Source organism: Labrenzia sp. CP4 (assembly GCF_001579905.1).
Lineage (GTDB): Bacteria > Pseudomonadota > Alphaproteobacteria > Rhizobiales > Stappiaceae > Roseibium > Roseibium algicola.
This window is the reverse complement of record NZ_CP011927.1, coordinates 2,540,844-2,597,302: the sequence shown is the minus strand read 5'-3', so window position 1 is coordinate 2,597,302 and position 56,459 is coordinate 2,540,844. Positions and strand designations below refer to the sequence as shown.

55 protein-coding genes and 1 tRNA gene (2 of these 56 cut by a window edge) are annotated in these 56,459 nt (G+C 58.6%); 28 read left to right on the top strand and 28 right to left on the bottom strand.

Annotated features, from left to right (window positions below):
• From phnE (ACP90_RS12070) to ACP90_RS12060, 3 genes are all read right to left on the bottom strand, one after another.
• Window positions 1-593: the 5' portion of a phosphonate ABC transporter, permease protein PhnE gene (gene phnE, locus ACP90_RS12070; protein WP_062488484.1), read on the bottom strand. 241 nt of this gene lie to the left of the window's left edge; only the first 593 of its 834 coding nucleotides appear in the window; it begins with the start codon at window positions 591-593; its stop codon lies beyond the left edge, outside the window.
• Window positions 586-1,338 (bottom strand): phosphonate ABC transporter ATP-binding protein, encoded by a 753-nt coding sequence (gene phnC, locus ACP90_RS12065; protein WP_208993513.1) that lies wholly within the window; start codon window positions 1,336-1,338, stop codon window positions 586-588. The genes phnE (ACP90_RS12070) and phnC (ACP90_RS12065) overlap by 8 nt, the downstream gene beginning before the upstream one ends.
• A gap of 62 nt (window positions 1,339-1,400) precedes the next feature.
• Window positions 1,401-2,273: a PhnD/SsuA/transferrin family substrate-binding protein gene (locus ACP90_RS12060; RefSeq protein WP_062488482.1), complete on the bottom strand. Its 873-nt coding sequence runs from the start codon at window positions 2,271-2,273 to the stop codon at window positions 1,401-1,403.
• A 298-nt stretch (window positions 2,274-2,571) separates the two neighbouring features.
• On the opposite strand from ACP90_RS12060, the gene phnC (ACP90_RS12055) reads away from it, so the two are divergent.
• The 4 genes from phnC (ACP90_RS12055) (at window position 2,572) to phnE (ACP90_RS12040) (ending at window position 6,337) form a co-directional block, all read left to right on the top strand.
• On the top strand, window positions 2,572-3,393 hold the full coding sequence (phnC, locus tag ACP90_RS12055) for a phosphonate ABC transporter ATP-binding protein (protein ID WP_062488481.1): 822 nt from the start codon (window positions 2,572-2,574) through the stop codon (window positions 3,391-3,393).
• 89 nt (window positions 3,394-3,482) lie between these two features.
• Window positions 3,483-4,394 (top strand): phosphonate ABC transporter substrate-binding protein, encoded by a 912-nt coding sequence (phnD, locus tag ACP90_RS12050; protein WP_062488480.1) that lies wholly within the window; start codon window positions 3,483-3,485, stop codon window positions 4,392-4,394.
• Window positions 4,395-4,562: 168 nt separating this feature from the next.
• Window positions 4,563-5,477 carry a phosphonate ABC transporter, permease protein PhnE gene (gene phnE / locus ACP90_RS12045; protein ID WP_062488479.1) on the top strand — a complete coding sequence of 305 codons (915 nt, stop codon included), beginning with the start codon at window positions 4,563-4,565 and terminating at the stop codon, window positions 5,475-5,477.
• Window positions 5,478-5,479: 2 nt separating this feature from the next.
• A complete protein-coding gene (gene phnE / locus ACP90_RS12040; RefSeq protein WP_062488478.1) occupies window positions 5,480-6,337 on the top strand; it encodes a phosphonate ABC transporter, permease protein PhnE in 858 nt (285 codons plus the stop codon).
• Between the two features lie 218 nt (window positions 6,338-6,555).
• On the opposite strand, the gene ACP90_RS12035 is transcribed toward phnE (ACP90_RS12040), so the two are convergent.
• Entirely contained in the window at window positions 6,556-7,731 is a 1,176-nt protein-coding gene (locus ACP90_RS12035; RefSeq protein ID WP_062488477.1) for an alpha-D-ribose 1-methylphosphonate 5-triphosphate diphosphatase, read from the bottom strand.
• Window positions 7,732-8,093: 362 nt separating this feature from the next.
• Window positions 8,094-8,179 (bottom strand) — tRNA-Leu (locus tag ACP90_RS12030).
• 220 nt (window positions 8,180-8,399) lie between these two features.
• On the opposite strand from ACP90_RS12030, the gene map reads away from it, so the two are divergent.
• From map to ACP90_RS12015, 3 genes are all read left to right on the top strand, one after another.
• Window positions 8,400-9,230, top strand: a complete 831-nt coding sequence (gene map / locus ACP90_RS12025) for a type I methionyl aminopeptidase (RefSeq protein ID WP_023001049.1) — start codon at window positions 8,400-8,402, stop codon at window positions 9,228-9,230.
• A 66-nt stretch (window positions 9,231-9,296) separates the two neighbouring features.
• The gene (gene radC / locus ACP90_RS12020) at window positions 9,297-10,010 is read left to right on the top strand and encodes a DNA repair protein RadC (RefSeq protein WP_062488476.1); all 714 of its coding nucleotides are present in this window, start codon (window positions 9,297-9,299) and stop codon (window positions 10,008-10,010) included.
• 172 nt (window positions 10,011-10,182) lie between these two features.
• Window positions 10,183-12,462: a bifunctional diguanylate cyclase/phosphodiesterase gene (locus tag ACP90_RS12015; protein WP_062488475.1), complete on the top strand. Its 2,280-nt coding sequence runs from the start codon at window positions 10,183-10,185 to the stop codon at window positions 12,460-12,462.
• Window positions 12,463-12,538: 76 nt separating this feature from the next.
• Here ACP90_RS12015 and ACP90_RS12010 read toward each other — a convergent pair whose 3' ends face one another.
• On the bottom strand, window positions 12,539-13,495 hold the full coding sequence (locus ACP90_RS12010; RefSeq protein WP_062488474.1) for an ArgK protein: 957 nt from the start codon (window positions 13,493-13,495) through the stop codon (window positions 12,539-12,541).
• A 41-nt stretch (window positions 13,496-13,536) separates the two neighbouring features.
• A complete protein-coding gene (gene ppdK / locus ACP90_RS12005; protein ID WP_062488473.1) occupies window positions 13,537-16,209 on the bottom strand; it encodes a pyruvate, phosphate dikinase in 2,673 nt (890 codons plus the stop codon).
• A gap of 326 nt (window positions 16,210-16,535) precedes the next feature.
• On the opposite strand from ppdK, the gene ACP90_RS12000 reads away from it, so the two are divergent.
• Window positions 16,536-18,323, top strand: coding sequence for a tetratricopeptide repeat protein (locus ACP90_RS12000; RefSeq protein WP_077292633.1), 1,788 nt, complete (start codon window positions 16,536-16,538; stop codon window positions 18,321-18,323).
• A 12-nt stretch (window positions 18,324-18,335) separates the two neighbouring features.
• Window positions 18,336-19,217 carry a 4-(cytidine 5'-diphospho)-2-C-methyl-D-erythritol kinase gene (locus tag ACP90_RS11995; RefSeq protein WP_062488472.1) on the top strand — a complete coding sequence of 294 codons (882 nt, stop codon included), beginning with the start codon at window positions 18,336-18,338 and terminating at the stop codon, window positions 19,215-19,217.
• A 91-nt stretch (window positions 19,218-19,308) separates the two neighbouring features.
• On the opposite strand, the gene ACP90_RS11990 is transcribed toward ACP90_RS11995, so the two are convergent.
• A complete protein-coding gene (locus tag ACP90_RS11990) occupies window positions 19,309-20,244 on the bottom strand; it encodes a polyprenyl synthetase family protein (protein WP_205838387.1) in 936 nt (311 codons plus the stop codon).
• Between the two features lie 255 nt (window positions 20,245-20,499).
• On the opposite strand from ACP90_RS11990, the gene ACP90_RS11985 reads away from it, so the two are divergent.
• A complete protein-coding gene (locus tag ACP90_RS11985) occupies window positions 20,500-20,736 on the top strand; it encodes a DUF2007 domain-containing protein (RefSeq protein WP_055654874.1) in 237 nt (78 codons plus the stop codon).
• A gap of 1 nt (window position 20,737) precedes the next feature.
• Window positions 20,738-21,547: a methyltransferase gene (locus ACP90_RS11980; RefSeq protein ID WP_062488471.1), complete on the top strand. Its 810-nt coding sequence runs from the start codon at window positions 20,738-20,740 to the stop codon at window positions 21,545-21,547.
• Between the two features lie 17 nt (window positions 21,548-21,564).
• Here the strand turns inward: ACP90_RS11980 and ACP90_RS11975 are convergent, their stop codons facing one another.
• Window positions 21,565-21,837, bottom strand: coding sequence for a Usg family protein (locus ACP90_RS11975; protein ID WP_031269297.1), 273 nt, complete (start codon window positions 21,835-21,837; stop codon window positions 21,565-21,567).
• 147 nt (window positions 21,838-21,984) lie between these two features.
• Window positions 21,985-22,332, bottom strand: a complete 348-nt coding sequence (locus ACP90_RS11970) for a cytochrome c (protein ID WP_062488470.1) — start codon at window positions 22,330-22,332, stop codon at window positions 21,985-21,987.
• Between the two features lie 163 nt (window positions 22,333-22,495).
• On the opposite strand from ACP90_RS11970, the gene ACP90_RS11965 reads away from it, so the two are divergent.
• From ACP90_RS11965 to ACP90_RS11955, 3 genes are all read left to right on the top strand, one after another.
• Window positions 22,496-23,428 carry a MoxR family ATPase gene (locus ACP90_RS11965; RefSeq protein ID WP_023001036.1) on the top strand — a complete coding sequence of 311 codons (933 nt, stop codon included), beginning with the start codon at window positions 22,496-22,498 and terminating at the stop codon, window positions 23,426-23,428.
• A gap of 50 nt (window positions 23,429-23,478) precedes the next feature.
• Entirely contained in the window at window positions 23,479-24,693 is a 1,215-nt protein-coding gene (locus ACP90_RS11960; protein WP_062488469.1) for a VWA domain-containing protein, read from the top strand.
• A gap of 359 nt (window positions 24,694-25,052) precedes the next feature.
• Window positions 25,053-25,928 carry a hypothetical protein gene (locus ACP90_RS11955; protein WP_062488468.1) on the top strand — a complete coding sequence of 292 codons (876 nt, stop codon included), beginning with the start codon at window positions 25,053-25,055 and terminating at the stop codon, window positions 25,926-25,928.
• Window positions 25,929-25,979: 51 nt separating this feature from the next.
• On the opposite strand, the gene ACP90_RS11950 is transcribed toward ACP90_RS11955, so the two are convergent.
• The gene (locus ACP90_RS11950) at window positions 25,980-26,459 is read right to left on the bottom strand and encodes a L,D-transpeptidase (RefSeq protein ID WP_286145763.1); all 480 of its coding nucleotides are present in this window, start codon (window positions 26,457-26,459) and stop codon (window positions 25,980-25,982) included.
• Window positions 26,460-26,810: 351 nt separating this feature from the next.
• Here ACP90_RS11950 and ACP90_RS11945 point away from each other — a divergent pair, with 351 nt between their 5' ends.
• Window positions 26,811-27,425 carry a YceI family protein gene (locus ACP90_RS11945; RefSeq protein WP_023001032.1) on the top strand — a complete coding sequence of 205 codons (615 nt, stop codon included), beginning with the start codon at window positions 26,811-26,813 and terminating at the stop codon, window positions 27,423-27,425.
• 77 nt (window positions 27,426-27,502) lie between these two features.
• Here ACP90_RS11945 and ACP90_RS11940 read toward each other — a convergent pair whose 3' ends face one another.
• Window positions 27,503-28,606 carry a branched-chain amino acid ABC transporter substrate-binding protein gene (locus tag ACP90_RS11940; protein ID WP_062488467.1) on the bottom strand — a complete coding sequence of 368 codons (1,104 nt, stop codon included), beginning with the start codon at window positions 28,604-28,606 and terminating at the stop codon, window positions 27,503-27,505.
• A 323-nt stretch (window positions 28,607-28,929) separates the two neighbouring features.
• Here ACP90_RS11940 and ACP90_RS11935 point away from each other — a divergent pair, with 323 nt between their 5' ends.
• From ACP90_RS11935 to ACP90_RS11920, 4 genes are all read left to right on the top strand, one after another.
• The gene (locus ACP90_RS11935) at window positions 28,930-29,457 is read left to right on the top strand and encodes a flavin reductase (protein ID WP_023001030.1); all 528 of its coding nucleotides are present in this window, start codon (window positions 28,930-28,932) and stop codon (window positions 29,455-29,457) included.
• Between the two features lie 48 nt (window positions 29,458-29,505).
• The gene (locus ACP90_RS11930) at window positions 29,506-30,516 is read left to right on the top strand and encodes a P1 family peptidase (RefSeq protein ID WP_189640135.1); all 1,011 of its coding nucleotides are present in this window, start codon (window positions 29,506-29,508) and stop codon (window positions 30,514-30,516) included.
• Between the two features lie 68 nt (window positions 30,517-30,584).
• On the top strand, window positions 30,585-31,103 hold the full coding sequence (locus ACP90_RS11925) for a DUF3833 family protein (RefSeq protein WP_062488466.1): 519 nt from the start codon (window positions 30,585-30,587) through the stop codon (window positions 31,101-31,103).
• 88 nt (window positions 31,104-31,191) lie between these two features.
• Complete coding sequence (locus tag ACP90_RS11920; protein WP_062491555.1) at window positions 31,192-32,679, top strand: transporter substrate-binding domain-containing protein; 1,488 nt, start codon at window positions 31,192-31,194, stop codon at window positions 32,677-32,679.
• 73 nt (window positions 32,680-32,752) lie between these two features.
• Here the strand turns inward: ACP90_RS11920 and ACP90_RS11915 are convergent, their stop codons facing one another.
• The gene (locus ACP90_RS11915; RefSeq protein ID WP_062488465.1) at window positions 32,753-33,334 is read right to left on the bottom strand and encodes an NAD(P)H-dependent oxidoreductase; all 582 of its coding nucleotides are present in this window, start codon (window positions 33,332-33,334) and stop codon (window positions 32,753-32,755) included.
• A 117-nt stretch (window positions 33,335-33,451) separates the two neighbouring features.
• Here ACP90_RS11915 and ACP90_RS11910 point away from each other — a divergent pair, with 117 nt between their 5' ends.
• On the top strand, window positions 33,452-34,069 hold the full coding sequence (locus tag ACP90_RS11910) for a TetR/AcrR family transcriptional regulator (RefSeq protein ID WP_023001025.1): 618 nt from the start codon (window positions 33,452-33,454) through the stop codon (window positions 34,067-34,069).
• 55 nt (window positions 34,070-34,124) lie between these two features.
• Here ACP90_RS11910 and ACP90_RS11905 read toward each other — a convergent pair whose 3' ends face one another.
• A complete protein-coding gene (locus ACP90_RS11905) occupies window positions 34,125-34,610 on the bottom strand; it encodes a YcgN family cysteine cluster protein (RefSeq protein WP_055654901.1) in 486 nt (161 codons plus the stop codon).
• 220 nt (window positions 34,611-34,830) lie between these two features.
• Between ACP90_RS11905 and ACP90_RS11900 the strand changes: the two genes are divergently transcribed.
• Genes ACP90_RS11900 through ACP90_RS11890 form a run of 3 tightly spaced genes read left to right on the top strand, consistent with a single transcriptional unit; the run spans window position 34,831 to window position 38,281 of the window.
• On the top strand, window positions 34,831-37,044 hold the full coding sequence (locus tag ACP90_RS11900; RefSeq protein WP_062488464.1) for a PBP1A family penicillin-binding protein: 2,214 nt from the start codon (window positions 34,831-34,833) through the stop codon (window positions 37,042-37,044).
• Window positions 37,041-37,721, top strand: a complete 681-nt coding sequence (locus tag ACP90_RS11895) for a DUF1214 domain-containing protein (protein WP_023001022.1) — start codon at window positions 37,041-37,043, stop codon at window positions 37,719-37,721. Before ACP90_RS11900 ends, ACP90_RS11895 begins: the two co-directional genes overlap by 4 nt.
• A complete protein-coding gene (locus tag ACP90_RS11890) occupies window positions 37,718-38,281 on the top strand; it encodes an N- anchored protein (RefSeq protein ID WP_023001021.1) in 564 nt (187 codons plus the stop codon). Before ACP90_RS11895 ends, ACP90_RS11890 begins: the two co-directional genes overlap by 4 nt.
• A 66-nt stretch (window positions 38,282-38,347) precedes the next feature.
• Here ACP90_RS11890 and ACP90_RS11885 read toward each other — a convergent pair whose 3' ends face one another.
• From ACP90_RS11885 to ACP90_RS27970, 3 genes are all read right to left on the bottom strand, one after another.
• Window positions 38,348-40,030 (bottom strand): tetratricopeptide repeat-containing sulfotransferase family protein, encoded by a 1,683-nt coding sequence (locus ACP90_RS11885; protein WP_062488463.1) that lies wholly within the window; start codon window positions 40,028-40,030, stop codon window positions 38,348-38,350.
• A gap of 549 nt (window positions 40,031-40,579) precedes the next feature.
• Complete coding sequence (locus ACP90_RS11880) at window positions 40,580-41,443, bottom strand: hypothetical protein (RefSeq protein WP_062488462.1); 864 nt, start codon at window positions 41,441-41,443, stop codon at window positions 40,580-40,582.
• 62 nt (window positions 41,444-41,505) lie between these two features.
• Entirely contained in the window at window positions 41,506-41,715 is a 210-nt protein-coding gene (locus ACP90_RS27970) for a hypothetical protein (protein WP_031269292.1), read from the bottom strand.
• A 192-nt stretch (window positions 41,716-41,907) separates the two neighbouring features.
• Here ACP90_RS27970 and ACP90_RS11875 point away from each other — a divergent pair, with 192 nt between their 5' ends.
• Window positions 41,908-43,065: a DUF2336 domain-containing protein gene (locus ACP90_RS11875; RefSeq protein ID WP_062488461.1), complete on the top strand. Its 1,158-nt coding sequence runs from the start codon at window positions 41,908-41,910 to the stop codon at window positions 43,063-43,065.
• Between the two features lie 58 nt (window positions 43,066-43,123).
• Here ACP90_RS11875 and ACP90_RS11870 read toward each other — a convergent pair whose 3' ends face one another.
• The 3 genes from ACP90_RS11870 to ACP90_RS11860 form a co-directional block, all read right to left on the bottom strand.
• Complete coding sequence (locus tag ACP90_RS11870) at window positions 43,124-43,495, bottom strand: DUF1491 family protein (RefSeq protein WP_031285039.1); 372 nt, start codon at window positions 43,493-43,495, stop codon at window positions 43,124-43,126.
• 101 nt (window positions 43,496-43,596) lie between these two features.
• Window positions 43,597-44,322, bottom strand: a complete 726-nt coding sequence (locus ACP90_RS11865; protein WP_208993512.1) for a peptidoglycan-binding domain-containing protein — start codon at window positions 44,320-44,322, stop codon at window positions 43,597-43,599.
• Window positions 44,323-44,393: 71 nt separating this feature from the next.
• The gene (locus ACP90_RS11860; RefSeq protein WP_145915759.1) at window positions 44,394-46,094 is read right to left on the bottom strand and encodes a HAMP domain-containing histidine kinase; all 1,701 of its coding nucleotides are present in this window, start codon (window positions 46,092-46,094) and stop codon (window positions 44,394-44,396) included.
• A 297-nt stretch (window positions 46,095-46,391) separates the two neighbouring features.
• Between ACP90_RS11860 and ACP90_RS11855 the strand changes: the two genes are divergently transcribed.
• Complete coding sequence (locus ACP90_RS11855) at window positions 46,392-46,943, top strand: DUF5330 domain-containing protein (protein ID WP_077292617.1); 552 nt, start codon at window positions 46,392-46,394, stop codon at window positions 46,941-46,943.
• 258 nt (window positions 46,944-47,201) lie between these two features.
• Window positions 47,202-47,633 carry a SufE family protein gene (locus ACP90_RS11850; protein ID WP_023001012.1) on the top strand — a complete coding sequence of 144 codons (432 nt, stop codon included), beginning with the start codon at window positions 47,202-47,204 and terminating at the stop codon, window positions 47,631-47,633.
• A gap of 153 nt (window positions 47,634-47,786) precedes the next feature.
• Here ACP90_RS11850 and ACP90_RS11845 read toward each other — a convergent pair whose 3' ends face one another.
• The 8 genes from ACP90_RS11845 to ACP90_RS11810 all read right to left on the bottom strand — a co-directional run bounded on the left by ACP90_RS11845 (window position 47,787) and on the right by ACP90_RS11810 (window position 54,468).
• Window positions 47,787-48,203 (bottom strand): MucR family transcriptional regulator, encoded by a 417-nt coding sequence (locus ACP90_RS11845; RefSeq protein WP_006939826.1) that lies wholly within the window; start codon window positions 48,201-48,203, stop codon window positions 47,787-47,789.
• 316 nt (window positions 48,204-48,519) lie between these two features.
• Window positions 48,520-48,864, bottom strand: a complete 345-nt coding sequence (gene mnhG, locus ACP90_RS11840; RefSeq protein ID WP_023001011.1) for a monovalent cation/H(+) antiporter subunit G — start codon at window positions 48,862-48,864, stop codon at window positions 48,520-48,522.
• Window positions 48,861-49,217 (bottom strand): cation:proton antiporter, encoded by a 357-nt coding sequence (locus ACP90_RS11835; RefSeq protein WP_023001010.1) that lies wholly within the window; start codon window positions 49,215-49,217, stop codon window positions 48,861-48,863. Before ACP90_RS11835 ends, mnhG begins: the two co-directional genes overlap by 4 nt.
• Window positions 49,214-49,690, bottom strand: a complete 477-nt coding sequence (locus ACP90_RS11830; RefSeq protein WP_023001009.1) for a Na+/H+ antiporter subunit E — start codon at window positions 49,688-49,690, stop codon at window positions 49,214-49,216. The genes ACP90_RS11835 and ACP90_RS11830 overlap by 4 nt, the downstream gene beginning before the upstream one ends.
• Window positions 49,687-51,276: a Na+/H+ antiporter subunit D gene (locus ACP90_RS11825; protein ID WP_062488458.1), complete on the bottom strand. Its 1,590-nt coding sequence runs from the start codon at window positions 51,274-51,276 to the stop codon at window positions 49,687-49,689. The genes ACP90_RS11830 and ACP90_RS11825 overlap by 4 nt, the downstream gene beginning before the upstream one ends.
• 5 nt (window positions 51,277-51,281) lie before the next feature.
• A complete protein-coding gene (locus ACP90_RS11820; RefSeq protein WP_023001007.1) occupies window positions 51,282-51,659 on the bottom strand; it encodes a Na+/H+ antiporter subunit C in 378 nt (125 codons plus the stop codon).
• The gene (locus ACP90_RS11815) at window positions 51,659-52,078 is read right to left on the bottom strand and encodes a Na(+)/H(+) antiporter subunit B (RefSeq protein WP_023001006.1); all 420 of its coding nucleotides are present in this window, start codon (window positions 52,076-52,078) and stop codon (window positions 51,659-51,661) included. The genes ACP90_RS11820 and ACP90_RS11815 overlap by 1 nt, the downstream gene beginning before the upstream one ends.
• Window positions 52,078-54,468, bottom strand: coding sequence for a putative monovalent cation/H+ antiporter subunit A (locus ACP90_RS11810; RefSeq protein WP_062488457.1), 2,391 nt, complete (start codon window positions 54,466-54,468; stop codon window positions 52,078-52,080). Before ACP90_RS11810 ends, ACP90_RS11815 begins: the two co-directional genes overlap by 1 nt.
• A 417-nt stretch (window positions 54,469-54,885) precedes the next feature.
• On the opposite strand from ACP90_RS11810, the gene ACP90_RS11805 reads away from it, so the two are divergent.
• Complete coding sequence (locus tag ACP90_RS11805; protein WP_062491551.1) at window positions 54,886-55,863, top strand: diguanylate cyclase; 978 nt, start codon at window positions 54,886-54,888, stop codon at window positions 55,861-55,863.
• A 166-nt stretch (window positions 55,864-56,029) separates the two neighbouring features.
• On the top strand, window positions 56,030-56,459 hold the 5' portion of the coding sequence (gene msrB / locus ACP90_RS11800; RefSeq protein ID WP_062488456.1) for a peptide-methionine (R)-S-oxide reductase MsrB. 20 nt of this gene lie beyond the right edge of the window; only the first 430 of its 450 coding nucleotides appear in the window; the start codon lies at window positions 56,030-56,032; the stop codon falls past the right edge of the window.

Genomic DNA, 56,459 nt, shown 5'->3' with positions numbered 1-56,459 from the left:
GGTACCACTGCACAGAAGATCGTGTCGAAACGCCCTGCACCGGCCGCTGTCAGCGCCTCGGTTGGTCCTTTCTCCACATCCTCCATGGCTTCAGCGAAGAAGCGTCCGCAAAAACCGATGGTGTCGACGGCGATCGCAAGCATGCCCGCGAATGGGCCAAGTCCGACCGAAATGACAAAGACCAATGCCCAAACCAGATCCGGCACCGTTCTGAAAAGGGCAACCAGCAAGCGAGCACAGGTATAGACAGCCCGGGATAACATCGACGGCCGCGTCAGGCCTTTCGCGGCCAGGATCGCCAACGGCAGGCTGAGGACGATGCCGATAAGTGTGCCCGCGAGCGCCATCTGAAACGTTTCCAGCAACGCCTTTGACAGTTGCGGCAACCTTTCCAGAGAGGGCGGCCACGCCCTCGACAGGAAGTCGACCAGCGCCGGACCGCCAGAAACCAGCGCGGAAAATGACCAGCCGGCCCCCTGAAATGACCAGACAACGAAGGCCAGCAGCGCGACATAGGCGACAAAATGAAATGCACCCGGGCGTTCGAACCGATCCGGCATGCGGGAGCGTTTCAATGTCACAAGATCAGCCATAATGCTTCCCCAGATCCGCAACACTCAGGTTGCTGCTCTTCTCGTCCAAAACGACTTCCCCTTGCCGAATTGCAAGGACCCGATCGGAGTAGGCGAGCGCCTGTTGCACGTTGTGCGAGGTGAACAGGAGCGTGATCCCCTCCTCCCGGGTGAGTTGGCGGAAGAGGTCCATCACCTCCTGGCCGGCAACCGGGTCAAGGCTGGCAACGGGTTCGTCCGCGACGATCATTCTGGGCTGCTGCATCAAGGCTCTGGCGATCGCAACCCGCTGGGACTGACCACCCGAGAGCTGGTCCGCCCGTTTCAGTGCATGGTCCGCGAGCCCTACCCTTTCGAGGCACGCCATAGCCCGGTCACGCAAGGCCGTTTTGGCGAGAAACTGCGACCAGCCGCGCATGCCACCGGTGCGGCCCAGGTTGCCATGGATTACGTTGGTCAACGCCGAAACACGAGGCACCAGGTTGTGCTTTTGAAAGACAAAGCCGACCTCGGTGCGAACCCGCCTGAGCTGGCGCTGTCGCGCGGAGGAAATGTCTTCACCGAACAACAGAACCGAACCGGCTTCCGGCTCGATCAGACGCAGCGCGCAGCGCAATGCGGTCGATTTTCCAGCACCGTTTGAACCGATCAAGGCAACAGCTTCCTCACGGCCCACGGAGAAGGAAACTTCGCGCAGCACGCTCCGGTCCTTGCCGAAAGTCTTGCAAAGGCCTTCGACCTTCAGGTCACACGGCGTCTCCGTCACGGGCTGTCGGGCTGGGACCGCCGGCGCGATTGCGCCGGCGGACTGGAGCAGAGGCTGCGCCATTATTCGCCGATGAACTTGTCGTATTGCGGGAAACCGGCGGTGGTGTACATGGACCGCACCAGGTCATAGGCACCATCTTCGATCGCCACCAGATCCATGCCCGAATACTTGTCGTTTTCCTCGTGCTGCAGGATCGCGGCGATGATCGATTTCTTGTTGTCGAGGATCGCCTGACGCAGGCTCTGCGCTGTCGCGGGATCGACATGGGCTCCGGCCATGATCATGTCGTTCGGCAGATCGCCGGAACGGGCGATTACCCGGAAAAAGCCGTTCGGGACGCTATCATCCTTGTTGCGGGTGCCAATCCACGAATTGTGATTGATCCCGATGGCGGCAACATCACCCTTCTTCAAGGCTTCATGCGCAATGTTGCGCGAAGTATGCAGCTTCTCGATGTCCTTGACCGGATCGACGCCATAATCGGCCATCAGCTGCATCGGGCACAGCATGTTAGAAGTGGAACCGATATCACCGAAGGCCACCTTCTTGCCCTTGAGATCGGCCGGCCGCGTGAAACCGCTGTCGGCTCGTACGACGACGGCACAGAAGTAATCCGGGCGGCCAAGACCTATAAGCGGACGGGCTTCGGTCAGTTTGTTGATCACGATGTACTCGGCAGGACCGGTTACGACAAAGTCGACGCGTTGGGCGCGCAAGGCTTCAGCCGCTGCGGTCCGGCTGGTAACCGGGAAAAACTCGAAGGTGTGGTCTGTTGCATTTTCAAGGGCGTTCTTGAACGGCCCCCATTCAACCTGCAGCCGCTCCAGGCCCTCCACGTCGGTAACGGCCAGTTTGAACGTGTCGGCCAGGGAAGAAGACAGGGAAACGGCAAGAACGGCAGCCGCGAGTGCGGCGGATTTCAAAAAGCGCATGACAGGAACTCCTCAGACAGCCGAAACAAAGCCGGCAAGGCAACAGGAGCGTAACGACACGCGCGCCGCGGAACGTGACCGTATTATGTAAATTTTACGAAATTTACATCAGAGAAAGATGGATCTACGAAGCAGAAAATTTCTTTAACTTCGAACTTCCAGACAAATCTTGATCTTATTTGTTTTCCGGCAAATTTTCTCAATGCCTCTGTCGTAAAACTTCATAAAAGTATAATCGTATAGACATCTGTTCTCGGCACATGTCTGCTAGTTCGCTCTCCGTTTTTCGGAGGGCCCGATGCTGGTCATTGAGCAATTATCTAAAGTCTTTGGAGACCTGACCGCGGTGGACAGTGTCTCCCTTGCCATTCCCAAGGGACAGATGGTCGGCGTGATCGGCCGGTCCGGTGCCGGCAAGTCCACGTTCCTGCGCATGATCAACCGGCTGGCCGACCCCAGCCGGGGGACGATCCTCAACGAGGGAAAGAACATCACGGCCCTGAAGGGTCGCGATCTGCGCCTTTGGCGCGCGTCCTGCGCCATGATCTTTCAGCAGTTCAATCTCGTCGAGCGCATGGATGTGCTGACCAATGTCATGGTTGGCCGCATCGCCCACACAGGGTTCCTGCGCTCCATGACACGATCCTTCACTGACGAGGATCGCGCCCGCGCTATCGAAGCCCTGGACCGGCTGGACCTTGTGCCCCAGGCGCTGCAACGCGCGGGAACCCTTTCCGGCGGACAGCAGCAGCGCGTCGCCATCGCCAAGGCGCTGGTGCAGAACCCGCGCATCATGCTGGCCGACGAACCGATTGCTTCACTTGATCCGGCCAACGCCAGCCGTGTGATGGACGCCTTGCGCGAAATCAACCGGACGGACGGTCTTACGGTGCTGGTCAACCTGCACACGCTCGACACTGCCCGTGCCTACTGCGACCGGATCATCGCAATGAAGGACGGGCGGGTTCAGTTCGACGGCACGCCGGACGCCCTGACTAGTGAAAGGGTTCGGCAGATTTACGGATCCGACGATCTTTCCGGTGACATCAACGAAGCAGTCACCTCCACCTCCCTTTCGACAACCACTTCCCGGCCGCCGATGAAGGCTGTCGGGGCCTGACCTTCGCGAAGCGGATCATCCGCTCTCGCTCTTGAAGCGGCCTTTGCCGCGCAAATCGCCGGATCTGCCGGCACCAAAGGAGACTTGAGATGAAGGCCATTTTTGCAGCAGCCGTTTCCGCTGCCGTTCTTGCAGCCTCCCCGGCCGTGGCGGACAGCTGGAAGGACCAGTACAAGACAGTCAAGTTCGGCATTCTTTCCGGTGAAAACGAAAAAGACCGGATCGCCCGTTACACGCCTTTCGAAAAGTACCTGGAGAACGAACTCGGCGTTGATGTCGAAATCTTCACCGCCGGATCCTATGACGGCGTGATCCAGGCCATGGCGGCCGACCAGATCGAATTCGCCTTCTTCGGTTCGTCTTCCTATGCCGCTGCCTACACGGAAACCAACGGCGGTGTCGTTCCACTTGTCTCCCGCCTGCAGAAGGACGGTTCCACCGGTTATTTCTCGGTCGTCGCCGTGCGTTGCGACAGCGGCTACAAGACCCTTGAGGACCTGAAAGGCAAGACACTGGCATTTGCCGACCCGGACAGCACGTCCGGTTATGCGGTGCCATACTTCAACCTCAGCAAACAGGGCTACGAGCCGAAAACCTATTTCGGTGCCATTCCCTTCTCCGGGGCCCATGAAACCGGTGTGCTTGGTGTCTACAACAAGCAGTATGACGCTGCCGCTACCTACATCACCAACGAGGAAGACGGCATTCCGCAGCGCATGGTCACCAAAGGCATGATCGAGAAGGACTCGATCTGCACCATCTGGAAATCACCGGAAATCACTTCCGGTCCGCTGGCCGCCCGCAGCAACCTGCCTAAGGGCCTGATCGATGCCATGCGCACCGCAGTCATGGAAATCCCGGAAAAGGATACGCTGGCCTTCATCGAAATGACCGGCGGCGAAGACAGCACCCAGGAAGCGTGGATCGAGGTTGATCACGACCGTTACCAGTGGATCGTCGAAATGCGCGACTGGCTGAAGAAACAGCGCCGCGGCGGCTGACTTTTCAGAGCGAGGGAGGAAACCGGCTGATCCGGGTTCCACCCGACGACCCGACCATCGTCATCTCGGGCGGCACTTCGCGTCTCCCGGGATGACGCCTGGAAAAACTTGTGGCGCAGAACGCTGCGGCGTCAGCGCCTCCTGCCTAAAATCATTGGAACTAGAGGCATGACAGCGCTCTCCCCTGCCATTGACCGGTTCGAAATCGATTATGCTGCCGCCCGCCGGTCAACCCTCCGGGTAAACCTCGTCTCGACCACGGTCTTCGCACTCTGCTTCGTCGCAACAGCGTGGTTAGGCGGTTTCTTCGACATGACCGACGTCACCCTGCCCGATGGCGACCGTTTGTCCATGTGGAAGATCTGGGCAGGTTTGCCGCGGCTTGGAGAGTATCTCTACAAGACCTTGCCGGAGCTTCACCGCGAGACACTCGGGGCGGATCTTGTCGGTTGGTTCTGGCGCTGGAAGGTCTGGCTCTGGCTGCTCCTGGAAACGATCCTGATCGCCTATATGGCTACATTGCTTGGCATCGTCGGTGCGTTTCTCCTCAGTTTCCCAGCGTCACGGAACCTCTCCCCCAACAGACTGGTCCTGAACGTCACCCGCCGGTTCCTGGAAATCATCCGGACGGTTCCGGATCTCGTCTGGGCACTCATTTTCGTATTCTGTTTTGGCGTCGGCCCGCTGGCCGGTGTTCTCGCCATCGGTCTTCATGCCACCGGCGCTCTCGGCAAGCTCTATTCCGAAGCCAACGAAAATGCCGACATGCGCCCGCTCGAAGGCATCAAGGCGTCGGGTGGCACCTGGTTCGACCAGATCCGCTACGGCATCGTGCCCCAGGTTGTCCCGAATATCATCAGCTACACGCTGCTGCGGTTCGAGATCAACGTTCGGTCCTCCTCCATCATCGGCTTCGTCGGCGCAGGTGGCCTGGGCCAGGAGATCCGCGTGGCAATGTCCTTGCAGGAATACACCGATCTTTCGGCCCTGTTCCTGATCGTCTTCCTCACCGTGATCGTCATCGACATGCTGAGCGAAAAGGTGCGTCACCGCATCATCGGCCTGACCGGAAAAGGCATCTGACCATGACCGCACGATCTCCAGATATAGCGCGCGCCAGAACGCTCGTTCCAGGCGCCTTTTCAACGCCGCTCCGGACACGACTGACCCGTCTCGCCGGCTGGTCGGCCTTCCTTCTTTTGACCGGCTGGTGCCTGTGGGATTTCGGCTTTGCGCCTGAAAAACTCCTTCACGGGGCAACCCGCTTTGGCGATGTGCTCGCCTTCATGTTTCCACCCCACATCTGGACAAGCTGGGCGGAATGGCAGGAAGTTCTGAAAGGTCTCGGGGAAACTGTCGCCATGGCATTCATGGGCACGCTTCTGGGAGCCCTGGTTGCGTTTCCACTGGCATTCCTGGGCGCCAAGAACATCCTGCCACTGTCCTGGCTCCGGCTTGGTGTCAGGCGCGGTTTCGACGCTCTGCGGGCGATCGAACAGCTGATCCTCGCACTCGTCTTCATCCGCGCCTTCGGCCTCGGGCCGCTGGCCGGCATTCTGGCCATTGCGGTTTCGGAAGTCGGCACCTTTTCGAAGCTCTTTTCGGAAGCCATAGAGAACACCAGTCAAAAGCCGGTTGAAGGCGTGCGCGCTTCCGGCGGCGGCAGCCTGCAGACAATCCGCTTTGCGGTTCTGCCGCAGGCCCTGCCAGTGATCCTGTCGATCATCCTCTACAATTTTGAATCCAACACCCGCACCGGCACCATCCTGGGCATTGTCGGCGCCGGAGGCATCGGCTTCCTCCTCGCCGATCGCATCCATGCCTACCGCTGGCCGGAAGCCTGGACGATCATTTTCCTGATCATCTTCATGGTCTACCTGATCGACGGTTTCTCCGGTTTCCTGCGGCGGCGGATCATCGGCGGGGAACCGGGGCGAAAGTGATTTTCACCTAGGGGAGAAGCAGCGTTTTTCTCCTCCCGCCGAGTTTCCTTTTTCCGCTGCATGCCTCCCAATCAGCAAGACCTCGGAAAATCCTGATCAGCGCCTCATGCTCACCTCGGAAACGGCATGGATGCCATGGCTCGACCATGGCATCCAGGCCGTGACCTCACCACACGATCAGTCCCCAAAAAGGCAACGCACATCGAACAGTCGAATGATCAGAGCACTCGCTGTCCGTTCCGCCAGGCCTGCTTGATGAAGGGATGCCCGTTGAGGACGCCGACGTGAAGCAGGTCGGCGCGTTTTCCTTCTGCGATCTCGCCTCTGTCTGACAGTCCGGCAACCTCGGCCGGGGTTTTCGAAACCATCTGGATAGCTGCCGGAAGGTCGGCGTGGAACGCATCGTCCAGCCCTACAAGAAACGCACAGTCGAGTAGCGAGCGCGGGACGTAGTCCGAAGCCAGGATGTCGACGAGATCTTCCGCCAACAGTGCGCTGACCGCGATGTTGCCCGACTGGGATCCGCCGCGAATGACGTTGGGCGCACCACCGACGACGTGCATTGCGTGGCTCTTGGCCTTGCGGGCTGCCTCCAGTGTGCAGGGAAATTCCGAAACACTGATGCCCTCGCCGAGGGCTTCGTCGATGTGTTCGAGTTCCGTGTCGTCGTGACTGAGCAGCGGCAGCTTGTGCGCATGCGCCAGCGCGACCACAGCCGGACGAACCTTCGAGCTGATTTCATCGGAGAAGTTCAACAGCTCCTGCGTCTCACGCTCAGCAACGGCACGTGTTTCGCCCGTGTCGGCCATGCGGCGGTGAATATAGGCCTCGACGTCCTTGCTCTGGCGCCGGCCCGGCAGGTGTTCCATCACCGACACCATGCGCACGATGTCTTTGCCGATGTTTTCTTCCGTCAGGCGCGTGGTCTCGCCATCGGTGATCTCGCAGCGCAGATGCACCAGATGCTCCGACTTGAGCATGCCTCCGGACTGAAGCGTTTCCAGGGCGTCGATCATTGGCGCCAGGATTTCGCGGCGCTCCGGGTTCTTGATCGTCGCCCCCACGCAGAGGCTGTCGAACACGGTGGTGATGCCGCTGCCGATGATCTGAGCATCATGGGCCATCGCCGCTCTGAGCGGATCCCAGCGCACGTGTGCACGAGGAAAGACATGCTTTTCGAAATGATCGGTGTGAATGTCGACCAGCCCCGGCAGCAGGTAATCACCCTCGAGATCGAACCCGGCTTGCGGCGCACTGCCCTGGTCCACCGAGACGATCCCGCTTTCGGAAAAGGCAATGTGACCGCTGACGACTTCATCGGCGAGCACCAGCCGGGCGTTTTTCAGAACTATCAGGGCGCTGCCGGAGGGCACGCGATTGTCGGCATAAGTCATGGAAACTCCTTCCGGCGAGCAGGTCGAACGAATTCAAGGATGGCCCGGTAGCGGACCGCAATGAGATATGACACCGCGAGAGCGGGAGTGAACTGGGGCCGGAAGCAAACGCGTTTCCGGTTGATCGACCGATGATCTAGCGCTCTTTCGGGCGCAAATTGTGACAGTCGTTCAACGGATCCGTGACAATCCGGAAAAATCTGCAGATTGCAGGCGAAGGGATGGATTAGCAGGGTCGGACACAAAATCTGCGCTCAACCGGCTGGAAAGGCAAGAGCACAGGGAAGAATGACAGGCCCGAAAGGGAACCTAGAACCAGGCCGCCGCTGAAGCGGGCCAAAGGCCGGTAGCGCAACAAACCATGGTGCGGGCGACGGGACTCGAACCCGTACAGCCTAGGGCCGAGGGATTTTAAGTCCCTTGTGTCTACCAATTCCACCACGCCCGCTTTTCCCTTCCCCTAGCTCTCCTGCCCGAAAAGCGCAAGAAGGCACGGCCGCTTTTCAGCGCACAGGCGGGAAGTTTCCACGTCCGCCTGATTTTGCGGGAACACAAGCTGGAAAATAGGCGCTTTGGGCGGTATGAGAACAGGTAACGGATAATTGGTGCCGAACAGGGCCTAGTGGGCTTAGAATGGCACCGGATAATTGTGAGACACGGTAAACCCCATGGTCAGCTATATCGATGCTTCGGAAGCCCCTTTGAAAAACACAGGTCAGGTACGTTTGTACGGCCCTGAAGATTTTGAAGGCATGATGCGCGCCGGACAGCTGACCGCAGCCTGTCTGGACGAACTGGCCGACATCGTCAAACCGGGCACGACCACCCAGGAAATCGACGACTTCGTCTACCAGTACGGCATGGATCACAACGCCATTCCGGCGACGCTGAACTATCGCGGCTATACCAAGTCCTCCTGTACGTCGATCAACCATGTCGTCTGTCACGGCATTCCCAACGACAAGGCCCTGCGCGAGGGCGACATCGTCAACATCGACGTGACCTTCATTCTGGACGGATGGCACGGCGATTCCAGCCGCATGTATCCGGTCGGCCAGTTGAAACGTGCCGCCGAGCGCCTGATCGATGTGACCTATGAATCGCTGATGCGCGGTATCGAGGCTGCCAAGCCGGGCAACACCACCGGTGATATCGGCGCTGCCATCCAGACCTTTGTCGAGGCTGAACGCTGTTCGGTCGTGCGCGATTTCTGCGGGCACGGACTTGGCCTTCTGTTCCACGACACCCCCAACATCCTGCATTACGGGCGTCCTGGCGAAGGCGTTGAACTGAAGCCGGGCATGATCTTCACCATCGAACCGATGGTCAATCTGGGCCGTCCGCACGTGAAGGTTCTCAGCGACGGCTGGACGGCTGTCACGCGGGACAGATCCCTGTCCGCCCAGTTCGAACATTCCATCGGCATCACGCCTGAAGGCTGCCAGATCTTCACCACGTCCCCCAAAGGCATCCACAAGCCGGGCCTGCAGACGGACTGATTGTTCGGCCTGAAATCCGTTTACCGGCGATGCGCCGTCATCTGACAGCAGCTGACGCAGGAGCTCATGAAAGAGACGACGACCGCCAGTGAAGCACCGGCCTCAACCGGCAGCGACCACAAGGGACACCGCCAGCGGCTGCGGGAACGATTTCGTAAAACGGGCGAGCAAGGTCTCGCCGATTATGAACTCCTGGAATTCCTGTTATTTTCCGCCCTGCCCCGCCAGGATACAAAGCCGATCGCCAAAGCGCTGCTTCAGCGCTTTGGTTCCTTTCCGGCAGCCCTTGCCGCCCCCCGGGAACGGCTCAAGGAAATTCCGGGGCTGTCCGACATCAGCATAGATGCGCTTCAGGCGGTACATGCATCGGTCATCCGCTTTCACAAGGCCGGTCTGGAAAAACGGCAGGTGCTCGACAGCTGGCAGAAGGTCATGGACTACCTGCAGGTTTCCATGGGGCTGGCCCCGGTAGAGCAGTTCAGGATCCTGTTTCTCGACAAGAAAAATGCGCTTATCGCAGATGAGGTTCAGCAGACGGGCACGGTCGATCACACCCCGGTCTATCCGCGCGAAGTGATCCGGCGCGCCCTGGAGCTTTCGGCAACGGCCCTGATCCTTGTCCACAACCACCCGTCGGGCGATCCGACCCCATCACGCGCCGACATACAGATGACCAAGAAAATCGTCGATATTGCCGGCCCACTCGGGATCGAGGTGCATGACCATATCATCGTTGGTCTGCGTACAAACGTCAGCTTCCGCAGCTTACAGCTGATTTGAGCTGTTCGAGCAACGGACAGGCCAAGTCTTGGGGCCTGTACAGCTAAGCTCTTTAAGACTGTTTGCAAAACCGGATCGGGAGTTTTGCGACTTTACCCTTAATTTACTTAGAATTTGCGGCATTCCTTAACCCAGATCGACAATACTCGGGCCAAATAAATCGGGCTCGTATATGTACAATTCGTCTAAAAACTCCGGCGGACAGATAGCAAACGCGATCATTATTCCGATGGTCGTGATCGTCATGATATCCGTTGTCGGTATTTTCGGCCTGTTGCACTGGTCTGCCCGCCTGTCGGACGAAACCGCTGTCGAATCCCAGAACAAGCTCATTTCCGGCGCTTTGCAGCTGACCCAGAATTACATGGTCAAGCAGCAGAACGGCGTCGTAATCTGGGACGAAGCCTATCACCGGGTCAATCAGATCAACCCGGACGAAGGCTGGATCTACAACAACCTGATGCACTGGCTGTTCCAGAACCACGGTTTTTCCAAGTCGATCCTGATCAACCGCGATTACGGCGTGCAATATGTCTACGCGCAGAACCACACCAACAAGTGGATGACGCAGGAGTTGCTTCAGGAACTGAAGCCCGCCGTTGCCAAGGTTCGCGCCCGCTACATCATTTCCTTCCGCCGCACACCATCCGGGCTCTACAGTTTCATTCCGCAAAGCAGCGACGCGCGCCGGTCGATTGCCGAAACCGGCCTCGTCTCCCTGGCGGGCGAACCGTATCTCTTCAGTGCCGCCGCCATCATGCCGCAGATCCAGTCGATCTCCCGGGTCCGTTTCCCGCCGTCAGTGCTGGTAAGTCTGGTACCCTTGCGGGGTGAAAAGCTGACGGAAATCTCGGAAATGTCACGCCTTGACGGGTTTGTTCTCGCCAACAACCAGACCCAGCGCGATGGCGTCGGCAGGTTTCAGCTGAAGTCCCCGCTTGGACAGGATGTCGGCCTGATCGCCTGGCAGACAACCGAGCCCGGCAGCCAGATGATACGCCGGATCAATCCGTTCCTGGCCTTGGCGGCGTTCATGATTGCCGCCGTGGTCATCGCCGTGACCATCTTCACGCGCCAGATGACCAAACGTCTTGCACGCAGCGAAGCCAAGGCAGTCCACTCCTCGCGTCATGACGCCCTGTCCGGCCTGCCGAACCGCGCGCGGTTCCATGCACTTTTGACGGACACGCTGGACGAAAGCGTTGCCAAGGGAACGAATACCGCCGTCGTCTACATCGACCTCGACCATTTCAAGGACATCAACGATACCCTTGGCCATTCCGCCGGTGACAAGGTAATCACTGCGGTCGCCCAGAGACTGCAGCGCGTCATTCCCGAAACCGGGATCGTTGCGCGCATCAGCGGCGACGAATTCGCGATGGTCATCAAGAACTGCGAAGACGATGTCTGGCTGGAATACATCCTCGACCAGGTGCAGGACGAAATCAGCCGTCCGATCATGATCGGGCGCCGTGAACTTCACGCCAGCCTCTCGATGGGCGCAGCCATTGCCCCGCGCGACGGCAACGATCCGGACGAGCTGCTGCGCAAGGCCGATATCGCGCTTTATGATGCCAAGGCAAACGGCCGGAACCGCCGTTCCTTCTTCGAACCGAACATGGAACATCACGTCCAGTCCAAGGACCGGCTGTCCCGCGAACTTCGGCTGGCGCTCAAGAACGACGAACTGACACTTGCCTACCAACCTCAGTCCGACACATCGGCCAAGCGGATCGTCAGCGTCGAAGCGCTGGCTCGCTGGACCAAGGAAGACGGCACCGTCATTTCCCCGGCGCAGTTCATTCCGGTGGCCGAGGAAACCGGCCTGATCAACGAACTGGGCATCTGGGTGCTCAACAAGGCCTGCGCCAAGGCGCACGAATGGCCCGGCATCACCGTTTCGGTCAACGTTTCGCCAAACCAGTTCAAGCATCCGCGGTTCGTCGAAAAGGTGATGGCGATCCTTGCCGCCAACAACCTGCCGCCACAGCGCCTGGAAATTGAAGTCACCGAAAGTGTTTTCGCAGGCCGCAACGATTCGGTGCTGAAGGCCCTGCGCAGGCTGAAGAACCTGGGCGTGAAGGTTGCGCTCGATGACTTCGGCTCAGGTTATTCCAGCCTCAGCTACCTGCGCCGCTTCCCTTTCGACACGCTCAAGATCGACCGGGATTTCGTTTCCGACATGAACGGCAACGCCGAAGCCGAGGCCATCCTGGTATCGATCATCCAGCTCGGCAAAGCGCTTGGCATGACCATTGTTGCAGAAGGCATCGAGACGCTGGAACAGATCCGTTTCCTGCAGGCACACGACTGCAACCGAATGCAGGGCTATTACATTTCCCGGCCGCTGACGGACACCGCCCTGACCGCGTTCCTGGACGAATTTCACCGCGTCGGTACGCCCGGTTACGGTACAGACCTGAGCTATCAGGTACGCGCGGCGGAAGCTTGACGACACTTCGTAAGGGCAAATGCCTGCCCGTCAGCCCTTCGATTTGTTCTGGAACGACCTTTAAACGCTACCAGGCTCAAAGACCCAGCAACGGACGGAGCCTGGCGGCAAACCCGTGAAAGCTCGCAAAGGGAGCCGTCTCGGCCAATGTCAGCCAGTCCTGCTCTACCCCGGCAGCCAGCTTCAGGCCAGCGTGACCGAATTCCGCACGCACCATATCCCTGAACCAGGCAACATGCTGCGCTTTGCGTTGGCGTTGCAAGGCCTCGCCTGACGCGATGTGCGCATGGTGGCGCGTCCAGTGGTCAACCAGATCATCAACACCGCTGAGGGTTTGCGCGGAGACTTCGCACACAGGCACCTTCCACCCTGCAGTGCTGTCGGTATCGCTCAATGACAGGGCGCCCGCGACATCCGAGGCAGCCCGACGGGCAAGCACACCCATATCTGCCTTGGTGACAGCCACGATATCCGGCAGCTCCATGATGCCGGCCTTCATGAACTGCAGACTGTCACCCGATCCGGGCTGGATACACAGAACAACCGTGTCGACAGCCTGCTTCAGGTCCCCTTCCGATTGTCCGATACCAACGGTTTCAACGATCACGCAGTCGCACACGCACCGGAGAACGGCAATTGCCGCAACCGCATGATCGGAGAGGCCCCCGAGGCGATCTCGCGCCGCCATGGAGCGGACGAAGACGCCATCGTCGGATGGATCGGTTTTCAGGCGGGTTCGGTCACCCAGAAGGGCACCACCGGTCACCGCGGAAGACGGATCAATCGCAAGCACAGCCACAGTCTGCCCTGCCGACCGGCACGCCTTGATGAGCGCGTCGGTCAGACTTGATTTGCCGACGCCGGGCGGACCGGTGAGGCCCAACACTTTCGCGGAGGCTTCACCGGCGGCCGAATCCAGAAAAGCCGCGGTTTCGGCGTCCTCCGCATGGCTTTCCAGCCGGCTGAGAACCCGCGCGAGCTGCCTCTTGCCACCCGCGCGCAAGGTGTCCAGCTGGGGGTAAGCATCGCTCACACCGCGCTCCCCTTGGCCTCGACCGGAGTTTTCCGCCCCATTCAGCTTCCGGACTTGAATTTCAAGGCCGCCTGAGCTGCAGCCAGGCGGGCAATCGGCACACGGAACGGCGAGCAGGAGACGTAGTCTAGACCGACGCCTTCGCAGAAGGAGATCGAGGCCGGATCACCGCCATGCTCCCCGCAAATGCCAAGCTTGATGTCGGGACGGGTCGACCGGCCGCGTTCAACGCCGATCTTGATAAGCTCACCCACGCCTTCCTGGTCGAGCGAAACGAACGGATCCTGCTCCAGCAGGCCGCGCGTCTGATACGTCCCCAGGAAGGAAGCCGCATCATCGCGCGAGATACCGAACGTGGTCTGCGTAAGATCGTTGGTACCGAAGGAGAAGAACTCGGCAGACTGTGCGATTTCCGCCGCTTTCAGGGCGGCGCGCGGCAGTTCCACCATGGTGCCGATCTGGTATGTCAGTTCCGCTCCGGTTTCGCTCATCACGGCTTTTGCCATGGCCTCGATGCTCTGGCGTACGAGGTCGAGTTCTCCCTTGAGGCCGACCAGCGGAACCATGATTTCCGGAACCACCGGTGCGCCGGTTATCTTGGCAGCCTCGACAGCCGCCTCGAAGATGGCCCGGGCCTGCATTTCGGCGATTTCCGGATAGGAAACCAGCAGACGGCAGCCGCGATGGCCGAGCATCGGGTTGAATTCTTCCAGTGCCAGCGCCCTGTCGCGAAGCAACTCCGGATCGGCGCCCATGGCTTTTGCGACGTCCGCCAGTTCCTCTTCCGATTTCGGCAGGAATTCGTGCAGTGGCGGATCCAGCAGACGGATCGTTACCGGCAGGCCGTGCATGATTTCGAAGAGATCGGTAAAGTCCTGCCGCTGCATCGGTAAGAGTTTTGCAAGTGCTGTCCGGCGTCCGGCTTCGGTCTCGGCCAGGATCATCTCGCGCACGGCAATGATACGCTCGCCTTCGAAGAACATGTGCTCGGTGCGGCAAAGGCCAATACCTTCAGCGCCGAACTCCCGCGCAACCTTGGCGTCTTGCGGCGTTTCCGCGTTGGTGCGCACGCGCATGCGGCGCACCTTGTCGGCCCAGCCCATCAGTGTGCCGAAATCGCCGGAGAGCGTCGGCTGCAGCATCTCGACCTCACCAACCAGAACCTGTCCGGTGGCTCCATCGATGGTGATGATGTCACCTTCCTTCAACTGCCGTCCGGCAGCATTGATCACACCGTTGCGATAGTCGATCCGCAGCATCCCAGCCCCGGCGACACAGGGCTTGCCCATGCCGCGCGCCACCACGGCCGCGTGGCTTGTCATGCCGCCCCGGCTGGTCAGAATACCCTCGGCCGCATGCATGCCATGGATGTCTTCCGGGCTGGTTTCCACGCGAACAAGAATGACCTTGCGCCCCTCCGCCTTGGCTTTTTCCGCTTCGTCGGAGGAAAAGACGATGGCACCGGATGCAGCGCCGGGAGAGGCCGGCAGGCCGGTTGTGATCACATCGCGCTTTGCTTTCGGATCAATTGTCGGGTGCAGGAGCTGGTCGAGCGCAGCAGGCTCCACGCGGCCAATGGCCTCTTCCTCACCCAACAGCCCTTCGGCTACCATGTCGACCGCGATCTTCAGCGCCGCCTTGGCGGTGCGCTTGCCCGACCGGGTCTGCAGCATCCAAAGCTTGCCCTTCTCGATCGTGAACTCCAGGTCCTGCATGTCCCTGTAATGGGCTTCCAGCTTGGCACAATAGGTCTGGAATTCGGCAAATGCCTCCGGCATCAGCGCTTCCAGCGACGGGCTGGAAGACCCGGCCCCGATGCGGGCCTTCTCGGTAATATCCTGCGGTGTCCGGATGCCGGCAACCACGTCCTCGCCCTGTGCATTGACCAGGAACTCGCCATAAAGGGCGTTTTCGCCAGTGGAAGGGTTCCGGGTAAAGGCGACGCCGGTCGCAGAGCTCTCGCCCATGTTGCCGAACACCATGGCCTGAACGTTGACGGCAGTTCCCCAGGAGGACGGCAGATCGTGCAGGCGGCGATACGTCACGGCACGCGGCACCATCCAGGAACTGAAGACCGCACCGATCGCGCCCCAGAGCTGCTCCTGCGGATCCTGCGGGAACGGCTTTTCCAGTTCTTCTTCCACCAGCGCCTTGAACTTCTCGATGATGCCCAGCCAGGCATCCGCATCGATTTCGGTATCGAGCGTCAGTTCATTGCGTTCCTTGTACTCTTCCAGAATTTCTTCAAACTCATGGTGGTCGAGGCCCAGCACCACGTCGGAATACATCTGGATGAAGCGGCGGTAGCTGTCGTAGGCGAAACGCCTGTCTCCCGCCTCTTGCGCGATCGCTTCCACCGTCTGGTCGTTAAGGCCGAGGTTCAGGACGGTATCCATCATGCCGGGCATGGAAACACGGGCACCGGAGCGTACGGAAACAAGCAGCGGCCGTTCCGGGTCACCAAACTTGCGGTTGGTCGCCTCACCGACCTTGTCCAGCGCTTCGGCAACCTGTGCCGTCAGAGCGTCCGGATAGGATTTGTCATGCTCGTAGTACCAGGTGCAGACTTCCGTGGTGATGGTGAAGCCCGGTGGCACGGGCAGACCCAGGCTGCTCATTTCGGCAAGGTTTGCGCCCTTCCCACCGAGAAGATTACGCATATTCGCTGCACCTTCTGCAGCACCATTGCCGAAACTGTAGACCCACTTGGTCATCTGATACTCTCCTCGCCTAGTTCGGTCTGCGGCGTCTCGCGCGCAGCCAACTCGCATTATCATTCCGGCAGCAATCGGGCCGCACCGGCACCAGATCTTTTTGCACCGCACATTCCTGCTACGGCAACTGCTTGTCTTCAAGCCCTTTTTCAGCGAAACCGGTTATGATTGGTCGTAAGTCTTAGCATTTCCGACGTTGAGCAAAATCAAAAGGATTTAAACCCGCAGAAAGTTATCCCGGGCGCCTTGCCGGTCAGCCTTAAAGACGCCATTGTCAAAGGTAATAAGCAGTAAACCCACCAGATTCAGGGACAGAAGTGCGAACAATGATGACAAATCCGACCGGTGCCGTTTCGACCAGGGATCGCAGCCCTCTCCGCCGGAAACTGCTTGCGCTGGTCAGCGTGCTCGCCCTTCTTCCCGCTACCGCACTTGCCGAAACGAGCACCGAACCGGAAACACTTGGCACACCGTCCGATCTGCCGTTCACGCTGTCCGGCAGCTACCTTTCCGGCCGCCTCGCCGGTTTCCAGAAAGACTACGCCCAGGCAGCGGCGTTTTACGAAGAAACCCTGGCCGCCGACCCGAGCAATACGATGCTGCTCGAACGCACCTTCCTCCTGAAGTTGGCCAATGGCGATGTCGAACAGGCCGTTGTCTACTCCAAGGAGCTGGAAAGCGCCGGTCTGCAGAATTTCCTCGCACAGCTGACGCTCGGTGCTCAGGAGATGCTGGACGGCCGCTATGAAAAGGCCAACGAAGAACTTGAGCGGGGCCGGAACGGCCCGCTCGCGCAGCTTTCCATTGGCATCTCCCGCGCCTGGACGCTTTATGGCAGCGGCAAGATCGACGAAGCCGTCGCGATGATTGACGGACTTGAGGGACCAGACTGGTTCGAAGTGTTCAAGTCCACCCACAAGGCACATCTTCTGTTTGCCGCCGGGCGTAACCAGGAAGCACTGGAAGCCGCCGAGAGCGCCTATGCCATCGACCAGGGTGCCCTGCGCGTCGTGGACGCCTACACCCGCCTTCTGGCCGCCAACGGACGCCAGAAGGAAGCACTTGATGCGCTCGATCAATACGATGCGCAATTCCGCGGTCACCCCAAGCTTGACCAGACCCGAGAGGCTATCAGCAGCGGTGAGATCATTCCGCCGCTCGTTACTGATCCGGCAGCCGGCATGGCGGAAATCCTCTATGGCCTTGGTGCCGTAATCGGCCGCGATGGCGGTGAAGAGCTTTCGACCTCCTATCTGCAGCTTGCGCTCTACCTCGATCCGAAGGCCGAATTTGCAGCCATTGCACTCGGCAGTGTCTTTGAGCGGATGGAGCAGCCGGAACGGGCCATCGAAGCCCTGATGATGGTGCCCGATGACAGCGTGCTGAAGCGCGAAGCCGAAATCCAGGTTGGCATGAACTACAATGCCCTGGAGATGGTGGATGAAGCCCGCAGCCATCTGGAAGAGCTTATCAAACAGGATCCCTCGGATCTTGAAGCCGTGATCGCACTTGGCAACATCCTGCGTGCACACGAAATCTACGAGGACGCCGAGGCAACCTACACCAAGGGCATCGACACCATTTCCGAACTGCAAAGTCAGCATTGGCTGATGCTTTATTTCCGCGGTATCGCCCGGGAAAGACTGGGAAAATGGGAACTTGCCGAAGCCGACTTCCGCAAGGCGCTTGAACTTAACGAGGATCAGCCACTCGTGCTCAACTATCTCGGCTATTCCCTGGTCGACCAGGGCCTGAAGCTGGATGAAGCCCTGGGCATGATCAAGAAAGCCGTCGAACTGCGGCCAACAGACGGATACATCGTCGACAGCCTTGGCTGGGTTTATTTCCGTCTTGGCCGCTACGAAGAAGCGGTGAAGGAACTCGAGCGAGCTATCGAGCTTCGCCCGGCGGATCCGGTCATTAATGATCACCTGGGCGATGCCTACTGGATGGTCGGTCGTCGCAACGAGGCAAGGTTCCAGTGGAACCACGCCCGCGACCTGGGACCGGACGCAGAGGAATTGCCGAAAATTCTGGAAAAGATTGCCGAAGGCCTGAAGGAGGTTCCGGGAACGGATGCCGCCAAAGCCGAGACCGGCAAAAACGGCGGCTAACCGGACACACCCATGGCCCTCGCCTCAAAGTCTTCCCCCCGGGTGGAGCTGGCCCGGGCCAAGGTGAATCTGGCACTGCATATTACAGGTCGGCAGCCGGACGGATATCATCTGCTGGATTCGCTCGTGGTCTTCCCCCAGATCGGCGACAGGCTGGCGATAGAAGCTGCCGGTGAGCTCGACCTGCAAGTCGAAGGCCCGTTTGCGCGAGACCTGACGGGCCCGGTCGACGACAACCTCATCCTGAAGGCCGTGCGTAGCTTCGCCGAAAAGGCCGGTATTGATGTTCCACAGGTTCGTCTGACACTCACCAAACGCCTGCCTGTCGCTTCCGGCATCGGCGGCGGCTCCAGCGATGCAGCAACCACCTTGCGCCTCCTGGAAGACTTCACCGGTATCTATCTTGCCGAGGAAGATCTGCATGCGCTGGCGCTGACGCTTGGGGCGGATGTGCCGGTTTGCCTGTTTCCGGAACCCCAGATCATGCGCGGCATCGGCGGCGACCTGAGTGCCGGTCCGGACCTTCCGCCTTGCGGTATCGTGCTTGTAAACCCGAGGGTCGGCGTATCCACTCCTGAAGTCTTCAAATCCATGGAACAGCGGGACAACGCTCCCATGGATCTCATGCCGGAAAAGTTTGAAACGCTGGCCTCGCTGGTCGCCTATCTGGCAAGCTGCCGCAACGATCTGCAGGACCCGGCCAAGGGTCTGTGTCCTGAAGTCGGTCAGGTTCTGTCCGAGCTGGAATCCGATACCCGCATCGACCTTGCAAGGATGTCCGGCTCCGGTGCGACCTGCTTCGGCCTGTGTGAGTTGAATGCCGCCATGGACGTCGAGCGTGCATTGCGCAGCAGCCATCCCGACTGGTGGATCGCCTCCGGGCCGCTCTCCTGACAAAACGCAGAGTTGGCTTTTTTAAAAAAAAGCCGCCATTTCAAAAATGGCGGCGTTTCAATTTCATCAGAAAAACAAAGACTTGTAAGCGTTAGCTCACACGCGAGATGCAGAAGGCAACAGCATCACCAAGCGCATCGCTGTGCGCACCGGACGGCAACGTGTCCAGGGCAGCAAGAGCCTTGTTGCCGTAGTCCTTCGCCCGCTCGACCGTTTCAGACAAGGCGTCGTATTTCTTCAAAAGCTCGATGGCCTGTTCCAGATCACCATCCTGGATTTCCTCGCCTTCCAGACAACGTCGCCAGAAGTCGCGGTCTGCATCAGTGCCACGGGCAACGGCCAATACCACCGGCAGTGTGATCTTGCCTTCGCGGAAATCGTCGCCGACATCCTTGCCGAGATCTGCGGAAGAGCCACCATAGTCGAGCGCGTCGTCTACTAGCTGGAACGCATAGCCGAGTTCCATACCGTAGGTCCGCGCGGCCCGCTTCATTTCGACTGACTGCCCGGCAATCACGGGGCCGACTTCGGCGGCAGCGGCAAACAGAGCGGCGGTCTTGGCCTCGATCACCCGCAGATAGTCTGCTTCGGTCGTGGCGATGTTCTTTGCAGCGCCAAGCTGCAGCACTTCGCCTTCGGCAATGACTGCGGATGCCGTGGAGAGGATGCGCAGCGCTTCCAGCGAACCGACATCGACCATCATCTTGAAGGCCTGTCCGAGCAGATAGTCGCCGACAAGAACACTTGCCTGGTTTCCCCAGAGCTTGCGCGCTGCAAGCTTGCCCCGACGCATGTCGCTTTCGTCCACGACATCGTCATGCAACAGCGTGGCGGTATGCATGAACTCCACGCTGGCCGCCAGCGTGACATGACCATCGCCCTGGTAGCCGAACATCTCGGCACAGGCCAGCGTCAGCATCGGCCGGAGCCGCTTGCCGCCTGAGGAAATCAGGTGTTTGGCGATTTCCGGGATCAATTCAACATTCGATCCTGCCTTCGACAGGATCAGATCGTTGACCTCGCCCATGCCGCCGGACACCAGATCAACGAGCGACTGAATGCTCGGACGGCGCGGCTGATCGTCTGTATAAGTTGCAACAACGGCCACTAATGGCACTCCCTGAATATTTGTGCGGACAATATGTTGCGAACGCCTTCGGGGCAAGCCGCCAATCCATTGACAAACTGTTGAAATGCCGCAATCAGCTGGTTTTGCTGTAAACGGGTCGGATGAGGCTTTCTGTTCGACCGCAGGACATGGACCGCTAACGCCGGGAATCTTATGGAAGAACTAGTCAGAACAAACGATCCCGTCCTGATTTCCTTTCTGGAATCGATTCTTGAAGATGCCGGCATCAAACATTTTGTCGCAGACGGCAATATGAGCATTCTGGAAGGTTCGCTGGCCATGATACCGCGCCGCATACTTGTCGATTCAGACCAGATCCAGATGGCGCGCAAGCTGGTGCGAGACGCCGGTCTGGAACATGAACTGCGCCCGGAAAGCGGCCGGGCCTGACATGACTTCGCCGACGGACAGCACCGAATGCACATCTCAGGAAACAACCCATGACGCTTTTCTGGGCGGCAAGGTCTATGTGCATCAGCCCAAGCGTGGCCGGCACAGGGCTGGCCTTGACGCGGTTTATCTTGCGGCGGCCCTGCCGGATGGTACCCGGGGACATGTCATCGACCTTGGCGCAGGTGTCGGCACCGCCGGGTTTTGTGCCGCGGCGCGCTTGCCGGATATTCGGGTAACGCTGGTTGATATAGACGAGACCGTGCTCGCCCTCGCCCGTCGCGGCCTTGAAGACCCCGCCAATGGCGCGTTTTCCAGCCGTGTCTCCCTTCTGGAAGCTGATATTACGGCCAAGGGAAGTGCGCGCCACGCAGCCGGTCTTACCCCCGCATTGGCGGACCATGCCATCATGAACCCGCCCTACTATGAGGCGGACCGCTTCCGGGCATCGCCCAACAGTGCTCGTGCCGGCGCGCATATGCTCGATGACCGGGGACTGGAGCCATGGGCGAAAACAGCAACGGATATTGTCAAGGAAGGCGGCAGCCTGACCGTCATCTTTCGGGCAGACGGTCTGCAGGAACTGTTGAGCGTTCTCAAGGGCCGGTTCGGCGCAATTGAAGTCATTCCGCTTCGTCCGAGACCGGAAGCGGCAGCAACACGTGTTCTGCTGCGCGCCATTCGCGCCAGCAAGGCCCCCTTGCGGCTGATGCCGGGGTTCGTATTGCATGAGGGGGACGGATCCGAATTCACCCCTCAGTCAAAAGCCGTCATGCGTGATGGCGAAGGACTTGGCCTCAGCGCGCGCTGATTCCTGTCCCGCCTATCTCAGTGCACCACGATTTCTCCGTCCGCGTAGCGGAAATCAACCGGCGAGATCAGGGTCTGATGCGCAACGCGAACGGAATGGATGCGACCTTCTATCTCCCGTTCCCAGAACACGAGAAACCTGGTCAATTCGGGAAATTTCGGCGCCAGGTCTTCCGTTTGCCACAGGAAACTCTGCAGCAACTTCGGATGATCAGGCAGACGGTAGAGGATTTCCGCCGTCATCAGTCCATAGCCGAGAAGGCGTTTTTCAAAGTCAGAGCTGGTTTTCATGCCAATCCTTTCTTCTGTGCAAAGAAAGATTGTCACGGAAATCTGGTTAACCAAACCCGACTTTTGGATATTTACTGTTTAAAAACAGCAATTTAGCAGCACTCTACAGGCACTGCTAACAACAGGAGCCTTGGGCCGCAAAATGCATCATTTCACTTGGATGGTGGTCAGATACCCCAGAAAGGCGTCGATGTCATCCGGCTCCAGCGCAAATTCCGGCATGTTGTCATGTGCCGTCACGATGCCTTCCGCCAATGGCTCTTCCAGGCTTTCCAGCGGATACCGGCTGGAAAGATCACGAAAGGCGGGCGCACCGGCCTGTGCACTCTGGTCGTCACGGCCGACTGCATGGCAGGTAGCACAATGGATTTCCGCCAGCTCGCGGCCGGTCGCAACGCTCACCGGATCCGTCGGATAAGCTCCGTCAGAAGCCAGGGCAGACGATGCTCCAAACAGGATGACGGCGACACCAAAAAACGGTTTGCTGCGCGACACTCTACTTCCCTCCCTTGAATCAGTTTCGCTTTTATAGAAGGTTCGAAAACAGAAACCCATTAGGGGGAACACGGTGGCCACGAAAAATGTGCCTTCAACACCAATGTTCTCGACGCCAGTATCTCTATATAACCGGGATCACCACCCGTTCACCGGAGGAAACATGAACCAGTTGCCGGCTTCCATTGACGACACTCTCGCCCTGATGGATCAGGCGGGCTACGTGGCCGACCGGTCGCTTGCCACCGTTCTGCATCTGGCCCTGAAGATGAAACGCCCCCTGTTTCTGGAAGGCGAAGCCGGTGTCGGCAAGACAGAAATTGCCAAGGTCCTGTCGTCGACCCTCGGAAGAGACCTGATCCGCCTGCAATGCTATGAAGGCCTCGACGTCGCCTCCGCGGTCTATGAGTGGAACTACCCCGCTCAGATGGTCGAAATCCGTGTCGCGGAAGCAGCCGGCGATACTGACCACTCCGAGCTTTCCAAATCGATATTCGACGAACGCTTCCTGATCAAGCGCCCCGTGCTGCAGGCGCTCGAACCTTCGCTGGCAGGCGCGCCGGTGTTTTTGATCGACGAACTCGACCGGGCGGACGAAGCGTTCGAAGCCTTTCTTCTGGAAGTTCTGGCCGATAACCAGGTGACGATTCCCGAGCTCGGCACCGTGAAGGCAGCAGAGCCGCCCATCGTCATCATCACGACCAACCGCACGCGTGAAATTCACGATGCCCTGAAGCGCCGCTGTCTCTACCACTGGGTCGACTATCCCGATGCCGAGCGCGAGCTGGAGATTGTCCGCCGCAAGGTTCCCGGCGCCGCCCAGCGCCTTGCAAGCGAAGTGGTTGCTTTCGTGCAGAAGCTGCGCGCTGACGAGGATCTTTTCAAGCAACCCGGTGTCGCCGAAACGCTGGACTGGGCGACAGCTCTTTCCGAACTCAACGAAATGGCGCTCGATCCGGACATGGCATCCGACACACTTGGCGTTCTGTTGAAATACCAGGACGACATCGAACGCGTCCGCGGCTCCAAAGTGCGCCAGATGATCGACGACATCCGCAAGGACGCTCCGCACCAGCAATCCATGCCCGCGGTTTGAACAGGTGACAAGAACACAATGGGCCCGTCGCACTCATCCGGGAGGCTGCAATGACGCCCTCTCCTGAGTTGCGATCGCGGATCACGGACAACATCGTCTATTTCGCGCGAACGCTGCGCAAGGCGGGCGTTCCCGTCGGCCCCGCCTCCGTGGTGGATGCGGTTGCAGCCGTGGAAGTCTCCGGCATCGAAAACCGTGAGGACCTCTACTGGACACTGCATGCGGTCTTCGTGCGCAAACGTGAACAGAAGGTGCTGTTCGACGAGGCCTTCCGGATCTACTGGCAAAGCCGTGGATTGATCGAGAAGATGCTGGCGATCCTGTCGCCGGTCGCCCCGCCCAGAGGTGAGCCTGAAAAACCGAAGGCCGGCCAGACACGGGTCTCGCAGGCGTTTCAGGCAGCGCAAGAGCGGGTCGCAGAGGAAACCGTTCCCCAGATCGAAATCGATGCAAAGTTCACCGTCTCCGGCAAGGAATTGCTGCAGACCAAGGACTTCGCGCAGATGACGTCGGATGAAATTACCGAAGCCAAGCTGGCGCTCAGGGCCATGACAATGCCTTTGGACAAGATCAGACTTCGTCGCCTCAAGCCGGCGTCCAGAGGAAAAGTCGATCCACGCCGAACCTTGCGCGCCTCCATGCGGGCCGGTGGTGACATAATTGACCTGAAGTTCCGCAAACCGGCGGAAAAACGGCCGCCGCTTGTCGCCCTTTGCGATATCTCCGGAAGCATGAGCCAGTACTCCAGGCTTCTGCTGCATTTCCTGCATGGTCTGACCGTGGAACGGCGGGATGTACACACATTCCTGTTTGGCACCCGTTTGACGAACGTCACGAGGCAATTGCGCATGAAGGATCCTGACGAGGCCCTGGAAGCTTGCTCGTCAGGTGTCGAGGACTGGTCGGGTGGCACCCGCATCGCCTCTGCGCTGCATGATTTCAACCGGCATTGGTCTCGCCGTGTGCTGTCGGGACAGCCGACCGTACTGCTGATCACCGACGGCTTGGAGCGCGATACAGACGAGGATCTTGAGCGGGAAATGGACCGGCTGCACCGCTCTTGCCGTCGACTGATCTGGCTTAATCCCCTGCTGCGCTTCGAAGGCTTCGAAGCAAAGGCAAAGGGTATCCGCGCCATGCTGCCGAATGTGGACGAATTCCGAGCGGTTCATTCACTCGACGCGGTCGCCGATCTTGTCGCTGCGTTGTCAGGTTCAGGCGGTCGCGAAAGCAGTGCCAATCCGAAGCGTTGGCTGAAACCGTAAACTGGTAGCCCATTGCGCAGACGTGTCCAATTGACATTCAAAAGTCAGGATGACGGCGCCTGACTGGCCTGGTTTGATGCAGGTTGGAAGCAGGTGATTTTCTGCCTCAAAATGACGGCACTAACAAAGAGACCCTGCCAGCTTCGTGTTGGGGCACTAGAAGTTGACAGGGTCATTTGAGAGGTCGTTTGCAGGCCTCGGACCCACCATATATTCAATTTCATGAAACTAAATGCGACATGCTGCCTCTGCGGCAGGGTGTGCGCTGCCGCATGAACTTGGCCTCGAAACCGCGATTAAACTGCGCTACACTTTTGTGGTGTGAAACAACCGTTACTTCTTGAATTTGCTACCGCGTTATGACCAGGAACAATAATCAGGATCTCGACAAAACAGTCTACCATCAAGTGATTGGCTGTTCGCTTCTGCTCGTCATCCTGTTTGGTCTCGGACACAACGTCTATCTTTCTTCCGGCGATCCCTTTTCCGGCCCAAAACCGTCTACTCATCCAATCACAGCACTTGGTTTTCTCATTCTGGCCGGAGCTATCTTCTTTCGCCAGCAATGGGCGCACTCAGTCTGGCTCAGGGGTACCCTGTGCTGCCTGATGATCCTGCTCTCGGGCCTTCGTATTGCCGAGAGCCTGTTTCCGGATCAGATCACGCTATTTGCCGACAGCTGGCTGTCCCATTCGCTGGAATCGGTCAATATGTACGGCCGGTTCTCGATTGAAACGGCTCTGTTCCTGTTTTGCTGCTTCAGTTTCGAGCTTTCCCAGGAACGGCATACGGTCGTCAGGCTGCTTCTGGTGTCTGTTTGCCTGGCCGTATTGTCGTTCGGCTTTGCGGAAACAGTCTACGCATTCTTTCTGTGGGGGAACGAACTGTCGATGATCACGCAATTCGGCATGTGGCTGGTGTCGGTAGACCTCCTGATCCAGATGCGCAATCAGGCTCCTTTCCAGAGCGTGATGCAACCGGGCAGATCAAATTTCCACCGTCAGTTCACCGCGCTTGCTCTTTACCTGCTGCCCATGATCATCGGCACGGTCGTGCTTCATAAAATGCAGATTTCCCCCTCCGAGCAGGCCCCGTTCGAGCTGTTCTTCGCGGGAACAAGCTGCCTGCTACTGGGTGTCGTCCTGATGCTGGGAACCTATCTGGACCGGAAGAAACCCCCGGAAAATGCCTGGTCGGCACCGTCATCCGGACGCAATGGCAAGCGAGACAGGTAAGACTGATCTCCTCGCCAGTTACCGGCTAGCCAACGAATGCACTCGGCTGGTTCAAGGCAATGCCACCACAGGCGTTCGAACCGTTACCCTTTGAAACAGGTCCTCGATGTCGTGATTGGCCATCCGGATGCAGCCATAAGAAACCGCGCGCCCGATGGAGCCCGGCCGGTTGGTGCCGTGAATGGCGTAGTTACCGTTGGACAGCGTCATAGCGGCAACGCCCATCGGGTTGTTGGGCGCGCCACCGCGAATGACCGTCGGCAAATGCGGAAAGTCTCGACGGACTTCGTCCGACGGAGCCCAGTCGGGCTTCACGTATTTAGCCGTTATGAATGCCTGTCCGGTCCAGGATTTTTGCCGTTTGCCGACTGCAACCCTGTAGCGGATCGCCCTGTTGGCGCCGAGCACCAGATAAAGCCGTTTTTCGGAATTCTTTATCACGATAGTTCCGGCGCGAAAGCGGGCATCCGAGAAGCCCACCACTTCGGCGGCATCGGCAGACTTTGGCGGAACACTGATTGCAACAAACATCATCAAAGGAATGAAAACGCGGAACAAGGAGACCAGACGCATTACAAACTCCATGCAGTTGCGCCGAGATTACCTTGCCCCTTCCCTTGAAAGAACCGGGACAGGCCTATTTTCTTACCAAAAGGTTAATCAGCACTCCAACGTGAAGAGACAATTCGGCCAGCCAACTGGTATCTGGGGGTGAGCGAATACCAGTCGAACAATCGCATCTTTGCCTGTGACAGGCGTCACCGCGTCTGACGGAGCCTCATGAGATAGTGCGTCCATGGCTCGAAGAGAGAGCCTGAGTTTAAAACTTGCGGAACATGGCCGCACCAGTTGCATCGTTGATCTTGTTCAAGGACCTGTCGAATGACCCAAACATCTGCCACGACACGCGGCTTCAAACGCCCCTTTCGAAAAACCGTCGCAACCTTCGCCTGTCTTGTCGCACTCGCCGCGGCACCTTTGCCTTCATTCGCCGGATCTTTGACTGGCACCTACCTGCTGTCACCGGCTCAACTGGCCACCGGCTTTTCTGTCCGGGTCCTCGGACGCGGCCCTGTCACGGGTGAATTCAAGACCGTATCCGGCAAGATGACACTGGACCAAAACCGCCCGGAAAAGAGCCAGGTGGTCGTGAAGGTCGACCTGAGAAGTGTTCACACGAACAACGACAAGGTTACAGGTTTTCTGAAGAGTTCGGCCATGTTTGATGTCGCCAACCACCCGGTGGCCACATTCCAGAGCACCCGGGTTCATATTACCGGCCAGAACACGGCAGAAGTCGAGGGTGTCTTGAACCTTCGCGGAAAGCAGAAACGCACCAAGCTTTCGGTGAAGATTACCGACAGCAAGGCCAACGGTCAGGTCGGGTTCGAAGTGTCAGGCGGGTTTTTCCGCAGCCTCTACGGCATGGATGCCGGTTTGCCGATCTACGCCGACAAGGTCAATCTCGAGATCAGAGGCACCGGAAAACGTAGCTGACCTACACCATTTGCCTTGTATTCCTGAGAAGCACGCGTGCCTGCAAGGGCCGCGTGCTCTTGCATTATGGGGCAGATCTAGCGGGCTTCTGGCACACCATTGCGCCACTCATAGACAATGTAGTCCGGCAGATTGCTGTCACCGTTGCCATCGAAGGTTACATCTCCGAGCACCGTGTCGAAGGTTCCTTCCTGAAGAGCAGTCGCCACGCCTTGCAACGCCGTACCACCAGCGACCTCGACAGCCTGTGCCCAGGCCTGAATTGCGGCATAGGTCGTCAATGTGAAACGATCCGCGGAACCTCCCGCCGCTTCCAGATCAGCGACCAGTTCCTGCGCTTCGGGGCGATCCCGGGGGATCTCCGGATAGGTCAGCAAGGTTCCATTCCCCGCCTCACCTGTTACGGACCAATAGTCTTCCGTCATCAGTGCATCACCGGCCACCAGCACCGCGCCCAACCGCTGACGGTCCATCTCCAGCTTTATCAGCCCCGCTTCCGGGTGATAACCGCCCAGGTAAACAACATCGACAGCCTGAAGCTTCAGTTGCGACACGAGGCTGCGGAAATCGTCACCGCCTGCGTCAAACCCCAACGCCATGCTCTCGCTGGTTCCCAGCTCGTTCACGACCGCCTTGACCGCGTCGGCAAGACCTTTGCCGTAGGCTGTCTTGTCATGCAGAATTGCAATTCGTTTGTCGCCGAATTCATTCACCAGCAACTTGCCGGCCACGTCCGCCTGCCGGTCATCCCTCGGGGCAAGACGGAAGATGCCTTCGCCTTGCCGCTCGTCAGTGAATTTCGGCAGGGTCGTTGCCGGTGACATCTGAACGATCCCCGCTCCGGCATAGACTTCAGCGGCTGCAATAGAGCTGCTGAAACAAAGATGGCCGGCAACAAAGACAACGTCTCTGCCGATCAACTGGTTGGCCACGGCCACAGCCTGGTCCGCATCACAACCATCGTCGACGGTTTCCAGCACCAGTGTCTCGCCATTGACCCCGCCGGCCGCATTGAGGTCGGCAACCGCCTTTTCCGCGCCCATACGCATTTCTTCACCGAAAGCAGCAAACTGCCCTTTCATCGGCCCGGCAACAGCGATCCGGATGTCGGCGACAGCAGGTGTCGCAACAACGCTGTAAGCCAGGAGGCCAGCACTGGCCAGAAACTGCTGAAAAGTCATTCGTCTCCCCAAGATCCGGTGATCGCCCCCTACCCCTAGCGCGGCCCGGTCCCCAGCTCAATCCGCACTTGTGGCTTAGGTGGCAAATGCGGAACACCTGCCCCATATGAATTCATGAGCTTTCCGGCCCACGACTTCGGTTGGATGGTTTTACGAGGCCTTCCGACGCGCGTTCATAAGGTGTTGACCTTGAAATATCAGAAAAACCCGTCTGCCCCATGTCGAGCACAGCATGGTCTAGGCATCCTTTCCGTGGCCGCCTAAACTCCCGTCCGCGTCCGACAGACGAATGATTCCCGCTGAGCCGCCCAGGAGCCGACTTGATGTCCCCAACCTCTTCAGAATCCGAAGACCAGGACAGGCTTCCCCTGGAGACCGCCATTTTTCGGGAAGCCATGAGCCGGATTGCTGCAGCCGTCCACGTGGTGACCACTGACGGCCCCGGCGGCCGAATGGGGGCAACCGTTTCGGCTGCCTGCTCAGTCAGTGACGAGCCCGCCAGCATTCTGATCTGCCTGAACAGGAAAACACGCATCCATGGCGCGGTTCTCGAAAACCGCTGCTTCTGCCTCAACACGCTCAGCGACGATCACGAAGAAATTTCCGACACCTTTGCCGGGCGAGACAAGCTGGACATGCCACAACGGTTCGAGAAAGGCGACTGGACAAGTCTGGCCACTGGCTGCCCCGCCCTCGACAGCGCGCGTCTCAGCGTCGATTGCGAAGTCTATTCAGTCACCGAAATGGGGACGCATTCGATCATCGTCGGCACCGTGACCGACCTTCGGATGACCGATCCCGGCAAATCCCTTCTCTATGTCCGCCGCGGCTACAAAAGCCTCGACACCTGACACGCAGCCGATCACACTCCTTATCGTCCACCTTCAATCGAGGACCGTCTGCCCATGGCCGGTTTACGCAACCTGATCACCGATGTCCCGGGCCTCAAGGTCGGCAATGCTTCCGATCTTGAACTGAAATCCGGGGCGACCGTGCTCGTACCGGACGAACCCGCGGTCACCTCGGTGGCCATTCACGGCGGTGCACCTGGCACCCGTGAAATCGCGCTCTTGGAGCCGGAGCAGACCGTCGAGAAGATCGACGCCATCGTGCTGGCTGGTGGGTCCGCCTTTGGTCTGGATGCCGGTGCAGGTGTCCAGGGACGCCTTGCCGAACTGGGTTATGGATTCCAGGTCGGCCCAGTCCGCGTTCCGATCGTACCCACCGCCATCCTGTTCGACCTCCTGAACGGCGGCGACAAGAGCTGGGGACAGGCAGCGCCTTACCGGGATCTCGGCCGGTCTGCACTTGATGCAATCGGCCATGATTTTTCCCTCGGTTCCATCGGTGCCGGCACCGGTGCCACCACCGCAAATCTGAAAGGCGGCCTCGGGTCTGCCTCCCATGTACTGGAAAACGGCATCACGGTCGGCGCCATTGTCGCGGTGAACGCGCTTGGGCGAGCAACTGTGGGGGACAGCGCGCACTTCTGGGCGGCGCCGTTTGAAATCGGCGATGAGTTCGGTGGCCTGGGGATGGCGCATCCGCTGCCGCCGGACAGCATTACGGTCCGCACCAAACTTGACGGCCTCAAGGCCGGTGCCAACACCACGATCGCAGCTGTTGCGACCGATGCCATCCTGACCAAGGGCGAAGCGAAACGCCTCGCGGTCATGGCGCACGACGGTTTGGCGCGGGCTCTCTGGCCCGCCCACACACCGCTTGATGGCGATCTCGTCTTCGCCCTCTCCACGGGCCAACGCCGAATGGAAAACGGACTGGAAGACATGGTTCAGCTCGGTGCGGCAGCCGCTTCGTGCCTGGCACGTGCCATCGCCCGCGGCGTCTATAATGCGTCCCCGGCAACCGACGATCCGGTCCCAACGTGGCGAGAGCGGTTCGGAAGCTAGTCACCAGATCCGACGCGCGCCGACCTGCGTAAACTGGGCAGATTTTCCTGAAGGAGGTTCTGCCCACCATGACCCGCGTTCACCGTTTTCTGCTTCTCGCCATGTTCGCCATAGGTGTCGCTGCTTCTGTTCCGGCCGACGCCAAATCCCTGGTACTGGAAGAATTCTTCCGCGGAAAAACAGTGGGCAAGGGCGTTTTTGAAAGCAAGATCGCCGGTGTCTACCGACCATTCACCGTCACGCTGACAGGAACCTGGAACAGCAAGACCTTTACGCTCCGGCTTCGCGAGGACTTCGTCTACGAAGACGGTGAACGTGATTCCAAGACCTGGTTCTTCCAGAAGGTTGCCGAAGACCGATACATCGGCCAGAGAGCCGACGTGCTGGGTCCGGCAAACGTTCGTACAGATGAAAATGGAGACCTTCGTTTCTCCTACGTCGCGAGCCTTGAGACTGAGAACGGGCCATTGCTGCTTCGTTTTGACGACACGCTGACACAGGTCGACAGAAACACGGTCAGGAACACAGCCAAGGTCATGAAAGCCGGGATTACGGTCGGTACGGTTTCGCTGACATTTAAAAGGTAAAGCTTCCAGGGCTCAGGTACGACTTGGCGCTTGATCGGGAGTGATTTCAAGCCTTTACTCTGCGGATGAAATTGTCCGTGGGGGCTTCATGATACCGATCCGGCACTTCCTGCCACATCTCCTGAACCTGATGTTTTCAATGGCTCTTGTGGTAGCGAGCCTCGCAAGCCAGTCAACCTTGGCAAGCGCGATGGGTACGGGCCTTGCCGAAACGCTTGAGAACAAACTGCTTGAACCGTTCGACGGCGACTTCGACGCCTTGCTCAAGCGTGGCTACATTCGGGTCCTGATCCCGTTTTCAAAGACCGGTTACTTCATCGACAAGGGCGTTCAGCGCGGCAGCTCGGTTGATCTCATGACCGAGCTCGACAAATACCTGGACAAGATCCACGAGAAGAAGGCGAAGGATGCAAAGCTCGTACTTGTTCCGACCCCGAGAGATCACTTGTTTTCAGATCTTGCCGCGGGCAAGGGCGACATCGCGATCGGCAATCTGACCATTACCCGCGAACGGGAAGACCTGGTCGCCTTTTCCTCCCCTTTGCTGAAGGATGTGCACGAAGTACCGGTCACCGCCGCAGGGGTTGCCGACCTTCCCTCACCTGAAGCCTTGTCAGGTCAGACCATTCACGTCCGCGCTTCATCTTCCTATTATCAGAGCCTCAAGGCACTTAACGACAGGCTCGGCCAAAAAGGCGCCAAGCCGGTCGACATTGTGACCGCTGACGAGCACATGGAAGACGAGGATCTTCTGGAAATGGTGGCAGCCGGCGCCATTTCCATGGTGATCGTGGACCAGCACAAGGCCGAGCTCTGGCTGGAAGTTCTGGACGGCCTGAAGATGCATCCCTCGGCAGCCGTGCGCACGGATGGAGAGATTGCCATAGCCGTTCGCAACAATGCGCCGGACCTTCTGAAGGAAGTCGATGCCTTCGCCGCCACCGTGACAAAAGGCACCCTGCTCGGCAACATCATCCTGAAGCGATATCTGAAAGAGGCCGACTACCTCCGGGACATGCGCAGCGCGGACTACAAGAACGACCTCGCCAGTCTCCAAACCATTTTTCAGAAATACGGCGACGAGTATGAGATCGACTGGCTGTTGATCGCCGCGCAAAGCTTTCAGGAATCACGTTTCGACCAGAAAGCGCACAGCCGCGCGGGCGCCGTTGGTCTGATGCAGATCAAGCCGGCTACGGCCAAGGGCGACCCGATCAACATCAGCGGCATTGATGCAGATCCGGACAAGAACGTTCAGGCAGGCGTCAAATATCTTCGGTACCTTGCCAACCAGTATTTTGCCGGTCTTCAGACACGGGATGCCAACCAGACCTTCTTTGCGCTTGCGGCCTACAACGCCGGCCCCAGCCGGTTTGCCAAACTACGCGAAAAAGCCAAGCAACAGGGTTTTGACCCGGACAAGTGGTTTGACAACGTCGAGTGGATCGTGGCTTCCGAAATCGGCCGGGAACCTGTCGATTACGTCGGCAACATCTACCAGTATTACGTCGTTTTCTTCAACGAACAGCAGCGTCGGCAAACGGAAGCCGCCGAAAAGGCGGCAGCCGGAAACTAGGATCTTTCGCGAGCCACATGAGGACGTTCAACGAAGACCGTTTGAACGTCCACCATGACCGATGCAAAACGCTTCAGGCAACCTTGCGACCAAGGGCAGCGGCCCGCGCCAGCATCTTCCGCTTTGCCTCGTCGCTCGAGCCGCGGATCGGCGAGAACATATGGTAGCCTTTGGGCTTGAGACCGCAGAAATCGAGGATCTGCTTCTCGGTCTGCTTTTTGGCACCGGCACCGTAAATCCAGGTGAAGTACCAACCCGGTGTGTCGGAAGTCACCAGAACCTGCGCGGTGCGGCCCTTGAGCAGTTTCTCAGGCAGAGGTTTGCCTTTCACGTATTGAAAGGACATGCCCGGCAGCAGGATCCGGTCGAACAACCCCTTCAACCTGCCCGGAAGACCGCCCCACCACAATGGGTGCGTGAGCACGAAATGTTCACACCACAGGATATCCTGCCACAGTGCTTCGAGGTCAGGCTCCAGAGGCTTCGCATCCTTGAAGGATGACACTCCGAAATCCGCATCGAAGTCCAGATCGGCCAGATGCCTGACCCGCACTTCGTTTCCACGCTTTTGCGCATGATTTGCATATTCCGCCGCGAGGGCGCCGCAAAACGTGTCCTTGGCCGGGTGTCCTTCCAATACCAGTACTCTTGTCATGTCCAACCTTGTGAGCTTGCAGGCGTCAAACGCCAAAATTGACCGTGGTCATTTTTTGACATTCCGCATCACATCCGTCAAGATATTTTTTGACCACGGTCACTTTAACGGAAAATCATGACACGCAAACCACAACAGCGGAGCATTGCCACAAGGGCACGGGTCCTGGCTGCCGCACGCGATCTCAGTCAAAAACACGGATTGGACCTGGTTACCGCGGAAGCGGTTGCGCAGGAGGCAGGTGTCGCAAAGGGGACCGTGTTCTCGCATTTCGGCGATATGGACGGCCTATTGTCCTACGTGCTGCTGGACCGGCTGAATGCCCTGCGTGCGGCGACGTCCGACGAAGCAGCAGAACCCGACCAATTGTCCGACCCTGTCGGACTGCTGACCCGGCGCATGATGGCCCTGATCGACGTCATCACCGACAGCCCGACAATCCTGCGGCTGTTCCTGGACAATATCGGTGTAACCAAACCCAATTGCGCTGCTGAATTTGTCGAAACTCTGGACGCCCTCGATGCGGAACTGGAGCATTTCCTGACGTTCTGGCAACAGGGGGCCAGCCTGAAGCCGGACCTGAGGCAGGATCGGTCACCCAAGGAAATGGTCGATGGCCTGATTGCCTTCATGATCCATGGAGCCATCCTGGTCAAAAGCCATCAACTGACTGACCGGGCGGAACTGGAACACCGGCTCCGCCGCCATGTCGAGGCTTTCCTGATCAGACAATGAGAGCGATCAAATCAGGCTCGAATAGTGTGACTGCATCTTGATCGGCAGGGTTAGCTCAACCCTTCCGGTCTTCCGGCATTTCCCCCGGCCAGAACACGACGTGGTTCTCATAGTCTTCCAGAGCCATGCCGTCTTCGGGGATCGTCCGCCCGCGAACGGAAATGCCCGCCTGATGGACTGTTTCAGGATCTCCCGACACCAGAGGATGCCACCAGTAGAGATCCTTGCCTTCCCGCACCAGCCGATAGGCGCAGGTTGGCGGCAGCCAGGTCAGTGTCCTCACCTCACCCGGTGTGAGCTGAATGCAGTCCGGCACGATGGTTGCTCTGTTGTCGTAATCCTTGCAGCGGCAGCTGGTGCCATCAAGCAACGTGCAGGCAACATCCGTCCAGACGATTTCGCCGGTGTCCCAGTCCTCAAGCTTGTTGAGACAGCAGCGTGCGCAGCCATCGCAAAGCGATTCCCACTGGGACTGCGTCATGTCTTCCAGTGTGCGGGTTTTCCAGAACGGAAGCTCGCGTGAGGTATCGTCCACAATCATGAAGTCTTGTGCGCCTTTCTTGGGCCGGAACAATCGGCGCCTATCATGCTACAGGCTGTCGGGCAACCCGGGCGAAAAAACGGGCTGTTTTTCCTCAATGAAATTGCAAGAACTTTAGGTAAACTGTTCCAATGAAAGGGGCACGCTGGCAACCAGTTTGCACGACCTCGAAAAACGGCTAGCTTGGGCCGATCCTTTTTGATCCGGAGACCTTGTTCGCGTGACGGACAAACCGCAATCAGATGATGTCGAAACCGGCAATCCGCCGGCGCAGAAGCCGCCGAAAAAGCGCAATCGTATTCGCCGCTTTTTCCTGGCGATCGATGCCCTTATCGACACGGCCCTGTGGAAGAGCGGAACAGCTATCCGCCGGATATTCGAAGGCTATGACGCCTTCTTGCGGCGGTTCCGGGCCAAGGGAATCTGGCGCGTTCTAGCCGAGCTTTCGTCTGACGGTCTGACTTACGGCCTTGTCGGTTTCATCGTGGTACTGGCCTTCGCCCAGCCTGCCTTCGAGGCAACGCGCTATGCCGACTGGAAGACCACGGACGATTTCGCGGTGACCTTCCTGGATCGCTTCGGCAAGGAAATCGGCCGGCGCGGCATCGTTCTCAACGACAGCGTACCGCTTGAGGAAATTCCAGACTCCCTGATAAAGGCAACGCTCGCCACCGAAGATCGCCGCTTCTTCAGCCACTTCGGGATTGATTTTTTCGGCACCTTCCGGGCCATGGTCGAGAACGCACGCGCAGGCGGTGTCGTCCAGGGCGGTTCGACGCTCACCCAGCAGCTGGCCAAAAACCTCTTCCTGACCAACGAGCGCAGTCTCAGCCGCAAGATCAAGGAAGCCTATCTGGCGCTGTGGCTGGAAGCGAACCTTTCCAAGCAGGAAATCCTGAAGCTCTATCTCGACCGCGCCTACATGGGCGGCGGCGTCTTCGGGGTGACGGCTGCTTCCGAATTCTATTTCAACAAGAATGTGCGTGAGCTGACGCTTGCCGAAAGTGCCATGCTGGCAGGTCTCTACAAGGCACCGACCAAATACGCACCACACATCAACCTGCCTGCAGCCCGCGCGCGCGCCAACGAAGTCCTGTCCAACATGGTACAGGCCAGTTTCCTGACCGAAGGCCAGGTGATCGGCGCGCGCCGTAATCCGGCCCTGGCTGTCGACAGGTCTCAGGAACAGTTACCGGAATACTTCCTCGACTGGGCGCTTGAAGAGGTCAAGAAACTTGCACGCCGGTATCCGGCACTTGCCCGCGACCGCATTGTGACCGTCCGCACCACACTGGACCCGGCGCTGCAGCGCCAGGCGGATCTGGCCGTGGAAACCGTGCTTCGGGAAAACGGAAATTTGCGCGACGCTCGCGAAGCGGCGATGGTTTCCATGATCCCGGACGGGGCCGTCGTTGCCATGGTCGGTGGCAGTTCCTATGGCGAAAGCCAGTTCAATCGCGCCGTCAACGCGCTGCGCCAGCCAGGATCCTCGTTCAAGCCTTTCGTCTACATGACGGCTTTCATGAACGGCTATACTTCGGACAGCGTGGTCTCCGACCGGCCGGTCTGGATCGGTAACTGGTCGCCCAAGAACTATTCCAGAAGCTACCGGGGCGCCGTCACTCTGAAAACCGCGCTCACCAAGTCCATCAACACCATTCCGGTGATCCTTTCCCTGGATTTCGGCCGGCAAAAAATCATCGATACGGCGTATCGCATGGGCCTGACCCACGAACTGGAAAACTCCGTGTCGCTGCCTATCGGTTCATCTGAAGTCTCCGTCATCGACATGGCATCGGCCTATTCCGTTTTCGCCAATGGCGGAACCAAGGCAGCAGCCTATGCGGTTCTGGAGATCAAGAACAGCGCCGGCAAGGTGCTCTACCGGCGTGAACGCGACGAGCCGCCTGCAGTTCGTGTCCTGCCGGAGGAGAAAGTTCAGGAAATGAACGAGATCCTGGTCAATGTGGTTGAGGCCGGCACGGCCCGCCGGGCGCAGATCGACGGCGTGGTCGCAGCCGGAAAGACCGGAACCACCAACGCCTACCGTGACGCGTGGTTTGTCGGCTACACCGGCAACTTTGCCACGGCCGTCTGGTTCGGCAACGACGATTTTACCTCCACGCGACGTGTCACCGGCGGCAGCCTTCCTGCCATGGCCTGGCAGAAATACAACGCCTTTGCCCACAATGGCATCGAGCTTGCCCGGATGCCCGGTGTCGATCCGGAAAGCTTGCCCCGTCTGGCCCGAACCGCACCGGCAAGGCTGGCTACAGACACCAGCGACACTGCCCAGCCACGGGTCCTGAAACGGCGCACCCAGGATCTCCTCTTGCAGATCGGTCAGGATCTGCGCCTGCTGCTTGAACAAAAGAGCGCCGATGCCGCCCCTGCTCAAGGGTCTGCCAACACCGATGTCGCGGCGGTGCAATGAGCGATACAGGATTCCGGCCCGCACATGGCGAGGCAGACTGGTATGACGAAAGGCTTCCCCGTGCCATCCGCTCGCATCGGGGAAATCCTTTTCGCACGCTCGCCACGGTGACGCTTGTCGTCGTTCTGGCCTCATTGCTCGGCATAAGCTCCGCCTATCTGATCATCGAGCGGGAACAACCGCTCAATGCGGTCACCATCGGCCCGTGGCACGCCTATCCGAAAGCCGGCACCTCCGAAGCCGATCCCTATTCCGTGGCGATCTACACAAGAGGCGCCGTCATTCCCCTGGCATCGGGCGAAGGGCTTGCTCTGGTCGCGCGCGAAGACAGCAACGGCCACCAGCTTGATCCGACATGTGAGTACCGTATCGCAGGCCAGACCCCGTCTGCACGGCTCTGGACCATGACCGCGGTCGATGGCCACGGCCACCTGGTCAAGACGATGTCTGGCCGGGTGAACCTTGCAAGTGACGCCTTGTTGCGAAACGCGGACGGCACTTTCGAGATCGTCGCCGCCACCCGCCCCCACTCCGGCAACTGGCTGCCCCTGGCGAGCGATGCAAGGGCTGCGGACGGTCTGCGCTTCGTGCTCAGGGTCTATGACGCTCCGGTCACGACCGGTGCAGCCCTTGACGGCGTCAGCATGCCCACCATCGACAGGTTGGGCTGCCCATGACCCTTTCTTCACGTTTTTCCCTGTCGGTTGGCCTGCTGGCCACGCTGTGTCTTGCTGCCATCATTCACATCCTGGTGGTGCTGAGCATCCCCCAGAACGTTCTGCACAGTGCCTATGACAACATCGGCAACCACGGACCGGACCGGCAATTCAATCTGCTGCCGGATGTCCACCCCGGCGAGGAAGCCCTGCCCGATCTTGATCCGGCCATGAAACACGCTGCCTGCCGGTTTCAGCTCGCCGACGGGCCGGTTCTCTTCGATGCCAGCATTCCGGTACCCTTCTGGTCCATAGGACTGTTCAACGCGGCTGGAGAGGCCGTCTACAGTCTCAACAACCGCACCGCGGGTGCCGAGCGCCTCTCAATGCTGGTGCTGACTACGGAACAGCTGTCGATCCTGCGGGAGAACCCACCGGAAAACCTGGAAGATCTCATCGTCATTGAAACGGAAGAGCCACTAAGCGGTTTTGCGTTGTTGCGGGCCTATGTGCCCCACCCGACCCGGGCGGACAGCATCGACCGCGCTCTCAGGGCCGCAAGCTGCGGCTCCATTCGCTAAGATACCCAGAAATCGCGAAAAAAACGGTCAGGCCGGGACGCTGTCACGCCCCGACGCTGTAACTGGTCACGATATCGGAGAAACCGCGTTCCGCAGGTGAGAAATGTCGTTGTCAGGCATACTGGTTGCAAGCGTTTGTTGCTGACCGTAGCTGGATCCGTTGCCGACCGGTGCTGCCTCATTGAGCGGTGACAGCGGACCGAGCGCCTCGAACAGGTCTCCCAGAAGATCCTTGTGACGCTTCCACCGACCGATCGATGATCTGAACATCGGCTTCCGCACCTGGAGATTGGAGAACGTCGTCACGGGACTGTCGCCGTTATAGAACTCCAGGCATTGCTCTTCCCAGTCCATGCCTGTGCACGCCAGCAGCGCCTTGCTTTCCTTTTCCTGGTTATGAACCAGGTCTTCATAGGAAAGCGTGTGGATACGAACCGGCAGAACCTTTTCCCAATGTTTCATCAGACCGTCGTAGGCGACGAAATAACTGCCCAGTGACTTCTGTGTCATGGCGTAGTTGTGCGCGGGCGAAAGCGAATGCGACAGGAGCGAAACGCATGTGTCCGCAGGACAGCGAACGCAATGGATGAAAGCCGCTTTCGGAAACAGAAGGCTCATAAGCCAGAGCACTTCGAAATTATGCGGCATCTTGTCGGTGACACGGTCTGCCCGCCGGTCGATTGCACTCAGTTCTGCAAGGTACTGCCGTGCAAACTGCTTGAACTCGCGCGGCCCGAGGCTCTTCAACCGGTTTTCCAGGGCAGCACTTGGCGCCCCCCGCAAACCCAGGTCCTGCTGCAGCAAGCGGAAATACGGAATTTCCGCACCGCTGGCGATGCGCGAGTGCCGGCTCACGATCTGCTCGGCCAGGGTCGTGCCTGAACGCGGCATGCCGAAAATGAACACCGGCCGCTCCGAGGGATCCTCAAATTCCGTCCGTTCGGCGAAAAATGCCTCGTTGAACACGTCTTTCATGAAGGCAATGCGCTCTTCATGGGCTTGCTGATCGAACGACTGGTAACGCAACCGGCGGGCGGAGCGGTAATGCTGCGCAGCGCGCGCGGTGTCTCCCAGGTCGTAGTGGATCTTGCCGGCCGCCCAATGCAGGTGAGCGTGCTCCGGAGCAGGCAGTGCGCTTGCCTGTTTCAACAGGTCATCGATCTTGGCAAGTTCAGCCGGCTCTTCCCTGTAGGTGCGTGCCATCGTCAGGCAGTGAAGGGCCGAGGGCAGTTCCTTGCCCAATGCAATGGCTTTTTCGAACCAGGCGACAGCCTCGTCGATCTGGCCGACAGTGATATCGAGCTGGCCCATGCCGACAAGGGCATAACCATTTTCCGGATCGATCGCTAATGCACGCTGAAAGCTCTGTCGTGCCAGCACCGGCTGACGCTTGAGCGTGTAGAGGTCACCGAGATGGGCATGGAAATCAGCGGCTTTGGGCGCAAGGGCCACGGCTTTTTTTAGCGATTTCAGCGCGCCGGCCAGATCGCCAGCGTTCATGAGGGCCAGACCGAGCAACTGATGCACCTGCGGGTGCTTGCCGGCCTTGCGCTCAGCCTTCCGCAGCATCTCGATAGCAAGCCCCACGTCACCGTTCTGGTAAGCAGCAATGCCCAGCGAAAAATTTGCCTGCGGGTTCTTGGGGTCGAGCTTCAGTATCTCCTCAAACATGCTGAGCGCGATTCCAATGCGTCCGGCATGTTGATGGGAGAGCGCTTCTTTGACGAGAAGCGTGATGTTCGGACTCATTCGACCACCTTCAGGTTCCCGGGAGTGACTACCCTGTAAACTAAACGGTTTAGTTCGACGCCTGAAGAACGGCAAGCCACAAAACCCCTTCAAAGACATCCTTTTGCCGGAAAAACGACGAAAATTAGGCTAAGAGCTTGTGATCACGTCTCTTTTTTCAATGTTCACATTTTTTTGCATTGCAATAAACAAAACTTATACGCGCATGCCTTTAAGGCAAGTCAATCTGACAAAAAGTGAAGCAGAACAAGTAAAACGAGATTTTGACTGTCGTGGTTTGGTAAAAAAATAATACCGAGCGGTATCGTTTAAAAATTTTGAATACGCTTAGCTTACGAAATATATTCTCGTCGGTTTCTTGCAAAAGAACCCGTGCAGAAGTCTTCTCAAAGATGTTTTGTCAGACCTTGAACGACCGCGCCTGCAGCCTCTGGAAAAGCAGTACCGCCTTTACAGCCGAAAATGTATCCGCGCATCAGTAGATCTGACGTGGGCAGAATATAGCACTCAATAAAATGTCAGAATTCGGGTCTGAAATTCGGGAGCGGGCTATTTCACGACCGGCGCGCGTTCAGTTCCCCACCCGGTATAGATCCGGGACCTGCGAACAGGCTTATCGTCCCCATAACGCTTGTCGGGGTCGCAACCGGCTTCGGCAATGCGAACCTGGCCTTCCAGTTCCCGAATGGCGTTATTGACCTTCCAGACGCGATCGCGGGTCGGCGTTTCGATCTCCAGTCCGTCGAGCGCCTTCTTGTAGGCGATGATCCGATACCGCAGCGCCTGACCGACCCATTTGATCATCACCCGGTTTTCCCAGACGCGCGCCTTCGCGCCCTCATAGGTTTCCTCGGACTTCACAGGCTTATTCTGCAGAACTCGCAGCCGCTCGTCGTCAGCGGCCTTCACGCGCAAGGCCACTTCGCAGAAAGGCATCACCAACTCCGCATCGCCGGATGCGTCAGCGGCAATCTTGTCATAGCGGGCATCGGAAGACTGGAATTTGTCTGAGCGCAGATAAATCAGATAAAGATCAGGCGGCACACGCCCCTCAACTTCCGGAAGAACGCGTGTTCGCGACAGCTCAACCATGGTCCCGCCGATCCAGTCCTTGGTCCATGGCGGACGGATCAGCGTCCAGCCGCGGTTGCGCATCAGCTTTTCGTCGTTCGTGTAGTTGAACTTGGAAACCGGATCACCGCGCAGGCGCGCTGCTTCGTCGCCCGCCGCCGGCATCACCCTGTCATGAATGACGGAAGGCCTGGCACGATCAAAATCCCCTGTCGGGCGCGTACAGGCAGCAAGGCTGACGGCAATCAGCACGGCAGCGACGGCAATGGCGCCCTGCCTTGATCTGCGACCGCTCTCCGCGAGGGATACGGTGGCGGATTGTTCCGCTTTGCCTTTGCCCATCGGGCGCTTCTCCAGGCCGCTAAAAAGAAACTTCTCCTGCGCGGCTGGAGAGGCTTGGACCGTCAGTCCTTGTCGGAGCCAGCTGGTCCGGCCGCTTTTCCGATGGTCGCGATTCGTGCGGCAAGATCAAGGTCATGGCGCTCGTACCGGACACCTGGGAAGAGGATAACTTCTCCAAAGGTCTCTCGGCTTGCCATACGGCGCTGATTGGAACGATAGCCCACACGTGCTGCGGGGCGTTGAGCTGATGTAAAGTCCAACAAGGTGCCCATCGTCTCCTCCTTCGGTTCCGATCTCCCCTGACGGCGTATTACCGGCGGGGAACGGTCAAACGGGCGACGCATTACTTCCTGCTCTTCATTAAGAAGCTGTCAGGGTTAACAGCATGCTAACGCTTTTCCTGCAATTTGAACGAAGCAAGTTCCTCCGGTGGTCCGGTCTTTCGTATTTTGTAGACGGGTGTCATGCGCCAAACCCAACATTTCAGTCAGTCTTTGCCGAATTCCGCTTCTCCGGACAAATCCGCGTCCGCAAAGGGCGATGATCGTGGTGTCCTTCTGGCCGCAAGTGAGCTGTTTGCCGGACGCACTCGGCATGATGTTGAAGAAAAACGCATTTTTCTGGAGTTGGCGTCAAACTTCCTGCCTAAAACCTCACTGCCGGACAGGCGCCGGATCGCAAATCTGCTGGCTGCGCATCCGGAAATTCCCGACGACCTCCTGACGCAGCTCGCATCCGACGAAGACGAACTGACGGCCTATCCGGCCCTTCGTTACAGTCCGAGGCTTTCTGTGGATCTCCTTTTGAAGGTTTCGGAGGCCGGTCCGGATTCCCTCCGCAAAGCGGTCGCCAACCGGCCATCCTTGCGCGAATCGGTGATCACGACATTGTGCGAACACGCCGGAGCCCCTGTAATCCGTATCCTTCTCGACCGGGAAGACGTCACCCTGACACAAGCTCATCAGGCAAAACTCAGTTGTCGTAGTGACATCGTTGCCACTCTTGGTTTAGAATTGGCAGGTCAGGACGCATTAAACCCGGATGGACTTATGGGACAATTCCTGCATTTACCAGCTCCGCTCAAATCGAAAGCGATCGCCGCGGCGGAGATGACCAGCCTGGTCAAACAGGCACAAACCCCAGGTTCCGCAACCGACAGACGCACGGACACCGCGCGCCTCAAATTGCGGGACGCACTGGTGAGCGAAGCCCTTTTCCAGCAGCGGTCCCGTTTTGCGGATCTCCTGGGCCAGGGGCTCGGACTGCCACAGACCACTTGCGATCTGCTGATGCATGACGATCAGGCCGAAGGTCTGACCGTTGCATTGAAAGCGCTTGGTATGTCGGCGTCCGAAGTCACGACCGTGATGATCCGCATGCTGGGTGAAAACCTGTCACTGGAAAGACTGCGCGGCCTGCTGCGCCTCCATCGGACGCTCAGCCAGGGCGCTGCCGAGGTGCTGGTCGGCCAGTGGATCCTGCATGACCAGGTCACTCAGCCCGTATCTGCACAGCTTGACTCGCAATATCAGGATGGTTCGCGCCGCGATGCGGCGACAACGGACGGACAGAAGTTTGGTTTCGTTCAAGCCGAAACCACTCGCAAGTCGAACCGTTCCTGAGAATACCCGCTCAAGCACTGTGTTGCGGGAGGGCTGAACGCCCATATTTAAATCTGCACTAAAAGCGGAAGAGGTTTGTGTCGGGCTTCGGCTCATCCTGCACCAATGGCAGGTCAATCCTGCCGTCGCGTGCTTCGATGTCCACAAGCCAATAGTCCGGATCCATTCGCGCTTCGCTTGCCAGCCGCGCGTCTATCGTTTCCCTGTCCGCCCGTTCGAAGACACTTTCGAACAAGCGCCCCTGCGGCAGACTGCTGAACATGGCTTGCGGCGCCGGTCCATAGAAGTCGAAGCTACCGTCAAGACGGTCCACACAGATAAAGACCGCACCGGCTTCGGGAGCCCCTTTCCTGGAAACAGCTGCAAAACCGCCCTCGCCGAATACGCGTCGGACCAGTGCACTGACGAAAAACTCAGATGTAACCCGCATGCTGACCGCCTCTGCCGACCCCGCCGGCACTCCCGAAGATGGAGAAGGAAGGCCCTGCTCTACGACAGTTGCACTCACGCGGCAACTCGCCGTCCGGCAATCTAGCCGGACAGCGACCGGCCACTGACCATTTCCAGGCGCTCGATGACCTTGGTGCCGGGTTCGCCCGTCAACGGCAGGCCCCTGTCAAATTCGAACCGCCGGATGGCAGCGGTGGTATTGGCTCCCATCACGCCGTCCGCCTTCAGCGGACCGTAGCCGAGTTCGGACAACGCCTGTTGAATCTTCATCAACTTCGGATCGGAATCTACACCGGCATCGGCACTGTCGTCGGCACCGGCATCAAGGACTTCAGCGCTGTCTTGTCTAGTCGTACCCGAGAACCCTGGCTTCGGACGAGGCACGGGACCATTCACGGACGTTACGGGGCTTTCTCCCTGCATCAGCACCAGAGCAAGCAGCGCTTCCGTTGCCTCTCCGGTCTCGATCTGTCCGGCGTGACGTTCAAAACCACGGATGGCACGCTCGGTCGCCGGGCCGTTCAGTCCGTCCAGAGGGCCTTCGTACAGGCCGATCTTGCGCAGGGAAATCTGCAGGTCGAGCACAAGGGTGGAGATCTCCTGCACCTGAAGCCCGGGACTTCTGCCATCCGGTTCCGGCAGCTGCATGGTATCCGGTCGATCTCGTGTCGTGAACAGCGGCGCCGGATGCCGGCCAGGCTGCAAGCCGACCGCATTGGCCACGATCAGGCATGCCGTCAGCCCCATCACCACAGTACCACCCGCTGCGACAGGATTGTCGAGCGCCATATGACCGGCCTTCGCCATCAGGGATTCCGACGACTTTGCTTGCTGCGCCTTGGTCTGCTTTGTCGTTTTCTTTGCTCTTGCCATTGCGCCTATGCCGATCTTGCCAATTGCTCGACACGGAGCACCTCGCCGGTCCGGCCGGCGCTCTGCTGCGCTTGCGTCCGAAGCGGCAGGGTCACAGTCACGCTTTCCCCCTGCCCCAGAATGGTCTGAACAGTCAGGCTGCCGCCCATGCGCTCCAAAAGGGCCCTGGAAACGCCCAGTACGGTTGCCGCAGCCTCGACGCTCCAGCAAAGGCTGGACTGGCGGTTCTTCACCGAAAACACATAGTCGGTGTAGCCTTTGCCGAGATCGACACCAACGCTCACCACGGCGCCAGCCTCGGAAGTTTCCACCATATCCACCAGCAGGAAACACAGCGCCTGCCGCAGCAATTTTCTGTCGGCAGCAACCAGCGGACTGTCCTGGCCGGGTTCCATTTCCAGAGCAACACCGCGACGCACGGCCACCCTTGCGACCATGTCCATGCATTGAACGAGACAGGCTTCGACATCAACACCGGTAATCTCCGGTTCGCCGGGAGATCTGTCGGCCGGAACCAGATCCAGAGCCGCAGTGAGCGAGGCCAGACCCCGTTCGCCGGTTTGCCGCAGGGACTGTACCGCCAACTTGAGCACAGGATCGGAGGTATCACGCCCCAGGCGCTCGAGACGTTCGGATTGCGCCAGAATGTCCGACAGCGCCTGCGAAGCTTCAACGCCCGCCGTTTCAAGCATGTCCCGCGAAATACGGTCCGCGCGTGCGCTTCCGTCTGTGGCGGATCCCGCGGCCTTGCCTGCCGACCGCTCGATGGGTTCAAGAGGACGAAGCGTCAGCAGAAGTGCCGCACCGTTTGCAGAAGACGGGCTGTTCTGCCGGCCGGCACGCAGTTGCACTGCCAGACGCCGGTAGTCGGCCTGCCCTGCTTCTCCCGGACGATTTGCGCCAACCCTCAAACGTGCCTCGAAGGTTCTTGTGGCGCCACTCAAACGGGCTTCGGAAAGACAGGTCAGATAAAGCGGCCGGTCTGCAACGTGAAGGCGCGGAAACAGCCAGTCCTCCCCGCTTTCGACCGGCAGGTGCCCGAGCACATCCTTCACCGGGCCACCAATGACCTTGAGGCCACCGTCAGGCCCGAGTTCACAATAGATGTCGGAGACACTCTGACTGATCTGGAGGCGTCTTTCCTCCGTTGCCCTCACAACTTTTTGCGCAAGAGACCGGTCAAGCGCGATGCGTAGCGACAGCATACCGACATAAAGCAGAGCCGCCAGGGTCGCAAACGGCGTCGCCAGCCCTGGAAATCCGGAAGCCGGAAGGACAGGCAGCGGAACAAACATCAGGGCAAGGACCAGGGCACCGCAAAGCCCCGTCACGGCGAGTGCCGTCCGCCGGCTTGCTGCGAGCGCAGCCTCCATCGGCGGCACCAGCAACCAAGCCAGTGCAAAGGACAGCGCACCGCCGGTAACCGCGCAGACGCCGGCAACAAACACCGCGAACAGGGAAGCAGAAAGACCGGCAGCCTTGGACAGCGCCCCTGACTGGGACAGATAAAGTGCCAGAGGCCATTGGCTCAGCATCCAGGCGAGCGCGAGAAGAGTGGCTGCCTGAGGCGGTCCGGCCAGCGCCAGATGCAGTGGCAGTACCACCAGAGCCGCAGCGCCGCTGACGAAACAGCTGAGCAGAAACGAACGATGCAACGGTGCAAGAAAAGGATCGGAAGCAGCTTCGGGATGAATCATTCCATCCACGCGAGCCACCCAATGCCCCCAGATATTTTGCATGTTTTTCAGAAGGTTACGCAATCTACTCTACCACACAACAATCGCGGAAACATCCGCTCGCACCTTTTGTACGGCCATTGTCGGTTGCAGCACTTAAGGAACGATAAAGGATGAATCCAAATTGCGTTTTTTTCCGAAAAACCCATTGGCCTCAATATCTTGACCGGAATTAGCTAAAATTTGAATCAATATTTCAGAAAATACGATTTAAATACCTGATTTATTTTATGAAAATTGGCTTTTCCCGCTCAACCGGGGATTCTCATGTCGCTGGTAATGTGCCCTCATAACAAGCGTGCCAACGGCACAAAGGCACGCAAGACAGAACAGACTATGGGTAGCGATATGTTCTTTCTCTTGAGGACGGCCTTTTGGCTCACCTTGGTGCTCGTCCTGATTCCCCTCGGGTCAGATCAGGAAGACACTTCGACGGAAAACATCGATCCGGTGTCGGCCTTCCTGGCGGCACAGGCAACGATGTCGGACATCGGCGGCTTTTGCGGACGTAATCCGCAGGCCTGCGAAACGGGAGGCGACGCACTGACGGCAATCGGCAGCCGCGCACGCGACGGCGCCCGGATTGTCTATGAGTTTCTCGACACGCAGATTGCCGAGAAATCGGGAAGCGAACAGCTGGTAACCGGCTCGACGCCCGTACAGACTGCTGGCACGACGTCCGCCCAGCCTTCAGGCCAGGAACCTCAGGTTTTCGCCGGCACACCATCCTGGCAGCCGGTCTTTGATAACGTCTCTTCCAAAGAGGCAGTGCTTGGGCCGGTGCCACGGCCCAAACCACGCTCAGGCCAAAAGACCTGAGCACACTGGTCGTTCAAGATCCTACGACCTCCTGGATCTGAAAACGGCCGATTGCGCCCCCGCTGGAGCGCTGCTGCACGACAGCAACGCAAAGACGGCTTCACTTCAGCGGATTGTTCCGCTGCGCCGCAGATGGAAAGCTGCCCATTTCATCTGCGGCGTATCTTTATTCTCCCCCCTCTCTCGCACCTGTCGGCATTTGCACTTTGCCGCTCACGAGTTATATGAAGGCGGACAAGACCTTCAAAGACCGGTGCCATGACCACAACCTTGAGCGAAATCCTTGAGACGTTTGATTTTCTCGACGACTGGGAAGATCGCTACAAATACCTCATCGACCTTGGCAAGGAGATGCCTGATCTCGCCGACGCCGAAAAGACCGATGCAAACAAGGTTCGCGGTTGTGTGTCGCAGGTCTGGCTGATCACCTCCATCGACAAGACGGGCGACGGCACACCTGTGCTCAGTTTCCGGGGCGACAGCGATGCGCTTATCGTGCAAGGGCTCGTGGCCATCGTCACCTCTTTATTCAGTGGCAAGACCGCGCAGGACATTCTTGACACGGACGTCGAAGGTATTTTTGCCAAACTGGGTCTGCAGGAGCACCTGACGCCGCAGCGCTCCAACGGTCTCAAATCGATGGTCGGACGCATCCGCAGCGACGCGCAAGGAGCTCTGGCAGCAGCCTGAGAACCCTTCAATTTGATCACTCTGCTCTTTCGGCAAGTGCTTCAGTTGCGCTCACACCGAGCGCCATCCGCAATCAGCTGAAGATCTCCATCACAAAACAAAAAAAGAGCTGCCCATGGGCAGCTCTTTTGTACTCGACTTAGGCCGAAGGATTTACTTGGAGCGCTTGCGCTGCTGGCCGAGGCCCATCTTCTTGGCCAGTTCCGAACGGGCAGCCGCATAGTTCGGTGCAACCATCGGGTAATCGGCACCCAGGTCCCACTTCTCGCGGTATTCTTCCGGGGTCATGTTGTAGTGCGTGCGCAGGTGGCGCTTCAGCGACTTGAACTTCTTGCCGTCTTCCAGGCAGATGATGTAGTCGGGCATGACCGACTTCTTCACCGGCACGGCAGGCTTCAGCGGCTCCGGCTCCGGCTCGGTGGAAGTGCTGGCAGTTCTCTGCAGCGCGCCGTAAACTTCGTTGATCAGGCCTGGCAGATCTGTTGACGCAACGGTGTTGTTGCTCACATAGGCTGAGACGATGTCTGCCGTAAGATCAATCAGATTCGCATCCACCGGACTGTCAGTCATATTTCACCCGTTCTCTACTGATTTCAAAATTAGCTTTGTGGTTTACCTGCAAAAAATGTCTGCCGAAAGCGGAACTAGAAATTCAGTTACTTGCGGGCCCAGAAATCAAAAACGATTCTACTTTGCAGGCAATCGTCACAGCCTTATATCGCCGCTTTCGTTGAACGACAACCCCGTAATTCAAATAAAAATCGATCAGAAGCAATAAAAATCAAATTGTACAAATATTGGCTATACCTAACGCACCTATTTCGACAATGAACCGATAGTATTGTCAGGAAATCTGTCTTTCAGGACCATTGCTGCACACCATGCCTCAGCTTTTCGGCCGGACAGTTTTTGCAAGGGCATCTTCCTTGGTATCGGCACAGGGACGGTAGCCGGCTGCGTATGCAGCTTTTGCCAACAAATGAGCCGAAATTGGGGCGGTGAGCAGGAAGAATACCACTCCGGCGATTGCCCGTGTGACAACGGCCAGATCGCCAGCATGAACTGCCAGCGCAAGCAACATCACGCCCGACCCCAGAGTACCCGCCTTGGAGGCCGCATGCATTCGCATGTAAACATCTTTCAGACGGATGATGCCGATCGATGCGACCAGTGCGAAGGAAGCACCGACGACCAGCATGATACCGGTGATGATTTCAACGGCAGCATTCATTGTCCCGCCTCCCTGCGCTTAATGCTCTCTTCGACTTCGTCCATGATCGTCTTGTCGCCGGCAAGGCCGCGGTTCAGGACGAAGCGAGCGAAAGCGACGGTTGCCAGGAAGCCGACGAGGCCGAGCGTAATCGCAATGTCGATGTAAAGATAAAAGCCGGTGGAAACGCCGATGGCCGCGATAAAGCCGATCCCCACCGCGACCAGCATGTCCAGGGCGACAACACGGTCCGGAAGGCTCGGTCCCTTGACCGTCCGCACGACGATGATGATGAAGGAAATCGTCAGCAGAGCCAGCGCGATCTTGACGCTGATTTCCAGGAAACCGGAAGAAAAGGTCTCAAACGGTGTCATCTGAACACCTCCAGGATCTTGCGTTCAAAACCGTTCTTGATGTCGTCGATCGTGGCTTGCGGGTCAGGCACGTCGATACAGTGCACATAAAGCGTCTTTCGGTCGTCGGAGACATCAACGGACAATGTGCCCGGCGTCAGGGTGATCAGATTGGCCAGCATCGTGATTTCGAAGTCCCTGTCCACTGTCAGCGGAAACGCGATGATGCCCGGCTGCAACTTGATCTTCGGCTTGAGCACGATGATCGCAACCCGCCAGGCCGACAGCACCAGTTCATAGACGAAGAGCACAGCCAGACCGAAGCCCTTGGAGACCCGCTGGAAATAGGCGGCAGTACCGACCTGTTCCCGGATCAGGTAAAGCGCGCCGAAACTGAGCACGAAACCGAAGGCCAGATTGACTTCGGAGAAGCTGCCCGTGACAGCTCCCCAAGCCAGCATCAGAAGAATGTTGATGAGAAAGAGACTGGTCATCCCTGGCCCCCAAAGACTGAACGCAGGTAGCCGAGCGGTTCAACAATACCGCTTGCCCCTCGCGTTGAAAGCTCCAGCATCCATTCCGGCTGCAGGCCGAAATAGACAACAAGCACAGTCAGAATGCCGAGTGGCAACCAGACTGCGGCTCCAGAAAGTTGCGCGCCGCCCTCGCCCGTCACGGCAACGGCCTGCCCGTCAGTAGTGCCTTCAGGCCCACCGCGCCAGAAGGCGAAGATCCAGACCCGGCCCATCGCCATGGTCGTCAGGAACCCGCTGACAAGAATGGCAGCACCCAGCCAGGTCCGACCGTCTGCGAAGGCCGCATCCACAAGAATGACCTTGGGCCAGAAACCGGAGAATGGTGGCAGACCCGAAACGGCAAAACCAAGTACCAGGAATACGGCTGCGAACACCGCACTCTTTTGATAGAGCCCACCCAGCTGCCTCAGGTCGTAGGAACCGCCCATCATGTTCATGATGCCCGCTGCCATATAAAGCGCCGTCATGACGATGATTGAATGGACCGCGTAGAAAATGGCACCCGAGACTGCCAGCGTCGAACCAACGGCAACACCGGCGAGCATCGACCCGATACCGGCAATGACCACGTAGCCAAGCAGCCGCCGCACTTCACTCTGCGCCAGAGCTCCGATCGCCCCTGTCAGCAAGGTGGCGATGGCAACCAGCGCGATCACATCGGCCATATAGCCGCGGGAGGCCGGCAGGATCAGAACAAAGATGCGGATCAGCGCATAAACGCCGACCTTGGTCAGAAGGCCTGCAAATACCGCCGACACCACCACGTTGGGCGTGTGGTAGGACGCAGGCAGCCAGAAATTGACCGGGAACGCGGCCGCTTTCATGGCAAAGGCGAGGAAATAGAGCGCGGCAACCGTTGCCAGTGTGCCGGAAGCCGGATTTTCCAGGGCGGCAACCTTCATGGCGAGGTCCGCCATGTTGAGCGTGCCGAAAATTCCGTAAAGCAGACCTGTCGCGATCAGGAAAAGGTTCGTGCCGATCAGGTTCAGGACACCGTATTTGACCGCGCCGTCAAGCTGGATCCTGTCGTTGCCGAGGACCAGAAGCCCGTAGGACGAAATCAGCAGAACTTCGAACCAGACATAGAGGTTGAAGATATCCCCGGTCAGGAACGCGCCGCAAACGCCCGTCATCAACAGAAGCAGGAATGGATAAAATCCATATCTGCGTCCTGTGCTGTCAACGGTGGCTGCGCCGAAAACACCCGCACAGAAGGCTACGATTGAGCCGATCAGTGACAGCGTGACACCAAGCGTATCCACTGTGAAGGCAATGCCGAACGGCGGCAGCCAGCTGCCCATCACCATGGTGATGACACCATGATCGAGCACCCGGATCAGCAGGGCAAGGTTTGCCAGCACCAGCAGTGCCAGGAAACCTATGCCGACTTTCGGCTGCAGATCGGTGTTCTTGCGCAGCATCAGGCACAGCGCACCGCCCAGGATTGTGATCAGCGAAGGCGCGACCACCAGCCAGTCACCCGCCGCAACGGGCGTAGTGACCATGGCCTGGGAAAGATCGACGGAAACGGAAGAACCGGCCATGTAGCTTAGTACCCTTGCGGCGGAGTTTGGTCGTGTTCGGGTTCGGCGATGCGCATTTCGTTGACTTCATCGGTGCCAAGTTCCTGGTAGGCCCGGAAGGCCAGCACCAGCAGAAACGCAAAGAACGAGAAGGAAATGACGATAGCCGTCAGCACCAGTGCCTGCGGCAGCGGATTGGCCGTCGCGGTTTCCGGAGCATAGAGATGTTCCGGAATGAGCGGCGGAACCTCGCGCGTCAGGCGCCCGTTGGTGAAGATGAGCATATTCACGGCATTGCCCAGAATGGCGATACCCAGAAGAATGCGCACAAGCTGCTTGGACAGCATCAGGTAGACGGCCACGGTGAAGAACAGGCCAATCAGGATGACAACGCCGGTTTCCATCAGTCGGCCTCCCTTTCTTCAAGCGCCAGTGCAATGGAGCCGATGGCACCCACCACCACCAAGTAAACGCCAATGTCGAAGAACAACGGCGTCGACAAGGCGATCTCCACGCCGAAAACATGCACCTCCAGCCACTGGCTGGTCATGAAGGCCTGCGCCTTGAATATCGACGGGATGCCTGCCACAGCCGCCAGGAACAGTCCGAAACCGGATACCCCCATCGGGTGGAACACGATGGCGCGGCGAACGGAAGCAACACCGCAGGCGATACCAAAAATCGCCAACGCCGATGCGGCAATCAGGCCGCCGATAAATCCACCACCCGGCTCGTTATGGCCGCGCAGCAGCACAAAGATCGAAAACAGGACCATCAGCGCGGACAGATAGGGCGCAATGGTGCGGAAGATGATCGTACGCATCAGTGAGCCTCCCCAGTCTGGGCCGGTGTGGGCGGTGCGACCGTCTTCGGTTTCTCGATCGGTTTTTCAGGCTTCGTCCGCACCCGGATGAGCGCCAGAACACAAAGCCCGGCCAGAACCACCACGGCGATTTCACCCAGCGTATCAAAGCCGCGGAAGTCGACGATGATCACGTTGACGATATTCCGGCCATGGGCAATGGAGCGGCTGAACTGGGCGAAGAAGTCGGACAACCGGCTGTCGAAGGGCTGCTGCGTGATTGCAAGCAGCGTCAGCGTCAGGCCGAGACCGACACCAATCGCCACGATCCCGGTGACAATCGCGGCAAGACCATGCCGGTGGTCACTGGGCGACAGGTTCAGTCTGGTCATGACCAGAGCAAGGATGACGACCGACAGCGTCTCCACCATGAACTGGGTGAAGGAGAGATCCGGCGCGCCGAACATCATGAAGATCAAGGCAACTGCAAAGCCCTGGATGCCGAGAGACACGATGGCTGTCAGGCGGGTGTTGGCGACAAGTACGGCGATCAACCCGAAGAAGGCGATCAGCAGGATGCCCCATTCATAGAAGCGATAGTCGGGCATCTTCGGCATTGCCGGCAGGCTGTCCGTCAGGAAGCCCGGCAACAACACGGCAGCGCCCGTGAAGATGAAGGTCAGCATCATGTAGGTTTGCATCTTGCCGGACTGCAGCAGGCGGGTGATCCGCCAGGACAATCCGACAATACCGGCCACGAACTGGTCGAACCCCTTGTCCGGTCCCCAACCGATCGTTGTCAGGACAGAGCCGATCAGCCCGCGCAGGCGGTCGATCTGAGTGAACAGAGCAATCCCGAGACCGATGGTGACCAGCGACAGCAGCAGCGGTGCGTTGATCGATGTCGGCAACAGGTGAAGTTCGATTTGTGTCGTCTTGCCGAGAAGCGAAGACAGGGTCGGCCCGATGAACAGTTCACCAGTGGTATGCGCAATCAGGGCCAACCCTAGGCCGGTCACAGACAGGAACACCGGACCGGCAAACAGCAGAACAGGTCCCTCGTGCGCATGTTTCGGCGTTTCCACTTTCGGACCGAGGAAGGGTTTGATGGCAACCGCGGCGGCAATCACCAGCATCAAGGCATTGCCGATAACAGCAGTAATGGTGATGGGCAGACCGAGTTCCAGCCAGCCCCAGGTGCCGTAGTAAAGTACTTCCTTGGCAATGAAGCCAATGAAAGGCGGCAGGCCGGCCATGGAAAGCGCCGCAAGACAGGCAGCTGCAAACGTGATCGGCATCGCCGAACGCAAGCCGCCCAGCTTCGTGATGTCACGCGTACCGGCTTCGTGATCGATCGTGCCGGCAACCATGAAGAGCGCGCCCTTGAACAGGGAGTGCGCGAGAAGATAGAGGACAGCGCCTTCGAGCGCCTTTTCCTGGCTGGTCCCGGTCAACATGACAAGAAGCCCGAGCGATGCCACGGTCGTGTAGGCAAGCATCAGCTTCAGATCGGTCTGGCGCACCGCCAGGATCGTGCCCACCAGCAGTGTTATGCCACCGAACAGCGGCAGGACCGTTGTCCAGAGTTCTGTCCCCCCCAGCAGCGGATGCATGCGCATCAACAGATAGACGCCGGCCTTCACCATGGTTGCCGAATGTAGATAGGCGGAAACAGGTGTCGGCGCTTCCATGGCGTTGGGAAGCCAGAAATGGAACGGAAACTGCGCCGACTTGGTGAAGGCGCCGCCCAGAACCAGGAAGAAGATCGGCACGTAAAGCGTGGTATCCTTGATGATGTCCGGCGAGGCCAGCAGCACCGACATCTCGATTTCGCCCGTGGCGGAGATGATCAGGATGAAACCGGCCAGCAGGGCCAGACCGCCGCCGCCCGTGACCACGAGCGCCTGCAGCGCGGCCCGGCGGGACGCGGCGCGCAGGTGATCGAAGCCGATCAGCAGGAAGGACGTTATCGACGTCAGTTCCCAGAAGATAAACAGGGAAATCAGGTTGTTGCCGAGCACGAGGCCGAGCATCGACCCCATGAACATCAACAGGAACGAGAAGAACCGGCCCTGTTGCGGGTGGCCTTTGAGATAGCCGCCGGCATACAGGATGATGAAGGTTCCGATGCCTGAAATCAGCAAGGCGAACAGCGTCGACAATCCATCGACATAGACGGAAAAGTTCACACCATAGCTGGGTGCCCAGGCCTTTGCCGCAACGAAGCTTTCCCCTTTTGACACGGGTTCGACGAACCCTGTGAAATGCAGGAAGATCAAGGCCGGCACGATAGCAAGCAGCCAGGCCGCATTGTGCTTGAACCAGCGGGTCAGAAAAGGCGCAACCACAGCCGCAGCAAAGGGCGCGAGGACGGCATAGAGAGTGGTGTCGTCGATCAAGGCTGGCGTCATGCTGATCTTTCGTCACGGTTTTTAAAGAAACGACGGATACGGGCCTGCTCGAATCAGCCCCGATCCGCCGGATAATAACGGTCCCGATGGGTTATGACATGTCTTAGGCAGTTGAATTTACGTGTTCAAGCGTATGTCTGTCGATTTTCGGTAAATTCACCCGCGTCACATGAGCGCTTTTGTCAGGGGCAGGACTGACAAGTGGGGATCTCACAGATTTATTCTGTGCTGAAAACGTATCATGGCCGAAACTTGAGGTATCCGCGTCCGCAATACACCCTACAACATTCACACTCGGGTCAAACCACCTCCGTCTGCACCCAAGAAAGGCAGCTTGCCACTTGATTTCAAAGCGTGAATACCGTTCAGTTTCAATTCGGGAATACGTTGCCACGGAATTTGAGCGAGGCACAGAAGATGGTGTTGGGTAGCAATAGGGATACGCCTTCGGGAACGGATCTGCTCCGTCCGTCCAACATCGACTTTGAAACGCTCGTCAAACTTGGTAATGAAGCCATTGTTTTGATCGGACTGGACGGCACGCCCGCTTTCATCGCTCCCGCAACCGAGCGCATGTTCGGATGGAGTGCTGACAAACTGGTCGATCACCTGAGCGACCTGGTCTATCTGGCCAGCCCGAACACCGATGCAGATCTTCTGCACCGGATCCTTTCCGGCAGCGGTGATGCCGACGCCCCCCTTCCCCATGCCGATCTTCAGCTCCGTTCCGCCTTCGGCCCGATGGTCTGGGCGGAGGTGACTACGCATCTTCTGGAAGATGCCGCCGGCAAGCCTTACGCATTCGCGGTCTATTTCCGCAGCATTTCCAAACGCAAGGAGCTGGAAAGCCTGCTGGATGCGGCAACCCAGACGGATCCGCTCACCGGACTTCTCAACCGCCGTGCCTTCGAGGATGGCCTGAAACGGGAATGGGCAATCGCCTTGCGTGAAAAGACCCACACCAGTCTGATCAAGGTATCTCTCGACCGTTTCGAAGCTCTGGTGGAGCGGTTCGGACCGAGCGCTGCCGAGGATTGCCTGACCAGGGTAGCCGATACCCTGAAGGAAACCGCGCGCCGTCCGGCAGATATCGCCGCACGAACGGCAACGGCGGAATTTTCTCTCCTCCTGCCAAGAACTCACGAAATGGGCGCCGAGACTATCAGCGCGTATCTGCACGTAGCCATTCAGGACCTTGGCATTCCCAACCCGGAAAATACCGCCGGCAATGGAGTCATGACGGCCTCCGTCGGTGCGGCTTGCGCGGTCGTTGAACAGACGGGGGTCTCGGAAAGCTCGGAATTTCTCCTCGCCGCTGCCGAAAACTGCGTTTTTCAGGCGAGACAGGAAGGCGGTAACCGGGTGAAGACCTCCTTAAGCCACCTGGCTCGCTAGCCCCGGACCTTTCACGGCGACAATCAAGAGCACCTTCCAATCCATGAACGGATGAAACACGGCCTGGCTCCGCAGGTGACGATTGACAAAACCGTTATCTGCTCCGCCTTGCAGCAACCTGTGCACGCCCCTATTTCTGGGAAAAACATCAAATAAGGAATGCCGAATGAGCGACGAAACCACCCGCCACGAAAAAGCATCTCCCCCCATCAGGAAAACCACCGCCGAATGGATGGAGCAGCTTACACCCGAGCAGTTCTATGTGACCCGCCAATCCGGCACCGAGCGCCCTTTCACCGGTCCCTACTGGGACAACAAGCTCATCGGCCGCTACGATTGCGTGTGCTGTGAAACGCCGCTGTTCATGTCGGATACAAAATTCGATTCCGGCTGCGGCTGGCCGAGCTTTTTCGAGGCGGTCGACCCGGATGCGATCCGGGAACTTGAAGACCAGTCCCATGGCATGATCCGAACCGAAATCCGTTGCAGCAGTTGCGACGCGCATTTGGGTCACGTCTTCCCGGACGGGCCACCGCCGACAGGCTTGCGTTATTGCCTCAATGGCCATGCAATGAATTTCGTTCACGGCGGCCGGC

Coding starts and splice junctions, on each gene's coding strand:
- ACP90_RS12060 (WP_062488482.1), bottom strand. CDS start 2,273: ATGCGCTTTTTGAAATCCGCCGCACTCGCGGCTGCCGTTCTTGCCGTT.
- phnC (WP_062488481.1), top strand. CDS start 2,572: ATGCTGGTCATTGAGCAATTATCTAAAGTCTTTGGAGACCTGACCGCG.
- phnD (WP_062488480.1), top strand. CDS start 3,483: ATGAAGGCCATTTTTGCAGCAGCCGTTTCCGCTGCCGTTCTTGCAGCC.
- phnE (WP_062488479.1), top strand. CDS start 4,563: ATGACAGCGCTCTCCCCTGCCATTGACCGGTTCGAAATCGATTATGCT.
- phnE (WP_062488478.1), top strand. CDS start 5,480: ATGACCGCACGATCTCCAGATATAGCGCGCGCCAGAACGCTCGTTCCA.
- ACP90_RS12035 (WP_062488477.1), bottom strand. CDS start 7,731: ATGACTTATGCCGACAATCGCGTGCCCTCCGGCAGCGCCCTGATAGTT.
- map (WP_023001049.1), top strand. CDS start 8,400: ATGGTCAGCTATATCGATGCTTCGGAAGCCCCTTTGAAAAACACAGGT.
- radC (WP_062488476.1), top strand. CDS start 9,297: ATGAAAGAGACGACGACCGCCAGTGAAGCACCGGCCTCAACCGGCAGC.
- ACP90_RS12015 (WP_062488475.1), top strand. CDS start 10,183: ATGTACAATTCGTCTAAAAACTCCGGCGGACAGATAGCAAACGCGATC.
- ppdK (WP_062488473.1), bottom strand. CDS start 16,209: ATGACCAAGTGGGTCTACAGTTTCGGCAATGGTGCTGCAGAAGGTGCA.
- ACP90_RS12000 (WP_077292633.1), top strand. CDS start 16,536: ATGATGACAAATCCGACCGGTGCCGTTTCGACCAGGGATCGCAGCCCT.
- ACP90_RS11995 (WP_062488472.1), top strand. CDS start 18,336: ATGGCCCTCGCCTCAAAGTCTTCCCCCCGGGTGGAGCTGGCCCGGGCC.
- ACP90_RS11990 (WP_205838387.1), bottom strand. CDS start 20,244: ATGGGCGAGGTCAACGATCTGATCCTGTCGAAGGCAGGATCGAATGTT.
- ACP90_RS11985 (WP_055654874.1), top strand. CDS start 20,500: ATGGAAGAACTAGTCAGAACAAACGATCCCGTCCTGATTTCCTTTCTG.
- ACP90_RS11980 (WP_062488471.1), top strand. CDS start 20,738: ATGACTTCGCCGACGGACAGCACCGAATGCACATCTCAGGAAACAACC.
- ACP90_RS11975 (WP_031269297.1), bottom strand. CDS start 21,837: ATGAAAACCAGCTCTGACTTTGAAAAACGCCTTCTCGGCTATGGACTG.
- ACP90_RS11965 (WP_023001036.1), top strand. CDS start 22,496: ATGAACCAGTTGCCGGCTTCCATTGACGACACTCTCGCCCTGATGGAT.
- ACP90_RS11960 (WP_062488469.1), top strand. CDS start 23,479: ATGACGCCCTCTCCTGAGTTGCGATCGCGGATCACGGACAACATCGTC.
- ACP90_RS11955 (WP_062488468.1), top strand. CDS start 25,053: ATGACCAGGAACAATAATCAGGATCTCGACAAAACAGTCTACCATCAA.
- ACP90_RS11950 (WP_286145763.1), bottom strand. CDS start 26,459: ATGTTTGTTGCAATCAGTGTTCCGCCAAAGTCTGCCGATGCCGCCGAA.
- ACP90_RS11945 (WP_023001032.1), top strand. CDS start 26,811: ATGACCCAAACATCTGCCACGACACGCGGCTTCAAACGCCCCTTTCGA.
- ACP90_RS11940 (WP_062488467.1), bottom strand. CDS start 28,606: ATGACTTTTCAGCAGTTTCTGGCCAGTGCTGGCCTCCTGGCTTACAGC.
- ACP90_RS11935 (WP_023001030.1), top strand. CDS start 28,930: ATGTCCCCAACCTCTTCAGAATCCGAAGACCAGGACAGGCTTCCCCTG.
- ACP90_RS11925 (WP_062488466.1), top strand. CDS start 30,585: ATGACCCGCGTTCACCGTTTTCTGCTTCTCGCCATGTTCGCCATAGGT.
- ACP90_RS11920 (WP_062491555.1), top strand. CDS start 31,192: ATGATACCGATCCGGCACTTCCTGCCACATCTCCTGAACCTGATGTTT.
- ACP90_RS11915 (WP_062488465.1), bottom strand. CDS start 33,334: ATGACAAGAGTACTGGTATTGGAAGGACACCCGGCCAAGGACACGTTT.
- ACP90_RS11910 (WP_023001025.1), top strand. CDS start 33,452: ATGACACGCAAACCACAACAGCGGAGCATTGCCACAAGGGCACGGGTC.
- ACP90_RS11905 (WP_055654901.1), bottom strand. CDS start 34,610: ATGATTGTGGACGATACCTCACGCGAGCTTCCGTTCTGGAAAACCCGC.
- ACP90_RS11895 (WP_023001022.1), top strand. CDS start 37,041: ATGAGCGATACAGGATTCCGGCCCGCACATGGCGAGGCAGACTGGTAT.
- ACP90_RS11890 (WP_023001021.1), top strand. CDS start 37,718: ATGACCCTTTCTTCACGTTTTTCCCTGTCGGTTGGCCTGCTGGCCACG.
- ACP90_RS11885 (WP_062488463.1), bottom strand. CDS start 40,030: ATGAGTCCGAACATCACGCTTCTCGTCAAAGAAGCGCTCTCCCATCAA.
- ACP90_RS11880 (WP_062488462.1), bottom strand. CDS start 41,443: ATGGGCAAAGGCAAAGCGGAACAATCCGCCACCGTATCCCTCGCGGAG.
- ACP90_RS27970 (WP_031269292.1), bottom strand. CDS start 41,715: ATGGGCACCTTGTTGGACTTTACATCAGCTCAACGCCCCGCAGCACGT.
- ACP90_RS11875 (WP_062488461.1), top strand. CDS start 41,908: ATGCGCCAAACCCAACATTTCAGTCAGTCTTTGCCGAATTCCGCTTCT.
- ACP90_RS11870 (WP_031285039.1), bottom strand. CDS start 43,495: ATGCGGGTTACATCTGAGTTTTTCGTCAGTGCACTGGTCCGACGCGTA.
- ACP90_RS11865 (WP_208993512.1), bottom strand. CDS start 44,322: ATGGCGAAGGCCGGTCATATGGCGCTCGACAATCCTGTCGCAGCGGGT.
- ACP90_RS11855 (WP_077292617.1), top strand. CDS start 46,392: ATGTCGCTGGTAATGTGCCCTCATAACAAGCGTGCCAACGGCACAAAG.
- ACP90_RS11850 (WP_023001012.1), top strand. CDS start 47,202: ATGACCACAACCTTGAGCGAAATCCTTGAGACGTTTGATTTTCTCGAC.
- ACP90_RS11845 (WP_006939826.1), bottom strand. CDS start 48,203: ATGACTGACAGTCCGGTGGATGCGAATCTGATTGATCTTACGGCAGAC.
- mnhG (WP_023001011.1), bottom strand. CDS start 48,864: ATGAATGCTGCCGTTGAAATCATCACCGGTATCATGCTGGTCGTCGGT.
- ACP90_RS11835 (WP_023001010.1), bottom strand. CDS start 49,217: ATGACACCGTTTGAGACCTTTTCTTCCGGTTTCCTGGAAATCAGCGTC.
- ACP90_RS11830 (WP_023001009.1), bottom strand. CDS start 49,690: ATGACCAGTCTCTTTCTCATCAACATTCTTCTGATGCTGGCTTGGGGA.
- ACP90_RS11825 (WP_062488458.1), bottom strand. CDS start 51,276: ATGGCCGGTTCTTCCGTTTCCGTCGATCTTTCCCAGGCCATGGTCACT.
- ACP90_RS11820 (WP_023001007.1), bottom strand. CDS start 51,659: ATGGAAACCGGCGTTGTCATCCTGATTGGCCTGTTCTTCACCGTGGCC.
- ACP90_RS11815 (WP_023001006.1), bottom strand. CDS start 52,078: ATGCGTACGATCATCTTCCGCACCATTGCGCCCTATCTGTCCGCGCTG.
- ACP90_RS11810 (WP_062488457.1), bottom strand. CDS start 54,468: ATGACGCCAGCCTTGATCGACGACACCACTCTCTATGCCGTCCTCGCG.
- ACP90_RS11805 (WP_062491551.1), top strand. CDS start 54,886: ATGGTGTTGGGTAGCAATAGGGATACGCCTTCGGGAACGGATCTGCTC.